The 57,540-nt window shown below is 69.0% G+C and carries 48 protein-coding genes, 1 tRNA gene and 2 pseudogenes (1 of these 51 only partly in view); 25 read left to right on the top strand and 26 right to left on the bottom strand.

Annotation, left to right across the window (positions count from 1 at the left end):
• Positions 1-152: 152 nt before the first annotated feature.
• The 9 genes from ACFYZL_RS36650 to ACFYZL_RS36690 all read right to left on the bottom strand — a co-directional run bounded on the left by ACFYZL_RS36650 (position 153) and on the right by ACFYZL_RS36690 (position 9,200).
• The gene (locus ACFYZL_RS36650; RefSeq protein ID WP_384751602.1) at positions 153-1,355 is read right to left on the bottom strand and encodes a cytochrome P450; all 1,203 of its coding nucleotides are present in this window, start codon (positions 1,353-1,355) and stop codon (positions 153-155) included.
• 9 nt (positions 1,356-1,364) lie between these two features.
• Positions 1,365-2,024, bottom strand: coding sequence for a response regulator (locus ACFYZL_RS36655; RefSeq protein ID WP_384751605.1), 660 nt, complete (start codon positions 2,022-2,024; stop codon positions 1,365-1,367).
• Positions 2,021-3,370 (bottom strand): sensor histidine kinase, encoded by a 1,350-nt coding sequence (locus ACFYZL_RS36660; RefSeq protein WP_388685173.1) that lies wholly within the window; start codon positions 3,368-3,370, stop codon positions 2,021-2,023. Before ACFYZL_RS36660 ends, ACFYZL_RS36655 begins: the two co-directional genes overlap by 4 nt.
• Positions 3,371-3,458: 88 nt before the next feature.
• Positions 3,459-4,130, bottom strand: coding sequence for a response regulator (locus ACFYZL_RS36665; RefSeq protein WP_384751610.1), 672 nt, complete (start codon positions 4,128-4,130; stop codon positions 3,459-3,461).
• On the bottom strand, positions 4,127-5,383 hold the full coding sequence (locus ACFYZL_RS36670; protein WP_388685176.1) for a histidine kinase: 1,257 nt from the start codon (positions 5,381-5,383) through the stop codon (positions 4,127-4,129). The genes ACFYZL_RS36665 and ACFYZL_RS36670 overlap by 4 nt, the downstream gene beginning before the upstream one ends.
• A gap of 121 nt (positions 5,384-5,504) precedes the next feature.
• On the bottom strand, positions 5,505-6,779 hold the full coding sequence (locus ACFYZL_RS36675; protein ID WP_388685179.1) for an acyltransferase: 1,275 nt from the start codon (positions 6,777-6,779) through the stop codon (positions 5,505-5,507).
• Positions 6,772-7,599 carry an alpha/beta hydrolase gene (locus ACFYZL_RS36680; protein ID WP_384751619.1) on the bottom strand — a complete coding sequence of 276 codons (828 nt, stop codon included), beginning with the start codon at positions 7,597-7,599 and terminating at the stop codon, positions 6,772-6,774. Before ACFYZL_RS36680 ends, ACFYZL_RS36675 begins: the two co-directional genes overlap by 8 nt.
• A gap of 430 nt (positions 7,600-8,029) precedes the next feature.
• Positions 8,030-8,575, bottom strand: a complete 546-nt coding sequence (locus tag ACFYZL_RS36685) for a MarR family transcriptional regulator (RefSeq protein WP_388685182.1) — start codon at positions 8,573-8,575, stop codon at positions 8,030-8,032.
• On the bottom strand, positions 8,568-9,200 hold the full coding sequence (locus tag ACFYZL_RS36690) for a DJ-1/PfpI family protein (RefSeq protein WP_384751624.1): 633 nt from the start codon (positions 9,198-9,200) through the stop codon (positions 8,568-8,570). The genes ACFYZL_RS36685 and ACFYZL_RS36690 overlap by 8 nt, the downstream gene beginning before the upstream one ends.
• Before the next feature lie 234 nt (positions 9,201-9,434).
• Here ACFYZL_RS36690 and ACFYZL_RS36695 point away from each other — a divergent pair, with 234 nt between their 5' ends.
• The 3 genes from ACFYZL_RS36695 to ACFYZL_RS36705 all read left to right on the top strand — a co-directional run bounded on the left by ACFYZL_RS36695 (position 9,435) and on the right by ACFYZL_RS36705 (position 12,443).
• Complete coding sequence (locus ACFYZL_RS36695) at positions 9,435-10,790, top strand: aspartate aminotransferase family protein (RefSeq protein WP_384751626.1); 1,356 nt, start codon at positions 9,435-9,437, stop codon at positions 10,788-10,790.
• A gap of 145 nt (positions 10,791-10,935) precedes the next feature.
• Positions 10,936-11,604 (top strand): GntR family transcriptional regulator, encoded by a 669-nt coding sequence (locus tag ACFYZL_RS36700; RefSeq protein WP_384751629.1) that lies wholly within the window; start codon positions 10,936-10,938, stop codon positions 11,602-11,604.
• Positions 11,605-11,792: 188 nt separating this feature from the next.
• Positions 11,793-12,443: a hypothetical protein gene (locus tag ACFYZL_RS36705; protein WP_384751632.1), complete on the top strand. Its 651-nt coding sequence runs from the start codon at positions 11,793-11,795 to the stop codon at positions 12,441-12,443.
• Positions 12,444-12,702: 259 nt separating this feature from the next.
• Here the strand turns inward: ACFYZL_RS36705 and ACFYZL_RS36710 are convergent, their stop codons facing one another.
• Positions 12,703-13,449 (bottom strand): SLATT domain-containing protein, encoded by a 747-nt coding sequence (locus ACFYZL_RS36710; RefSeq protein ID WP_388685186.1) that lies wholly within the window; start codon positions 13,447-13,449, stop codon positions 12,703-12,705.
• 255 nt (positions 13,450-13,704) lie between these two features.
• Between ACFYZL_RS36710 and ACFYZL_RS36715 the strand changes: the two genes are divergently transcribed.
• The 7 genes from ACFYZL_RS36715 to ACFYZL_RS36745 all read left to right on the top strand — a co-directional run bounded on the left by ACFYZL_RS36715 (position 13,705) and on the right by ACFYZL_RS36745 (position 19,883).
• Positions 13,705-14,046, top strand: coding sequence for a YbaB/EbfC family nucleoid-associated protein (locus ACFYZL_RS36715; RefSeq protein ID WP_376656600.1), 342 nt, complete (start codon positions 13,705-13,707; stop codon positions 14,044-14,046).
• An 80-nt stretch (positions 14,047-14,126) separates the two neighbouring features.
• Positions 14,127-14,726, top strand: a complete 600-nt coding sequence (gene recR, locus ACFYZL_RS36720) for a recombination mediator RecR (RefSeq protein ID WP_376656601.1) — start codon at positions 14,127-14,129, stop codon at positions 14,724-14,726.
• Entirely contained in the window at positions 14,719-15,366 is a 648-nt protein-coding gene (locus tag ACFYZL_RS36725; protein WP_384753208.1) for a DUF5063 domain-containing protein, read from the top strand. The genes recR and ACFYZL_RS36725 overlap by 8 nt, the downstream gene beginning before the upstream one ends.
• 131 nt (positions 15,367-15,497) lie before the next feature.
• A complete protein-coding gene (locus ACFYZL_RS36730) occupies positions 15,498-16,772 on the top strand; it encodes an aspartate kinase (RefSeq protein WP_384753205.1) in 1,275 nt (424 codons plus the stop codon).
• Positions 16,769-17,842, top strand: a complete 1,074-nt coding sequence (locus tag ACFYZL_RS36735) for an aspartate-semialdehyde dehydrogenase (protein ID WP_388685190.1) — start codon at positions 16,769-16,771, stop codon at positions 17,840-17,842. Before ACFYZL_RS36730 ends, ACFYZL_RS36735 begins: the two co-directional genes overlap by 4 nt.
• A 170-nt stretch (positions 17,843-18,012) precedes the next feature.
• Positions 18,013-18,807 (top strand): SigE family RNA polymerase sigma factor, encoded by a 795-nt coding sequence (locus ACFYZL_RS36740; protein WP_388685192.1) that lies wholly within the window; start codon positions 18,013-18,015, stop codon positions 18,805-18,807.
• Positions 18,804-19,883 (top strand): hypothetical protein, encoded by a 1,080-nt coding sequence (locus tag ACFYZL_RS36745; RefSeq protein ID WP_384753197.1) that lies wholly within the window; start codon positions 18,804-18,806, stop codon positions 19,881-19,883. Before ACFYZL_RS36740 ends, ACFYZL_RS36745 begins: the two co-directional genes overlap by 4 nt.
• Before the next feature lie 82 nt (positions 19,884-19,965).
• On the opposite strand, the gene ACFYZL_RS36750 is transcribed toward ACFYZL_RS36745, so the two are convergent.
• Positions 19,966-20,790, bottom strand: coding sequence for an SURF1 family protein (locus tag ACFYZL_RS36750; protein WP_384753194.1), 825 nt, complete (start codon positions 20,788-20,790; stop codon positions 19,966-19,968).
• 53 nt (positions 20,791-20,843) lie between these two features.
• Positions 20,844-22,649, bottom strand: a complete 1,806-nt coding sequence (locus ACFYZL_RS36755; RefSeq protein ID WP_384753191.1) for a prolyl oligopeptidase family serine peptidase — start codon at positions 22,647-22,649, stop codon at positions 20,844-20,846.
• An 87-nt stretch (positions 22,650-22,736) separates the two neighbouring features.
• On the opposite strand from ACFYZL_RS36755, the gene ACFYZL_RS36760 reads away from it, so the two are divergent.
• From ACFYZL_RS36760 to ACFYZL_RS36775, 4 genes are read left to right on the top strand one after another with little or no spacing between them, the layout of a single operon-like run.
• Positions 22,737-22,904 carry a hypothetical protein gene (locus ACFYZL_RS36760; protein ID WP_384753188.1) on the top strand — a complete coding sequence of 56 codons (168 nt, stop codon included), beginning with the start codon at positions 22,737-22,739 and terminating at the stop codon, positions 22,902-22,904.
• Positions 22,905-22,927: 23 nt separating this feature from the next.
• Entirely contained in the window at positions 22,928-24,229 is a 1,302-nt protein-coding gene (gene codA / locus ACFYZL_RS36765) for a cytosine deaminase (RefSeq protein WP_384753185.1), read from the top strand.
• A gap of 6 nt (positions 24,230-24,235) precedes the next feature.
• Complete coding sequence (locus ACFYZL_RS36770; protein WP_384753182.1) at positions 24,236-24,826, top strand: HD domain-containing protein; 591 nt, start codon at positions 24,236-24,238, stop codon at positions 24,824-24,826.
• A gap of 9 nt (positions 24,827-24,835) precedes the next feature.
• The gene (locus ACFYZL_RS36775) at positions 24,836-25,339 is read left to right on the top strand and encodes a DUF5956 family protein (protein ID WP_384753179.1); all 504 of its coding nucleotides are present in this window, start codon (positions 24,836-24,838) and stop codon (positions 25,337-25,339) included.
• On the opposite strand, the gene ACFYZL_RS36780 is transcribed toward ACFYZL_RS36775, so the two are convergent.
• The 4 genes from ACFYZL_RS36780 to ACFYZL_RS36795 are packed head-to-tail and all read right to left on the bottom strand — an operon-like array spanning position 25,336 to position 29,557.
• Positions 25,336-27,483: a bifunctional polysaccharide deacetylase/glycosyltransferase family 2 protein gene (locus tag ACFYZL_RS36780; RefSeq protein WP_388685198.1), complete on the bottom strand. Its 2,148-nt coding sequence runs from the start codon at positions 27,481-27,483 to the stop codon at positions 25,336-25,338. The two genes, ACFYZL_RS36775 and ACFYZL_RS36780, sit on opposite strands and share 4 nt — an antisense overlap.
• Before the next feature lie 44 nt (positions 27,484-27,527).
• Complete coding sequence (locus tag ACFYZL_RS36785) at positions 27,528-28,055, bottom strand: hypothetical protein (RefSeq protein ID WP_388685201.1); 528 nt, start codon at positions 28,053-28,055, stop codon at positions 27,528-27,530.
• Between the two features lie 15 nt (positions 28,056-28,070).
• A complete protein-coding gene (locus ACFYZL_RS36790) occupies positions 28,071-28,931 on the bottom strand; it encodes a hypothetical protein (RefSeq protein WP_388685203.1) in 861 nt (286 codons plus the stop codon).
• Complete coding sequence (locus ACFYZL_RS36795; RefSeq protein ID WP_384753219.1) at positions 28,928-29,557, bottom strand: RNA polymerase sigma factor; 630 nt, start codon at positions 29,555-29,557, stop codon at positions 28,928-28,930. The genes ACFYZL_RS36790 and ACFYZL_RS36795 overlap by 4 nt, the downstream gene beginning before the upstream one ends.
• A gap of 240 nt (positions 29,558-29,797) precedes the next feature.
• On the opposite strand from ACFYZL_RS36795, the gene ACFYZL_RS36800 reads away from it, so the two are divergent.
• From ACFYZL_RS36800 to ACFYZL_RS36810, 3 genes are all read left to right on the top strand, one after another.
• Complete coding sequence (locus ACFYZL_RS36800) at positions 29,798-30,838, top strand: M4 family metallopeptidase (protein ID WP_388685205.1); 1,041 nt, start codon at positions 29,798-29,800, stop codon at positions 30,836-30,838.
• 212 nt (positions 30,839-31,050) lie between these two features.
• Positions 31,051-32,622 carry a M4 family metallopeptidase gene (locus ACFYZL_RS36805; protein ID WP_384753216.1) on the top strand — a complete coding sequence of 524 codons (1,572 nt, stop codon included), beginning with the start codon at positions 31,051-31,053 and terminating at the stop codon, positions 32,620-32,622.
• 1,028 nt (positions 32,623-33,650) lie between these two features.
• The gene (locus ACFYZL_RS36810) at positions 33,651-35,087 is read left to right on the top strand and encodes a DNA phosphorothioation-associated putative methyltransferase (protein WP_388685207.1); all 1,437 of its coding nucleotides are present in this window, start codon (positions 33,651-33,653) and stop codon (positions 35,085-35,087) included.
• Between the two features lie 13 nt (positions 35,088-35,100).
• Here ACFYZL_RS36810 and dndA read toward each other — a convergent pair whose 3' ends face one another.
• Complete coding sequence (dndA, locus tag ACFYZL_RS36815; RefSeq protein ID WP_388685209.1) at positions 35,101-36,255, bottom strand: cysteine desulfurase DndA; 1,155 nt, start codon at positions 36,253-36,255, stop codon at positions 35,101-35,103.
• 249 nt (positions 36,256-36,504) lie between these two features.
• Between dndA and dndB the strand changes: the two genes are divergently transcribed.
• From dndB to ACFYZL_RS36845, 6 genes and pseudogenes are all read left to right on the top strand, one after another.
• Complete coding sequence (gene dndB / locus ACFYZL_RS36820; protein ID WP_388685211.1) at positions 36,505-37,644, top strand: DNA sulfur modification protein DndB; 1,140 nt, start codon at positions 36,505-36,507, stop codon at positions 37,642-37,644.
• Entirely contained in the window at positions 37,641-39,245 is a 1,605-nt protein-coding gene (gene dndC, locus ACFYZL_RS36825) for a DNA phosphorothioation system sulfurtransferase DndC (protein WP_388685214.1), read from the top strand. Before dndB ends, dndC begins: the two co-directional genes overlap by 4 nt.
• The gene (dndD, locus tag ACFYZL_RS36830) at positions 39,232-41,262 is read left to right on the top strand and encodes a DNA sulfur modification protein DndD (RefSeq protein ID WP_388685217.1); all 2,031 of its coding nucleotides are present in this window, start codon (positions 39,232-39,234) and stop codon (positions 41,260-41,262) included. The genes dndC and dndD overlap by 14 nt, the downstream gene beginning before the upstream one ends.
• Positions 41,252-41,632, top strand: coding sequence for a DNA sulfur modification protein DndE (dndE, locus tag ACFYZL_RS36835; RefSeq protein ID WP_360631595.1), 381 nt, complete (start codon positions 41,252-41,254; stop codon positions 41,630-41,632). Before dndD ends, dndE begins: the two co-directional genes overlap by 11 nt.
• A gap of 128 nt (positions 41,633-41,760) precedes the next feature.
• A complete protein-coding gene (locus tag ACFYZL_RS36840; RefSeq protein WP_388685219.1) occupies positions 41,761-43,503 on the top strand; it encodes a DUF262 domain-containing protein in 1,743 nt (580 codons plus the stop codon).
• 276 nt (positions 43,504-43,779) lie between these two features.
• Positions 43,780-44,609: pseudogene (locus ACFYZL_RS36845) on the top strand (transposase).
• A 1,500-nt stretch (positions 44,610-46,109) separates the two neighbouring features.
• Here the strand turns inward: ACFYZL_RS36845 and ACFYZL_RS36850 are convergent.
• The 6 genes and pseudogenes from ACFYZL_RS36850 to ACFYZL_RS36875 all read right to left on the bottom strand — a co-directional run.
• Positions 46,110-46,583 carry a DNA phosphorothioation-associated protein 4 gene (locus ACFYZL_RS36850; RefSeq protein WP_388685222.1) on the bottom strand — a complete coding sequence of 158 codons (474 nt, stop codon included), beginning with the start codon at positions 46,581-46,583 and terminating at the stop codon, positions 46,110-46,112.
• A complete protein-coding gene (locus tag ACFYZL_RS36855) occupies positions 46,583-48,661 on the bottom strand; it encodes an AAA family ATPase (protein ID WP_388685224.1) in 2,079 nt (692 codons plus the stop codon). The genes ACFYZL_RS36850 and ACFYZL_RS36855 overlap by 1 nt, the downstream gene beginning before the upstream one ends.
• Positions 48,658-48,843: a hypothetical protein gene (locus tag ACFYZL_RS36860; RefSeq protein ID WP_388685227.1), complete on the bottom strand. Its 186-nt coding sequence runs from the start codon at positions 48,841-48,843 to the stop codon at positions 48,658-48,660. The genes ACFYZL_RS36855 and ACFYZL_RS36860 overlap by 4 nt, the downstream gene beginning before the upstream one ends.
• 58 nt (positions 48,844-48,901) lie before the next feature.
• Entirely contained in the window at positions 48,902-51,052 is a 2,151-nt protein-coding gene (locus tag ACFYZL_RS36865) for a DEAD/DEAH box helicase family protein (RefSeq protein ID WP_388685229.1), read from the bottom strand.
• Positions 51,052-52,848, bottom strand: coding sequence for a hypothetical protein (locus tag ACFYZL_RS36870; protein WP_388685231.1), 1,797 nt, complete (start codon positions 52,846-52,848; stop codon positions 51,052-51,054). The genes ACFYZL_RS36865 and ACFYZL_RS36870 overlap by 1 nt, the downstream gene beginning before the upstream one ends.
• 737 nt (positions 52,849-53,585) lie before the next feature.
• Positions 53,586-53,937: pseudogene (locus ACFYZL_RS36875) on the bottom strand (mobilization protein); the annotation flags it as partial.
• Positions 53,938-54,305: 368 nt separating this feature from the next.
• On the opposite strand from ACFYZL_RS36875, the gene ACFYZL_RS36880 reads away from it, so the two are divergent.
• Complete coding sequence (locus ACFYZL_RS36880; RefSeq protein WP_388685234.1) at positions 54,306-55,289, top strand: hypothetical protein; 984 nt, start codon at positions 54,306-54,308, stop codon at positions 55,287-55,289.
• A 122-nt stretch (positions 55,290-55,411) separates the two neighbouring features.
• Here ACFYZL_RS36880 and ACFYZL_RS36885 read toward each other — a convergent pair.
• From ACFYZL_RS36885 to ACFYZL_RS36895, 3 genes are all read right to left on the bottom strand, one after another.
• Positions 55,412-55,485, bottom strand: a tRNA-Pro gene (locus ACFYZL_RS36885).
• Between the two features lie 39 nt (positions 55,486-55,524).
• The gene (locus tag ACFYZL_RS36890; protein WP_388685237.1) at positions 55,525-56,232 is read right to left on the bottom strand and encodes a Pr6Pr family membrane protein; all 708 of its coding nucleotides are present in this window, start codon (positions 56,230-56,232) and stop codon (positions 55,525-55,527) included.
• A gap of 33 nt (positions 56,233-56,265) precedes the next feature.
• On the bottom strand, positions 56,266-57,204 hold the full coding sequence (locus ACFYZL_RS36895) for a metallophosphoesterase (protein WP_384759244.1): 939 nt from the start codon (positions 57,202-57,204) through the stop codon (positions 56,266-56,268).
• A gap of 67 nt (positions 57,205-57,271) precedes the next feature.
• Here ACFYZL_RS36895 and ACFYZL_RS36900 point away from each other — a divergent pair, with 67 nt between their 5' ends.
• Positions 57,272-57,540, top strand: the 5' portion of a protein-coding gene (locus tag ACFYZL_RS36900; RefSeq protein ID WP_384596514.1) for a GatB/YqeY domain-containing protein. Its footprint extends 193 nt past the window's final position; only the first 269 of its 462 coding nucleotides appear in the window; the start codon lies at positions 57,272-57,274; its stop codon lies off the right edge, out of view.

The following is a 57,540-nucleotide window of genomic DNA, read 5'->3' on the forward strand; positions in this document are numbered from 1 at the left end:
AGCTCGTACGCGGTCCACTTCGCGTGCATCCACACATCCAACATGCCCGCCCACGAAAAGCCCGAACCGAAGACCTAACGGAGTCCTACTAGTGCCGCGACCGGAAACGATCACCGGGTCGCGCTGCCCGGCACGGCACTGGCGCCCGCCCCTCAGAACTCGACCAGCAACCGCTCCAGGCCCCGGATGACGTACCCGTCCCGCCACCGCGGCTCCTCGACGAGCCGCAGCGGCGGGACCCCGTCCGCCAACAGCGCCCCGAAGGAGGCCTCCAGCTCCCGGCGCGCGAGCGGCGCCCCCAGGCAGTAGTGGATACCGGCCCCGAAACTCAGGTGCGGATTGTCGGTCCGCGCCAGGTCCAGCACGTCGGGGTCGGCGAACCGTGCGGGATCCCGGTTCGCGGAGCCGAAGAGCAGCGCGACCTCGGCCCCGCGGGGGATGACCGTGTCCCCGATCCGGATCTCGTCGAGCACCCAGCGTTCGAACATCTGCAGCGGCGTGTCGTAGCGCATGAGTTCGTCCACAGCTGTGGACAACTTTTCGGGATTGCGCCTGAGGTCCGCCAACCGGGCCGGATTGCGGAACAGCGCCCACCACCCGTTGACGGTCGTGTTGACCGTCGCCTCGTGGCCGGCGTTCAGCAGGAGCACGCAGGTGGAGATCATCTCCTGCTCGCTGAGCCGGCCCTCCTCATCGTGGGCGGCGATCAGTCCGGAGATCAAATCCTCCCCCGGGCGCGCCCGCCGTTCGGCGATCAGCCCCCGCAGGTAGGAGCTGAACTCCACGCTCGCCCGCACCGCCCGCCGCGCCGTCTCCTCGTCGGGCCGGAGCTCGAACATCCCGCAGATCTCCGCCGACCAGGGCCGCAGCAGCCCCCGGTCCGCCTCCGGAACCCCCAGCAGCTCCGCGATCACGGCCACCGGCAGCGGCTCGGCGACGACGGTGAGCAGGTCCCCGCCCCCGTCCGCGAGCAGCCGCCCCACCAGCCCCTCGGCGAGGCTCCGCACGGCGGGTACGAGCCGTTCCACCGTGCGGGGGGTGAAGGCCTTCGCCACGAGCCTGCGCACCCGCGCGTGCGCGGGATCCTCCAGGTCCAGCAGGCCGTTCCCGTTGAGCACGTGGAAGGGCTCGTGTTCCGCCGGCGGGGCCACACGCCCGAACTCCTCGTGCGAGAACCGGTGCAGATAGGTCCGCCCCAGCCGCCGGTCCCGCAGCAGCGCACTCACGTCGTCGTAGTGCGGCACCAGCCACTGCCCCGTGGCCTCCCACCACAGGGCCCGCCCCTGCTCCCGCAACTCCCGGTACGCCGGATAAGGATCGGCGACGAACTCCGCGTCCCACGGATCAAAGCCCATCCCCGCACCCTACGACGGGGTGACCAGCCGGGTCTCGTAGGCGAACACCGCCGCCTGGGTGCGGTCCCGCAGGCCCAGCTTCACCAGGATCCGGCTCACATGCGTCTTGATCGTCGATTCGGCGACCACGAGCCGGTCCGCGATCTCCGCGTTGGACAGTCCCTGCGCGATCAGCACCAGCACCTCCGTCTCCCGCTCCGTCAACTCCCCGATCCCTGCCGGATCGGTGAACCTGCGCGCCTCCGAGAGCTTCGAGAACTCCGATATCAGCCGCTTGGTCACCGAGGGCGCCAGCAAGGCCTCCCCGGCGGCCACGACCCGCACCCCGTCCGCCAGCTGACGGGCCGACGCGTCCTTCAGCAGGAACCCGGAGGCCCCGGCCCTGAGCGCCTGGTACACGTACTCGTCGAGGTCGAAGGTCGTCAGGACCAGCACCTTCGCGTCGGTGTCGGCCGCCACGATCTCCCGCGTCGCCTCCAACCCGTTCATCTCCGGCATCCGGATGTCCATCAGGACCACGTCCGGCCGCAGCGCCGCCACCTGCGCGACGGCGGCCCGGCCGTCGACCGCCTCACCGACCACCTCGATGCCCTCCATGGCATTGAGCAGGACGGAGAACCCCTCGCGCACCATCATCTGGTCGTCGACGATCAGCACCCTGATCGTCATGCCGAACCCTCTTCGGGCGCCGCCGCCGGGGCCGCGGCCGGCCGACTGGGCACGGGTATGAACACCGCCACCTCGTACCCCCCGCCGGCCGTCGGACCGACCGTCATCTCCCCCTCCAGCATGGCCACCCGCTCCCGCATCCCGGTGATCCCGTGCCCCGCGCCGGGCGAGGGCCGTACGTCCCCGGTCGGCGCGTCGTTGACGATCCGTATCCCCAGCCCGCCCAGTACGTAGCTGACCTCCACCCCGGCGACCGCGCCCGGCGCGTGCCGCAACGTGTTGCTCAAGGCCTCCTGGATGATCCGGTACGCAGACAGCTCCACTCCCGGCGGCAGCTCGCGCACCGCGCCCGTCACCGTCTTGTCCACGCTCAGCCCGGCCTCCCGCACATTGGCCAGCAGCCCGTCCAGCGAGGCCAGCGTCGGCTGCGGGGCGTCCGGCGCCTCGTAGTCCGCGGAGCGCACCACACCCAGCACCCGCCGCAGCTCGGTCAGGGCCGCCACCGCGTTCTCCCGGATGGTGACGAACGCCGCCTCCAGCTCCGGCGGCGGGTTCTTCACCCGGTACGGCGCGGCCTCGGCCTGGATCGCCACCACCGACATGTGGTGGGCCACCACGTCGTGCAGCTCCCGCGCGATCGTCGTCCGCTCCTCCAGCAGCGTCCGCTTGTCCCGCTCGACGGCCGTGACCTCCTGCTGCGCGCTCACCTCCGCCTTCGCGTGCCGGCGTATCTGGATGCTGCTCGCGATCACCAGGGCGAAGGCCGAAGTCACCGCCATCTCGGGCAGATTCGTCCCGAGTCCGTACCCGTTCCTGAACACCAGCGAGACGGCGAAGCCCAGCGCGAGGGTCAGCGTCCACATCCAGGCCGCCACCCGGGGCCCGGTCCGCAGGGTGACGAGGACCAACACGGCGACGTACGCGAGGAAGCTGCCGGGGGTCCACGGCCAGCTCTGGTCGCCGCCGACCGCGGCGAACACCAGCGTCAGCGCGACGGCCGCCCACCACGCGGCCACCGGCCGCACCAGTGTCATGAGGACCGGGGCCGCGGCCATCATCCCCATGAGCAGCTCGCCGGCGTCTCCCAGGTAGCTCGACTGCGAGCCCGCCGTGAACACGATGACGAAGAGCGCCAGCGCCCCCACCATCGCGTACCGCGTCCAGGGGAAGTACTCGCGTATCGCCCGGGGAAGGCGCCGCACGAACCGCCCGGGCGCCTCCTGGAGCGGCAGCGGCCGGTAGGCGAAGGCATCGGTGACGAGGTCCTGGCGCAGGGTCTCGATCACCCCCGATGCCAGTCGGAGCTCAGGTGTCCGGGCTGTCCCCCCGGTGGTCGTATCGGTCATGACAGAACCGTAGGTCCGCGATCCCGTAGCCCGCGTCGCCGCAGATGGGGATTTCCCGGCGTCCCTCTCAAGTACTACCCGGGGCAGATCAGTAACCCGTGGGACGGACCAGACCCGTCTCGTAGGCGAACACCGCCGCCTGGGTGCGGTCCCGCAGGCCCAGCTTCACCAGGATCCGGCCCACGTGGGTCTTCACCGTCTGCTCCGCCACGGTCAGGTGCGCCGCGATCTCCGCATTGGACAGGCCCTGGGCGACGAGCGACAGCACCTCGGTCTCCCGGCCGGTCAGTTCGTCGATCCGCGCCCGCGACGGCGCGCGGGGCGCCCCCAGCCGGGAGAACTCGGTGATCAGCCGCTTCGTGATGTTCGGCGACAGCAGCGCCTCCCCGGCCGCGACCACCCGCACCGCCTCCGCGAGCTGGTCCGCCGACGCGTCCTTGAGCAGGAAGCCGGAGGCCCCGGCCCGCAGCGCCTCGTACACGTACTCGTCGAGATCGAAGGTGGTCAGCACGAGCACCTTCACCTCGGCGCCCGCGACGCCGGTGATGACGGACGTGGCCTCGATGCCGCCCATCCCCGGCATGCGGATGTCCATGAGGACGACGTCCGGGGCCAGTTCGGCGACCTTCGCCACGGCATCGGCCCCGTCCACGGCCTGGCCGACCACCTCGATGTCCGGCTCGGCATTGAGGAGCACGGTGAAGCCCTGCCGGACCATCATCTGGTCGTCGGCGATCATCACCTTGATCGGGGTGGTCATGATTTCCTCTTCGGTTCGGGGGAGGAACCGCCGGGCAGGGCCGGCGCATCCATCGGGAGTACGGCGGACACCTCGTACCCGCCGTCGGGGCACGGACCGGCGGCCAGTTCGCCCCCCAGCATGCCCGCGCGCTCCCGCATCCCCAGCAGCCCGTGCCCCGCACCGTGCGAGGGCGGGACCGGCCGGGTCGGAGCGGAGTTGGCGACGCACAGGTGCAGCTCGCGCGGCCCGTACGCGACACCGACCTCCACCCGCGAACCGGGCGCGTGGCGCAGGCAGTTGCTCAGCGCCTCCTGGACGATGCGGTACGCGGTCAGTTCCACGCCCGGAGTCAACGCCCGTCGCACCCCCGCCACTTCGACGGTCACGTCGAGCCCGGCTCCCCGCACGTTGTCCACGAGGCCGTCCAGCTCGGCCAGGGTCGGCTGCGGATGATGCGGGTTCGCCGGATCGTCCGGATGCTCGGAGCGCAGCACGCCCAGCACCCGGCGCAGCTCCGTCAGGGCCTCCAGCGCGTTCTCCCGTATGCCCGCCAGGTTCTCCTTGAGCTCCTCGGACGGGTTCTCCACGAGGTGAGGGGCGACCTGTGCCTGGATCGAGATGACGGACATGTGGTGCGCGACGACGTCGTGCAGCTCGCGCGCGATCCGACTGCGCTCCTCCAGCAGGGTGCGCCGGGCCCGCTCCTCCTCGGTGAGGGTCTCCTGCTCGACCAGCTCGCCACGGGCCAGGCGCAGGGCGCGCAGTGCGTAGCCGAGGAGTGCGACGAAGCCGAAGAGAAGAGCGATGCTCGGGATCGTGCTCGCGCTGCGCTCCGGCCTGAAGGCCAGCTCGGCGAGGCCGGTGAGGGCCAGCGAGACACCGGTGACCCAAACGGTCACCCGGGCCGGAACCCTGAGGGCGACCAGCAGCAGCACCGGGGCGAACGCGAAGATCCCGCCCGGCATCCAGGGCCAGCTCTGCCCCGGTCCGACCTGGCCGTGGATCAACCAGGCGATGAGGCCGGCGGAGAGCAGACCGAGCCACCACGCGGCGATCGGGCGGAACATGGCGAGGCCTATGGAGACGCCCGTCGCGATCGCGAGCACCAGCGGCGGACCGCCCTTGACGTGATAGTGGTCCTGAAGCTGCTCCGTGGTGAGGAAAGCGAAGAACACCGCCAGGTAGACGACCACCACATGGGGCAGCCGGGCCAGCCAACGAGGCCGGGACAGCGGGGGAAGCGGATCCCGGTGCATGCTGGACAGCTCCATCGCCACCGTCGACAAGCGCGCCCAACCGCCCTTTTGCGCAACGTCGTCGGAGCGCTGCGGGGCACTGCCGGGACGCGAACGGTCGCTCGGGGGCGAGGGCTGTCTGATCACACGGGCCAGCCTAGACATGGACGGCTCCCTTGCCGGGGGCGTGAGCGAGCGGGGCCCGGTGCCCACGCGCGGGGCGGGTGGCCGGGCCCGCCTGTGCGGGCACGGCGGGGCCGGCCGCCCGAGCGGGGCCGGAGGCCGCGACCGCACGGGCCGGGCGCCGCCGGGGACGCGCGCCCTGTTCGTAGGCCCGGAACGCGGCCCAGCAGAGCGTCAGGGCCGCGGCGAACGCGGGCAGCCACAGCAGGCGGGCCGCTATCCAACCGGGGGACCCGGGCACCGTGTGCAGCCCGGGCAGATCGGCGGACACGAGCAGCCCGAGGGAGGTGACGGCCATCATGGCCGTCTGGTGCCACAGGAAGACCGTCATCGCGGACAGGTTCACCAGGGCCACCTTCGCCCAGGCGGCGGGCCGTCGCATGGCCCGGGCCAACGGCTCGCGCACGAGCAGCGCCAGCCCGCACTGGGCCAGGCCGAAGGCGACCGCCGCGAGCGTCGGCGGGTTCAGATTCGACACCGCGGCCCCGGGGACACCGACCATGGACGCCGGGTACCCGCCCCAGAGGACCAGTGCGGCAGCGGCCACGGCTCCCCCACCCAGGAGCAGGGCCGGTGAGCGGCGGCCGGCGAACGAGCCGGAGGCCCAGGCCGCGCCGAGCGTGTAGGGGACGAGCCAGCCGGCGCCCACGTTCACCCAGCCGATCCACTCGGGCCCCCCGAACCCGAACAGCCACACGTCCACCCCCGCGACCAGCGCCGCCGGCCACACCGGGCTGAGCCGCGCCACCAGCGGCGTCGCCGCCGTGAGCGCCGCGAACACCAGCAGGAACCACAGCGGCGACAGCACGAGCCTCAGCAGCGTCCACACGGTGCTCGGTTCCACACCGCCGATCAGCATCCCGGCCGTGACCGCGGCCCACAGCACGAGCACGGCCGCGACCGGCCGGAAGAGCCTCCCCAGTCGCTGCCCCACCCAGGTGCGGTACGAGCACCCGCGGGCCCGCGCCGAGGCGTGGCCCTCGGCGGCGACCCGACCGCCGACCAGGAAGAAGACGGCCAGGGTCTGGAACACCCAGGACACTGGGGCCAGCCAGGGCATGTGCGCCAGCGGACTGGTGGTGCTCAGACCGCCGTCGGCGGCTGTCAGCGCGGTGACGAGCCAGTGCCCGAGGACCACGCCCAGGATCGCGACGGCCCGCAGCGCATCCACGCTCCGGTCCCGCTCGGCGGGGGTGCCCGCATCGATCCCGGCGGCCAGAACGGCCCAGCGGGCGCGCAGCCTACGCATGGCGGCCCTCCGGGGCGGTACCGAGGACGATCGCGGCCAGGCTGTCGAGGGACTCGGTGCCGGGCTTCAGGTAGTCGCTGTGCCCGCCGGGACCGGCGGCGAACGCCCTGGCTCCGAAGGCCGGGTCTACGGGATCGGCGCCGAAGCCGATCCCGCCGAGCCGCACGTGCGGGACGCCGGAGATCCAGTCCGCGCCGCCGCGCCCGGCCCAGACACGGGCGCCCGTCGGCAGCTCATCGGCGGACGCGGCTCCCGTGCCCGGGCTGCCGAACAGTGCGATGTCGGTGACCGCGGGCCCGGTCGGCGTACGGGCGCAGACCACGGATCCGTACGAATGGCAGAGCAGCGAGAGCCGTGAGTCGGGCGCGGTCATGCCCGTCAACCGGTTCAGGAAGGGGGCCAGTTCGGATGCGGCCTCGTCCGCCCGGTCGGCCGTCAGGACGGTCGTGCTGACCGTGCCGGGGGTGTCGTACCCGAGCCAGGCCACCACGGCGGAGCGCGGATGCTCGGCCTGGAGGCGCTGCTGAAGGGCGACAGCCCCGGCACGGAACCTCTGGTAGGTGTCCAGGGTCGTATCGGAACCGGGCACCAGAACGGCGATCCGGTCGGCGGACTCCAGATCCCCGAGCACCTCGACGGCCCGCCCCCTGCCGCGGCCGTCGAAGGCGAGGAAGCGGGCATCGCCGTCCGCCTCCATGGCTCGGAGCTTGCCGGCCCGGCCCGTGCGGCCCGCTTCCTCGGCCATCCGGGCCGCTTCGGCGAGACCGGCGCGGTTGGCCGCGTACCGGATGTGCGGTGCGGCGTCCTCGGCGAATGTCACGGGCGGGGGAGCGGGAACCTCCACGGAGGCGGCGGCGGAGACGGGGAATATGACGGCCGAGGCGACGAGGGTGGCCAGCAGGGTGCGACGCCCACGGCCGCGGCCGCCGTTCCCCGTGCCTGTCGTCGGTGCCGTGTCTGCCGTGTTTGCCGTGTCTGCCGTTTTTGCTGTGCCGGTCGTTCCTGTCGTGCCCGTCCCCCGCGCCGCCATGATGTCTTCCTTCGGTCCGGAAGAGCCCTCGGCGCTCTTCTCTTGATCCGAAGTTAGAAATCGGGGCCCGTCGTCGGCGTCACGCTGGGGAGCCGTGTTCGCGCGTAGCTCTCAGGTATGACGAGGGATACCTGAGAGCTCCAAAGCCGGTGCCCCGCACCCGACTTCGCGCCTCGGACGCCGACGGCGCCGGAGGTGGGCGGAGGGGAGGAGGAGGCGGTCAGGGAGCGGTCACGGCCTCCAGGGCCGCCGAGAGGCGCTCCAGGACCCGGGCCGTTTCCGCGAAGGCGGCTTCGCCCAGTTCGGCCTCCAGACGGGTGGCCAGGGAGGCGTGGCCCGGCCCGATGCGGGCGATCGCAGCGCGCCCCTCTTCGGTCGGGCGGAGCAGCTTCGCCCTGCGGTGGGCCGGGTTAGGGACGTACTCCGCCAGGCCCTTCGTGGCCAGCAGGTCCGCGATGCGCTGGACGCTTTGCCGGGTGATGCCCATCTCGCGGGCGATGCCCGCCACCGGGAGGGGTTCGCGCAACACCGCGCCCAGGACCTGCCACCAGGCCGCGGTCAGCCCGGCCGGGCGGGCCAGTTCCTCCGAGACGGAGAGGAACTGGCCGTTCAGCCGGAACACCCCGAGTGCGGTGCGGCTCAACAGATCCTGACGGGCCCGCAGGGATCCGGGCTCGGTATCGGAGTCCGGCCCGGACCTCGGCCCGGACTCCGGTTCGGACCCCGGCCCGGACTCGGGCCCGAACTCGGGCCCGGGCTCAGGCATCGCCCGACTCCGCGGCCGCCATCAGCACGGGGAACGCGCTCTCGTCCGAGTCGTGGAACAGCCGGTACCACGCGTCGAGCACGTCCGGCTTGTACACGTCCAGGCGCGCGAAGACCTCCCGGGCGAACGCCACCGGCTCCGTCGGTCCCGCCGTGATCAGGTCCCCGTCCGTGACCGCGTCGGCCTCGACGTAGCGCTCGGCGCCCTCGTACCCCGGCTGCGGCGCCAGGTAGAAGGAGGCCGCACTGGTGTGGGCCCGGTCGTCCAGTACGCCCGCTCGCGCGAGGCCGGCGGTGGCCCCGCAGATCGCCGCGACCGGGACCCCGGCGGCCAGGAACTCGGCGGCCTTCGCCGCGAACGGCGCCAGCTCGTCGCCCGCGTCCCACAGCTCGGCCCCGGTGAGGATCAGCAGCGACGAGTCCTCCGGCCGCAGCTCGGACAGTGCCATGTCGGGCAGCACGCGCACACCGCCCATGGTGGTCACCGGCTGCCCGGCGGTCGCGCCGACCGTGCGGATCCGATGGCCGCGCTGGGTCAGGTGGGCCGTGGTGTGGCCGGTCTCCCAGTCGGCGTACGTGTCGTAGACCGCGAGGTGGACCGGCTTGCGGTCGGTCGTCCCGTTCATGTTCTTCGCCTCCGGTGAGTTGGGAGAGGTGCGAGAGATACGAGAGGTGCGAGATGTACGAGAGCGGTGGGAAACGGTTGGAACGTCGATCTGACAGCATTCTGTCGTATCGACAGGATGCTGTCAATGGACGCGCTTCGGTGGCCCGGCACCGACAGACTGCCGAGACCCGCCCCCCACCCCCATACAGTCCGCCGATATCGGTCCCCACCTGCACACTTCTAGCGTGACGACATGACCCCTCACTCCGCCCCGCACACCCTTGCCGAAGTCAAGGACGCCGACCGGAAGCACGTCTTCCACTCCTGGTCCGCCCAGGCCCTGATCGACCCGCTCGCCGTCGCCGGGGCCGAGGGGTCGTACTTCTGGGACTACGACGGCAACCGCTTCCTCGACTTCTCCTCCCAGCTGGTCAACACCAACATCGGCCACCAGCACCCCAAGGTCGTCGCCGCGATCCAGGAGCAGGCCGCCCGCCTGTGCACCCTGGCCCCCGGCTTCGCCGTCGACGTCCGTTCCGAGGCCGCACGCCTCATCGCCGAGCGGACCCCCGGCGACCTCGACAAGATCTTCTTCACCAACGGCGGTGCCGAGGCCGTCGAGAACGCCGTCCGCATGGCCCGCCTGCACACCGGGCGCGCCAAGGTGCTCTCCACCTACCGCTCGTACCACGGCGCCACCGCCGCCGCGATCAACCTCACCGGCGACCCGCGCCGCTGGCCCTCCGACACGGCCGCCGCCGGCGTCGTGCACTTCTGGGGCCCGTTCCTCTACCGCTCGCCCTTCCACGCCACCACCGAGGCCGAGGAGTGCGAGCGCGCCCTCGCCCACCTCGCCGACACCATCGCCTTCGAAGGTCCCGGGACCATCGCCGCGATCATCCTGGAGAGCGTGCCCGGCACCGCCGGCATCATGACCCCGCCGCCCGGCTACCTCGCGGGCGTGCGCGAGCTCTGCGACCGCCACGGCATCGTCTTCATCCTGGACGAGGTCATGGCCGGCTTCGGCCGCACCGGCAAGTGGTTCGCCGCCGAGCACTGGGACATCACCCCCGACCTGCTCACCTTCGCCAAGGGCGTCAACAGCGGCTACGTGCCGCTCGGCGGCGTCGCCATCTCCGGCGCCATCGCCGAGACCTTCGCCACCCGTCCCTACCCGGGCGGACTGACGTACTCCGGCCACCCGCTGGCCTGCGCCGCCGCCGTCGCCACCATCAACACGATGGAGGAGGAGGGCGTCGTCGAGCACGCCGCCCACCTCGGTGAGAACGTGATCGGCCCCGCGCTCGTCGAGATCGCCGAGCGGCACCCGTCCGTCGGTGAGGTCCGAGGGCTCGGCACCTTCTGGGCGCTGGAGCTCGTACGGGACAAGGAGACGCGCGAGCCGCTCGTCCCGTACAACGCGGCCGGGGCGGACAACGCGCCGATGGCCGAGTTCGCCGCGGCCTGCAAGGCCTCCGGTCTGTGGCCGTTCGTCAACATGAACCGCACCCACGTCGTTCCGCCGTGCAACATCTCGGAGGCGGAGGCGAAGGAAGGTCTGGCCCTCCTCGACGAGGCGCTGACGGTCGCGGACCGGCACACCGTCTAGGCCGGCGACGTCGCTCGTGTCCGTCACGTCCGCGTAGCGGGCGGCAGGTGGGCGGTGGATCCGCATATCGACCGCCCACCGATCGGTTTCGGCCGAGGTGTCTGGCCTAAGGTGTCCGGAGTTCTACTACAGGAGACGGACCCTTATGCCAGGCAGCGGCGCTGTCACCCGCAACACACTTCGCCAGCAGATCGCGGACGCGCTGCGCGACGAGGTGCTCGCGGGACGTCTGCCGCCGGGGACCGAGTTCACCGTCAAACAGATCGCCGAGCAGTACGGGGTCTCCGCGACCCCGGTCCGCGAGGCGCTGGTGGACCTGTCGGCGCAGGGGCTGCTCGAACTGGTCCAGCACCGCGGCTTCCGCGTGCGCGTCTTTTCCGTGGACGACTTCCGGGGAATGGTCGAGGCCCGCTCGCTGGTCGTGGACGGGATATTCCGCCAGCTCGCCGAGCGGGGCACCGGGCCGGGTTGCGGCGAGAAGCTGGTGTCGGTGCGCCGCCGGGCCGAGGAGGCGCAGAAGGCGGCGCGCAGCGGTTCACTCGAAGTGTTGATCGGCTACGACCTGCGCTTCTGGCGGGAGCTGAGCGCGTTGGTCGGCAACGCCTACATCTCCGATTTCCTGCACCGGATCCGGGTGCAGTGCTGGGTCTTCGCCGTGCCGCACCTCCAGCGCGATCCCGGGCTGCTGCGGGACGCGCTGTGGGACGGGCACACCGACCTCGTGGACGCGGTGACACTGGCGGACGCCGACGCGGTGCGGCGCATCGTGCACGCGTACAACCAGCACGGGCTGGACTGGGTCGCCGGGCTCTGACGGGGCCGCGGCCGTTGCGCAGTCGTTCTGCCGCCGGTCCGCAGTCGTTCCGCCGCCGGTCCCCGGTCGGCCGGTTCGCGCGCGGCTCGCGGAGGCCTCGGTTCGCCGAGGTTTTCCGCACCCCTTCGCGGAGTGTGTTCGGCGCATTACTCTGGCCCGATCGGCGACAACGACTGATCGGAGCCCGCGTGGCCTGTGACCTGTGGCTGGTCCCCCTTGTCGACGTGCTGTGCCACAGCCCCGACAACCCCTTCGCGGAAGAGATCGCCTCGTACGACAAGGCGCTGGGCGAGGCGGGACTGCCGTCCGTGCCGGTGTTCGCGTACATGCCGGGGCTGTCGGGAGACGTCGCCCCGGTGGCCGGATTCGACTACGACGCCCTGCACTTCCTGCGGCGGGCGTACCTGCTGCAGATCTGCGGGCTGCCGGTGACCCCGGTGGACGAGCTGGGCGGGGACTACGAGCAGCTCCTGGAGATGTTCGAGCCCACGGCGCAGCAGTCGCACCTGGTCTGGCACTACGACCACGCGGGGGCGTACGTCCCCGTGGACTTCGCGGTGCCGCTGGCCAACGAGGAGCTGTTGGCGGGGGGCGGGCCGCTGGGGTCCGCGCAGGGGCTGCTGCGGGAGCTGCTCTTCGTGGCTCCGGCGATCGGGATAGACCCGGGGAATCCGCCGGCGGCACCGGCGCCGCCGGGGCGGCCGACGTCGTTGGAGGAGCCGGCGGGGCCGATTCCCCACGACGACAGTCCGTTCGCGCGGGAGCGGCACGTGTGGCTGGGGTTGCATGCGGCGGCCACGCGGAGCCTTGGGCAGGGGTCGATGATCATCTTCAGCTGAGCGTGGCCGGTTCCCTGCCGGTTCCTGCCGGGGGCGGGACGGGGTGGGTGCGGGTTCCGCTGCGCGGAGCCGGTCCCCGCCCCGCCCTTCCTCCGTTCCCCGGGGCTCCGCCCCGGACCCCGCGCCTCAAACGCCGGCGGGGCTGAGGATGCCGGGGCTCCGCACCGGACCCCGTACGGGCGCTGCGCGCCCGTCGCCTCAAGCGCCGGCGGGGCTGGAAGGGGTCGGGGTTCCGCCCCGGACCCCCGGGGGCGGGGGTTCAGCGGGGTTGTTCCGGGGGGCGTTGGCGGGGCATGTTCGGGCGGGTGCCCGGGGGCAGGGGGAAGCGGGCCGGGGGGATGTACGCGTCCGGCCGGGAGCCGCCCGCGCCCAGCGACTGCATCACCAGCGGTGCCGGGCCCGAGCTGAACTCCACCATCCACTCCGCGGTCTCCGACCGCACCAGCTCCGTCACGTCCTCCGAGAACCGCCGCAGGACGGTGAGGCAGCGCTCCGCGGCCTCGCTCGCCGTGCCCTCCGTCGGTCCGAGCACCTCGCGCACGTTCTCCGAGGCCCAGTCGAACTGGAGGGTCTGCAGACGCCGCTGCACGGCCTGCGCGGTGGCGACGTCCCGCATCCACCCCGAGGTCAGCCCGAAGAACCGGTCGCAGGCCAGGCAGGCCGCGCCCAGCAGCAGCGACAGGAAGCCGTACGAGGACGCGCCCGGCGCCGAGCCCGTCAGCTCCAGCAGCGGCATCGCGGCGCCCGTGATCGCGCCGGCGGCCGCGCCGACGCGCATCACCCGCGCGCCGCGCCGCTTCCACGCCCGGTCGGACAGGTACCACTCGGCGGTGCGCAGCGCGTCGGCCTCGACCCGCCGGTAGAGCTCGTCCAGCCGCTCCGCGGGCTCGCCCCAGTCCCCCAGGGGGAAGGGCCGACCGGTGAGATCGCCCGCCGCCATAGGTCCGCCGCCTTCCTCGCGGGGATCCCGGGGTGGCCCCTCGGGCTGCATCTCCGGCTGGCTCACCCGGCACTCCCTCTGCCTGCGCTGACGTGTGGTGGTGCGCGTGTGCGCAATGGTGCGCATGCTCTTCCTACCTTCGAATGACGCGCAGTGGGCGCCGAATCCCGCGATTTCCGCCCACAAGGAGGGCTCCATCAGGTACGCGTGCGCCCCGTCCCTCACTCGAAAGAGTTGGTCCTCACGGCGTAGGGCGCGGCGCCCGGGGAGCACGTAGGCTCGGATTGACCAAGCGTCCCGACGGTATGGAGTGAGTTACCCGTGATTCCCGGTGGTGGCCAGCCCAACATGCAGCAGCTGCTCCAGCAGGCCCAGAAGATGCAGCAGGACCTCGCCGCGGCCCAGGAAGAGCTGGCGCAGGCGGAGGTCGAGGGCCAGGCCGGCGGCGGTCTCGTCAAGGCGACCGTGACCGGTTCCGGTGAGCTGCGCGCCCTGGTGATCGACCCGAAGGCCGTGGACCCGGACGACACCGAAACCCTTGCCGACCTGGTGGTGGCGGCGGTGCAGGCGGCCAACGAGAATGCGCAGGCGCTGCAGCAGCAGAAGCTGGGCCCCCTCGCCCAGGGTCTGGGCGGCGGCGGCATCCCCGGCCTCCCGTTCTAGCACCGACCGGCACCGACCAGTACAGCCCCGGTACCGCCCCGGTACCGACCAGCACACCGACCGAGAAAGAAGGCAGTCCGTTGTACGAAGGCGTGGTCCAGGACCTGATCGACGAACTGGGCAGGCTGCCCGGCGTCGGGCCCAAGAGCGCGCAGCGGATCGCCTTCCACATCCTGCAGGCCGAACCCACCGACGTCCGCCGCCTCGCGCACGCGCTGCTGGAGGTCAAGGAGAAGGTCCGGTTCTGTGCGGTGTGCGGGAACGTGGCGCAGGAGGAGCGGTGCAACATCTGCCGCGATCCGCGCCGCGACACCACGGTCATCTGTGTCGTCGAGGAGCCGAAGGACGTCGTCGCGATCGAGCGGACCCGCGAGTTCCGGGGCAAGTACCACGTCCTCGGCGGCGCGATCAGCCCGATCGAGGGCGTCGGCCCCGACGACCTGCGCATCCGCGAGCTGCTGGCGCGCCTGGCGGACGGCGAGGTGACCGAGCTGATCCTGGCCACCGACCCGAACCTGGAGGGCGAGGCGACCGCCACCTACCTCGCCCGGATGATCAAGCCCATGGGCCTGAAGGTCACCCGCCTGGCCAGCGGGCTCCCCGTCGGGGGAGATCTGGAGTACGCGGACGAGGTCACGCTCGGGCGGGCCTTTGAAGGAAGGCGACTTCTCGATGTCTGACGCAACGCTGCACGCCCTGGGACAGGATCCGGACGACTTCGCGGCCTCGATCGCGGACCAGATCGAGTCCTTCATCGTCGCGGTCACCGAGGTGGCCAAGGGCGAGGACCCGGACAGCGCCGTGCCCTTCCTCCTCCTGGAGGTCTCCCAGCTGCTGCTGGCGGGCGGCCGGCTGGGCGCGTACCAGGACGTGCTGCCCGAGGAACGCTACGAGCCCGACCTGGGCCCGGAGCCGGACGTGGACGAGTTGCGCGAGCGCTTCGCGATCATGCTGGAGCCGGTCGACGTCTACTCCGAGGTCTTCGACCCGTACGAGCCGCGCAAGGCCCCGGTGGCGCACCGGATCTCCGACGACCTGGCCGACGTGGTCGCCGACCTGCGGCACGGCCTGATCCACCTGCAGGAGGGCCGGGTCACCGAGGCGCTGTGGTGGTGGCAGTTCTCGTACTTCACCAACTGGGGTCCGACGGCCTCGGCCACCCTGCGCGCCCTCCAGTCGCTGATCGCGCACGTACGCCTGAACCAGCCGCTCGCCGCGCTGGACGGTCTCGACACGGACGAGGACCTGACCGAGGACGACCTGGCGGAGCAGGCCGGGCAGGTCATGGCCGAGGAGCTGGGCGGTCTCGGCCGCAAGTGACCGCGAGCAGTGCCGCGGCCCGGGGAACTCATCCTTTGGTCCGTTCGTCTCATGATGTGGTACGAGGCGGTCGGATCGCGGTCGCTCGTTAGACTGCACCAGCAATGAGACGGACTGAGCGAGGAGCGCACGTGGGCCTTGTCGTGCAGAAGTACGGAGGCTCCTCCGTAGCCGATGCCGAGGGCATCAAGCGCGTCGCCAAGCGGATCGTGGATGCCAAGAAGGACGGCCACCAAGTGGTCGTCGTGGTGTCCGCGATGGGCGACACGACGGACGAGCTGATCGATCTCGCCGAGCAGGTATCCCCGATGCCTGCCGGGCGCGAATTCGACATGCTGCTGACCGCCGGAGAGCGGATCTCCATGGCCCTGCTGGCCATGGCGATCAAAAACCTGGGCCACGAGGCCCAGTCGTTCACCGGTAGCCAGGCAGGCGTCATCACCGACTCGGTCCACAACAAAGCGCGCATCATCGATGTCACGCCGGGCCGTATCCGCACCGCGCTGGACGAGGGCAACATCGCCATCGTCGCCGGTTTCCAGGGCGTGTCCGCGGACTCCAAGGACATCACCACCCTGGGCCGCGGCGGCTCGGACACCACCGCCGTGGCGCTCGCCGCGGCGCTGGACGCCGAGGTCTGCGAGATCTACACCGACGTCGACGGCGTCTTCACCGCGGACCCCCGCGTCGTGAAGAAGGCCAAGAAGATCGACTGGATCTCCTCCGAGGACATGCTGGAGCTCGCCGCCTCCGGTTCCAAGGTGCTGCTCCACCGCTGTGTCGAGTACGCACGCCGATACAACATCCCGATCCACGTCCGCTCGTCCTTCTCCGGACTGCGCGGCACCTGGGTCAGCAACGAACAGCCTCAAGGGGACGAGCAGGTGGAGCACGCCATCATCTCCGGAGTCGCTCACGACGTCTCCGAAGCCAAGATCACGGTCGTCGGCGTCCCGGACAAGCCGGGCGAGGCCGCGGCGATCTTCCGCGCCATCGCGGACGCCGAGATCAACATCGACATGATCGTGCAGAACGTGTCGGCGGCCTCGACGGGCCTCACCGACATCTCCTTCACGCTCCCCAAGGCCGAGGGCCACAAGGCCATCGACGCCCTGGAGAAGGCGAAGGGCCAGATCGGCTTCGACTCGCTGCGCTACGACGACCAGATCGGCAAGATCTCCCTGGTCGGCGCGGGCATGAAGACGAACCCGGGCGTCACCGCCTCCTTCTTCCAGGCGCTGTCGGACGCGGGCGTCAACATCGAGCTGATCTCGACCTCCGAGATCCGCATCTCGGTCGTGACCCGCCAGGACGACGTCAACGAGGCCGTCCGCGCCGTGCACACGGCCTTCGGCCTCGACTCCGACAGCGACGAGGCCGTCGTCTACGGAGGCACCGGACGATGACCCCCGCCCGGTCCTCCGGCCCGGCGCTCGCCGTGGTCGGGGCGACCGGAGCGGTCGGCACCGTCCTGCTCCGGATGCTGTCCCTGCGGGCGGACGTCTGGGGCGAGATCCGCCTGATCGCCTCCGCGCGTTCGGCCGGCCGCATGCTGGCCGTCCGCGCGGAGGAAACAGAGGTGTTCGCCCTCACCGAGGACGCCTTCGACGGCTTCGGCGTGGGCGACGTCGCCCTCTTCCTGACCCCGGCCGACGTCTCGGCCCGCTGGGCTCCCGTGGTCGCCGCGCGCGGCACCGTCGTCGTGGACCAGTCCGACGCCTTCCGGGAAGATCCCGAGGTGCCCCTGGTGGTGCCCGAGATCAACGCCCACGCCGTACGGATGCGCCCGCGCGGGATCGTCGCCGCCCCGGACACCGTGACCGCCGCGATGATCGCCTCCCTCGGCGCGCTGCACGCCGAGTACGGCCTCACCGAGCTGGCCGTCTCCACGTACCAGGCCGCGAGCGCAGCGGGCCGGGCCGGCACCGAGACGCTGCGCCGCCAGCTGTCGCTCGTCGCGGGCACCTCCCTGGGCGAGCAGCCCGGGGACGTGCGCGCCGCCGTGGGCGAGGACACCGGCCCCTTCGCGGCGCCGCTCGCCCTCAACGTCGTGCCGTGGTCCGGTGAGCTGCGCGAGGACGGCTGGTCCTCGCACGAGCTGGCCGTACGGGCGCAGACCCGCCGGATCCTCCAGCTGGACCGGCTCCCGGTGGCGGTGACCTGCGTGCAGGTGCCCGTACTGACCGGGAATTCGCTGACGGTACGGGCCCGGTTCGAGAACGTGGTCGACGCCCCGCACGCCCGGGAGATCCTCGACACCGCACCCGGCGTGGTGCTCGTCGACGATCCGGCGGCCGGGGAGTTCCCGACCCCGGCGGATGCCGTCGGGACGGATCCCGCCTGGGTGGGGCGGGTGCGGGCCTCGCTCGACGACCCGCACTCGCTGGAGTTCTTCGTGTGCGCCGACAATCTCCGCAAGGGTGCCGCTCTGAATGCCACTCAGATCGCGGAACTGATCACAGGTGAATTTGCGTAATTCGCTTTGTAGGATCGGACCTGATCCCTTGATCAAGGTGATGGCCCGACTGCCGTCTCGATAGGGCGGGGCAATCGGGAAGAGCGGGTACGCATGAGGGCAATTGGGATTTCGCCGGGCCGGCAGCCTCGCGCGTACAACCCTGACGGGGGGACGGGTGTCCTACAGGCGTGGCAGAGGCACTCCTCGAACTGGCAGTCCTTCCGGCGCGCACCGGGATCATCCCCTCGCGCCGGGGTCTGCGCGCACCCGGTCCGTCCGGCAAGACCCTCGGTGGGGTCCCCGTGATCGTGCCCGTCCCGCCGGTCGGGCCCCCGGAGACACCCGTGCGGCCCGCCGTCCCGACCCCGAGCGGCCTCGTGCCCGCACCGCGCGAAAGCGCTGACCCGGGCGGCAGCGGGAGCGGCACGGGCGCGGCGGGTGCGGCGGGCGAGGCGGGCGAGGCGGGCGAGGCGAAGGAAGTGGTGGCCGGCACCACCGTCGACCACCTCACCGAGACCTACCAGGCGCACTACCGCTCGCTGCTCGGCCTCGCCGCGCTGCTCCTCGACGACACCGCCTCCTGCGAGGACGTCGTCCAGGAGGCGTTCATCCGCGTGCACTCGGCCCGCAACCGCGTCCGCGACCGGGACAAGACGCTGGCGTACCTGCGCCAGACCGTCGTGAACCTCTCGCGGTCCGCCCTGCGCCGGCGCATCCTCGGCCTCAAGTTGCTGTCGAAACCGATGCCGGACATGGCGAGCGCCGAAGAGGGCGCCTACGACCAGCTGGAACGGGACGACCTGATCAGGGCGATGCGCGGACTCCAGCGCCGCCAGCGCGAGGTGCTGGTACTGCGCTACTTCGCGGACATGACGGAAGCCCAGGTCGCCGAGACGCTGGGGATATCCCTCGGCTCGGTGAAGGCGTACGGATCGCGGGGGATTGCCGCGCTGCGGGTGGCGATGGAGGCTGCGCAGTCATGATGGACGACCACACCGTGCCGGGCGGCGCGAGCGACGAGCAGGCGCTGCGGGGCCTGCTGCGCGGGGCCGTCGAAGGCCTGGAGCCCTCCGGGGACGCGCTGGAGCGACTGCGGTACGCGGTCCCCGCGCGCCGGGCCCTCAAGCGTCAGGTCCTCATCGGCGCGGCGTCGGTGGCGCTGCTTGCGGGGGCCGCGATCCCGGTGGCCATGCACCTGACGTCGGGCGAGGGCGCCGCCCCCGACCACTCGACGATGGCGGGGCACGACGCCTCATCCGGCGCCAAGCCGGGCATCAAGCCCTCCGATCCGCACCAGAACGGCGCGGGAACCGCCCCCAAGTCCACCCACTCCACCGGAGCCGGCCCCGTCGCGGGCGGCAGCACCGGGCAGCCCAGCGCCTCCGCGGGCGCCTCGGCGGGCGGAGTGACGGTGGGCCCGTCCGGCAGCGCCGGCTCGGCCGGACCCGGCGGCTCGGGCGGCGTGGTCGTGGGCCCGGGCCCGCTGCCCCCGGTCGCCGCACCGGGCCTGCCGGGATGCGGGGCCGCGCAGCTGGGCGTGGTGGGCTCGGCCCGCGCCCCGGAGCCCGACGGCAAGGTGTACGGCAGCTTCAAGGTCACCAACGTGTCGGCGCAGGGCTGCGCCGTCACCGGCCCGGACACCGTCACGGCGGCCGGCTCCGCCACGGGCAAGGGCGCGGCGGTGCCCGTCGTCGGCCACACGGCGGGGGACCCGGCGAGCGGACTGCTGCCGGATCCGGCGAACCAGGCGACGGTGCTGACGCTGCCGCCGAACACGGCGTACGAGGTCCGCTTCGCGTGGGTGCCGTCCGGCGAGCCCTGCACGGAGGCGACCTCGGGCGCCGACCCGAAGCCCCCGGCCGGCCCCGTCGCGGCGCCCGGCGCCGCGGACGCCCCCGGACCGGACCAGGCGGGCGCCACGCCCCCGGCGGCCCCCACCGGGGTCGAGGTCTCCCACACCCCGCAGCCCGGCTCCCCGACGACGCAGACGACCATTCCCCAGGCGTGCGGCGGCACGGTCTACCGCACGGCCCCGATCCCGGTCGGCACCAAGCCGTAACGGGCGCAGGCCCTCCGGCATGTGAGGAGCGGGGGCCGGGGCAACGCCCCGGCAACGGAGCCGCAGGCTCAGAGCCGCAGGCTCAGGCCCGGTCGGCCGCCGCGGCTCCGGCCGGCTCTTCCCCGGCCGGCGAGGCCAGGGGCTCCGCGGGTTCGGCCGGGAGCAGCCCCGCCTCGGCGTCCCGCAGGGTCTCCACCTCGCGCCGGTACAGCCGCACCCACATGAACAGCACGAAGGCCACGAAGACGAACCACTCGCCGGTGTAGCCGAGGTTCTGGAAGGCCTTCAGGTCGAGCCCGGTGTTGACCGGCGCCTGCGCCGGCACCGGAAGCATGCCGTCCACCGGCGTCTGCACCGTCAGCCACGCGTCGTACAGCTCGTACGGGACGATGTTGACCAGCGACGCGGCGCCGATCACGCCCAGCTGCCCGGCCGGCAGCCCGCCCGCGGCGTGCACGCCCTTGCTGCCGGCGCTCTCCGAAGCCTGCAGCGCCCCGGTCACCTCGACCCGGCCCGTCGGCGCGGCCGGCGCCTTTCGCGGGTCCGCCGCCCCCGGCAGCCAGCCCCGCACCACCGGGACGGCCTTGCCGGAGTCGGTCTTCAGCAGGGTCAGCACGTAGAAGCCGGACTCACCGCCGAGCAGCCGCTCGGGGACCAGCAGCTGCTCCCCGTACTCCCCGGAAGCGGACGCGAGGCGTCCGGAGGTCTTCGTGTCCACCGGCAGCAGCGAATCCAGCGGCGCGGCCACCCGGTCGGCGGGCCGCTCGGCGCTCGCCTCCCGGTGGCTGTCGACGCGGTCCTCGAAGCGGCCGAGCTGCCAGGACCCCATGAACAGGCAGAAGGGGACGGCGAGCGCGACGAAGACGTTGATCCCCCACCAACGCGGGGTCAGGAGAAACCGGTGCACCCCACCACGGTACGGGGGGCGCACCGATCACCACCGAGCGGCCCCTGGGCCGTCTAGCGCGGCAGGTGCTTCAGCGCGAATTCCAGGTCCATCCGGACCTGCTTGATCCGCTCCTCCACCACCAGCGAGCCGTGTCCCGCGTCGTAGCGGTACACCTCGTGGACCGCCCCGCGCGCCGCCAGCCGGTCGACGTAGTTGTCGATCTGCCGGATCGGGCAGCGCGGGTCGTTGACGCCCGCCGCGATGTGCACGGGGGCCTTCACCGAGTCCACGTACGTCAGCGGCGAGGAGGCCTCGAAGCGGTCCGGGACCTCCTCCGGGGTGCCCCCGAAGAGGGTGCGGTCCAGCGCCTTCAGCGCCTCCATCTCGTCGTGGTACGCCGTCACGTAGTCGGCGACCGGCACCGCGGCCAGGCCCACCGCCCAGACGTCCGGCTGCGTGCCCAGCCCCAGCAGCGTCAGGTACCCGCCCCAGGAGCCGCCCGACAGCACCAGCCGCGCCGGGTCCGCGAGGCCCGAGGACACGGCCCACTCCCGGACCGCCGCGATGTCCTCCAGCTCGATCAGGCCGACCCGGTGCTTGAGGGCGTCCGTCCACTCCCGGCCGTAGCCCGTCGACCCCCGGTAGTTGACCCGGACCACCGCGAAGCCGTGGTCCAGCCAGGCCGCCGGGGTCGCCGCGAAGGCGTCGCTGTCGTGCCAGGTGGGACCGCCGTGGATCTCGAAGATCGTCGGGAAGGGGCCCTCCCCGTGGCCGACGGGCCGCTGCACGAGCGAGTGGATCCGCCCGCCCGGACCCTCGACCCACACGTCCTCCACCGGCACCGAGCCGGGAGGCCGGAAGCCCGGCGGATCCAGGACGACCCCGCCCGAAGTGGACCGCACCGACGAGGGCTCCGCGGCCGAGGACCACAGGTACTCCACCGTCCCGTCGGGCCGCGCCGTCGCACCCGAGACCGTCCCCGCGGGCGTGTCCACGCGTACGAGCTCCCGCGCGGCCAGGTCGTAGCGCCACAGCTCGCTGCGCGCCTCGAAGCCGTGCTCGACCAGCAGCGCGGAGCCGTCCGGGTACCACTCGGCGCTCACGTCGCCCGGCAGGTCGATCGCCAGCTCCTCCTCGGTGCCGGTCGCCACGTCCCACACCATCGGCTCCCAGCGGCCGCGCCGCTGGTGGCCGACGAGCAGCCGGGTGTCGCCCGCGACCGGCGCGAAGCCGAGCACCTCCAGGCCCAGCTCCTCGGTCCCGCCCAGCGAGTCGTCCAGTTCGGCGACGGTGGTCCCGTCGAGGGTGAGCACGCGCAGCGCGGAGTGCATGGCGTCCCCGTGCTCGGTGTGCTCGACGGCGACGAGCGTCCCGTCGTAGGAGAGGTCGCCGACGCCCGCCGACTCGCGGTGCCGGTAGATCACGACGGGCCCGGTGCCGTCCGCGCGGACCACGTGGACGGTCGAGCCGTCCTCGTCGGTGGAGCGGCCGACGACCGCCGTCCCGTCCCGTCCGATGGCCAGCCCGGCCGGGTAGGAGGGCTCCAGCCCGGGGGTGGCGGGTTCGTCGGGGCCGCCCGCGAAGGGCTGGCGGACCCAGGTGCCGAACTCGTCGCCGTCCGTGTCGGAGAACCACCAGATCCACTCGCCGTCGGGGGAGAGGGTGCCGTCGGTGGTGCCGTTCGGGCGGTCGGTGGCCTGACGCTGTGCGCCGGTCGCGCGGTCCCAGGCGTAGAGCTCGAAGGTGCCGGTCGCGTTGGAGACGAAGAGCGACCGGTCCGGCGCGTCCTCCGCCCAGTCGGGCAGGCCGACGCGCGGCGCCCGGAAACGCTTCTCCCAGTCGGGCATCTCGGTGGTGATCTCGCTGTCGCTGGTCATGCGCCCATTGTGGCCGCCACGGGCCCCGGGATGCCGACTGCTCCATACGGGCGCACAGTGGAACTCGCACCCCAAGGAGGAACGATCATGGCGAAGAAGGCCCACACCGGGCACCACAGCCACCAGGATTCCGAACGGGCCATCGCGAAGAACACGGCGGCGGAGGCCCGCGCCAAGTCCGCGAACCGGGACATCCAGTCCTCCGCCGCGAAGACGCGCGGCATGCAGCAGAAGGCCAACGCCAGGCGGGGCTGAATCCGAATCCCTAGGCTGGCGCCATGCGGATGATCGTCCGGGGCGCCCGGCTGCTGCACACAGATGGCCTGTCCGACGTCGAGGTCGGGGAGGACGGCCGCATCGCGCGGGTGGTTCCGTACGACGACCAGAAGGAACCGCCCGCCACGGGCATCCTCGTCGAGGCCCACGGCTGCCTCCTCTCCGCGCCCTTCGTCGAGCCGCACATCCACCTCGACACCGCCCTGACGGCCGGCGAGCCCCGCCCCAACGCCTCCGGCACCCTCTGGGAGGGCATCGCCCGCTGGAGCGAGCGCAAGCAGACCCTGACCCGCGAGGACGTGATCGCGCGGGCCACCGAGGTGCTGCGCTGGCAGGCGGCCAACGGCGTGCTCCACGTACGCACCCACTGCGACATCACCGATCCCTCGCTCACCGCGCTCGACGCGCTGCTCGAAGTGCGCGACCGGGTCCGTGACGTCATGACCCTGCAGATCGTGGCGTTCCCGCAGGAGGGCATCGTCTCCTTCCCGGACGGCGAAACCCTGTTGCGCGAGGCGGTCTCACGCGGCGCGGACGTGGTCGGCGCGATCCCGCACTTCGAGGACACCCGCGAGGACGGGGTGGCCTCCCTGCGGACGGCCTTCGCGCTCGCCGAGGAGCACGGGCTGCGCGTGGACGCGCACTGCGACGAGATCGACGACGAGCAGTCCCGGTTCGTGGAAGTGCTGGCCACCCTCGCCCTGCGCTCTGGCCTGCGCGAACGCGCCACCGCCTCCCACACCACGGCCATGGGCTCCTACAACGGCGCGTACAGCTTCAAACTCCAGCACCTGCTGGCCCGTTCCGGCATCAACCTCGTCTCCAACCCCTTCGCCAACCTGGGCCTGCAGGGACGCTTCGACGGCTACCCCAAGCGCCGCGGTCTCACCCAGGTCAAGGAGATGCTGGCGGCCGGGGTCAACGTGGCCTTCGGCCACGACGACGTCATGGACCCGTGGAACGCGCTCGGAACCGCCAACCCGCTCCAGACCGCCCTCGTCGGCCTGTACGCCGCCCAGCTCACCGGAACCGATGAAATCCCGGTCGCCTTCTCGATGGTGACGGACCGTGCGGCCCGCGTACTGGGTCTGTCCGAGGCCGAATACGGCATCACCGCCGGAGCCCCCGCCTCCTTCGTCCTGTTGCCCGCCCCCTCCCCCGAGGAGGCGGTGCGCCGCCAGGTCCGCCCCCGGTACGTGGTCGCGCACGGCACCGTCCTCGCCGAGACCCCGCCCGCGCCCACCCGCCTCAACTGGCCGGGGGAGCCCCCGTCGGAGGTCGACTTCGGCCGCCGCCTACGCTGACGCCCCATGACCTGGACCCTCGACACCGAAGCGGCCCGCGCCGCCTACGAGATCGCCGCCGAGTACACCGACGCGGCCCTCCTGAACCACTCGGTCCGCTCCTACGCCTTCGGCGCCGAGTACGCGCGGCGCCACGGCCTCGCCCACGACGCGGAACTCCTCTACGTCAGCGCCCTGCTCCACGACATGGGCCTGACCGCGCCCTTCGACAGCCACACCCTGCCCTTCGAGGAGGCCGGCGGGCACGTTGCCCGCGTCCTGACGGCGGGGCTCGGCTGGCCGCCGGCCCGGCGCGCCCGCGCCGAAGAGGTGATCGTCCTGCACATGCGGGACGACGTGACCGCCGCCGAGGACGTCGAGAGCCACCTCCTCCAGGTCGGCACCAGCGCCGACGTCTCCGGCCTGCGCCTCGCCGAGTTCGAACCCGCCTTCACCGAGGCGCTCCTGAAGGACCGTCCACGCCTCGGCTTCGGCGCGTCCTTCCTCGCCCTCGTCGAGGACCAGGCCGTCCGCAAGCCCGCCTGCGCGGCGGCCGCGTACGTCGCGGGCGGCGCGGCGGGGCGCATCATGGCCAACCCGATGGACCGCGTCGGATAGCGTGCCCGCATGTCGTGGGACGAGGACGGAACGCCGCACCCGCTCGCACTGCGCCGCACCGGCCGCAGCGAACTGGACCCGGACCGGCTCCCCGAGATGCGGGAGCTGGAGGTGCTCGGCTGGGAGCCCGCGCCGGAGGAACTGCGCTGGGTGTTCCTCCCGTACGTGTGGCCCCCGGCCGCCCGGACCTGGATCCCCGACCGGTCCACGCACTGGGCGGTGGAGACCTCGCTGGACGGCCACGGCCACATCACCGGCGTCGAGGCCGCCCCGCTCCCCGAGGCCGACCTGCACGAACTCGACGCCGAGACCGACGCGGCCGTGGCCGCCCTCGGCCTGCCGCCCCGGCCCGGCGGCCGGCTCTGGCTGCTGCGCCCGGTCGGCCCCTTCGGCACCCTCGGCGAACTCCTCGGCCGGCTCGACGAGCTGGCCGCCGAACGCGGAGTGGACGCCCGGACCGCCTCGCCGGAGTTCATGACCCTGGTACGGGCGGAACTGGAAGCCCTCGCCTAGGGAGCGGACTGGTTCGCCGGGACCTGGAGGCTCCCGTAGCGCTCCATCCGCTGCCAGTGCAGACGTGATCCCGCGATCGCGGTGAACACCGACTGGATGACGACCAGGTACATCAGCTGGCGGTAGACGAACTGCTGGAGCGGCAGGCTCCACAGCGGGCCGGGCCGTTCTCCGTCGAGGCGGAAGGCGTACAGGGCCATCAAGGTCTGGAGCACCAGGAAGGCGCACCACAGGCCGATGATGCGGACCGGGTCGAGGAAGACCAGGCCGAAGACGGCGAAGACGTCCACGACGGGCGCCAGTAGCGGCAGCAGCACCTGGAACATCAGCAGGTAGAGCAGGCCGCGCCGGCCCAGCTTCCCGGCCTGGCCGCGCTGGGTGAGGGCGCCGCGGTGCTTCCACATGGCCTGCAGGGTGCCGTAGCACCAGCGGTAGCGCTGCTTCCACAGGGCGCCGAGCGTGGCGGGAGCCTCGGTCCAGGCGATGGCCCGCTCCTCGTACACCACCCGCCAGCCGTCCCGGCACAGCGCCATGGTGAGGTCGGTGTCCTCGGCGAGGGTGATGTCGCTGAGCCCGCCGACGCGCAGCAGGGCCTCGCGGCGGAACGCGCCGACCGCGCCGGGCACGGTGGGCATGCATTCGGCGAGGTCGAAGAGGCGCCGGTCGAGGTTGAAGCCGACGACGTACTCGATGTGCTGCCAGCGCCCGAGCAGACCGCCGCGGTTGACCACCTTCGCGTTGCCGGAGACGGCCCCGACCCGGCGGTTGGCGAAGGGCTGGACGATCATGCGGACGGCGTCCGGCTCGAAGACGGTGTCGCCGTCCACCATGACGACCAGGTTGCAGGAAGCCTCGGCTATGCCGGTGTTGAGCGCGGCGGGCTTGCCGGCGTTCTGTTGGCGGATGACCCGTACGCCCCGCAGGTTCAGCGCCTCGACGATGTCGGCGGTGCCGTCGGTGGAGCCGTCGTCCACGACGATGACCTCCACCTGGTGGTCCTGGGCGAGCAGCGAGCGGACGGCCGCCTCGATCCCGGCGCTCTCGTTGTAGGCGGGGACGATGACGCTGACCGGCTCCGTGACCGGCCTGCCCCACGGCCTGCGGCGCATACGGACGTGCCGGCGCGCGGCGACGAACACCGCGACCGCCCGCAGCACGCTGATGGCGCCGGCCGCCCACAACAGCCAACCGAGCAGGTCGAGCAGCCCGTCGCTGGCCCGCAGCGCGTTGACGAGGGCCAGGCCCTGCCACTCGTCGGCGGTGGAGGCGGGCTTCACGGGGGAGGGCAGGCCGACCGCGTCGCTGACGGTGGTGAAGCGGAAGCCGGCCTTCTTGAGGTCGGGCAGGAGCTGCTCCAGGGCCGCGACGGTCTGCGAGCGGTCGCCGCCCGCGTCGTGCATCAGGAGGACCTGGCCGTCCGTGCCCTTGGGGGTGGAGTTGGCGATGATCCGCGCGATGCCCGGGCGGCGCCAGTCCTCGCTGTCCTGCGTGCTGAGGACGGTGAGGTAGCCCTCCTGCCCGGCCTGGACCACGGTGTCCCAGTCGGCGTCGCTCAGCGCCTCGTTGGTCGAGGAGTACGGCGGCCGCAGCAGGGGGGTGGTGACGCCGGCGGCCCCGGCGACGGCGAGCTGGCTCTCGCGCAGCTCCAGCGAGCGGCGCCAGGCGGAGGCCGCGCCGAGGTCGGTGTGGGTGAAGGTGTGGACGCCGATCTGGTGGCCGTCCTCGACGATCCGGCGGGCCAGCTCCGGATGGGCGGCCACCTGGGTGCCGACGGTGAAGAAGGTCGCGTGCACCTGGTTGCGGCGCAGGACGTCGAGGACCTTCGGGGTCCAGACGGGGTCGGGGCCGTCGTCGAAGGTCAGGGCGATCGTGCGGGGCCCGGGACCGGCCACCCGCCCGGCGGCGCCCTCGACGACCGGGCCGCCGGAGCGGACCTGCTCCGGCACGGACGCCGACGAACCGGTCGCGGGCGCCGCCCCGTCGGGGGTGCCGTCGAACATGTGCCGGGCGTAGCCCTGGAGCAGCAGCGCCGCCGAGAGGGTGACGACGAGCGCGGTCAGCAGCAGCCAGTGGGTGCGCAGGGGGACGTTGCGCACGGTGCTGTGCCGCCCGCGGGGGAGGCGGCGGCGCCGGTTGTTCGACACGAGAGGGGGTGCTTCCTGGCTGGGGGGGGGGATCCGGTGGGGGGTTACGGCTTGGCGGTGGGTTTGCCGCCGCCCTGGCCGGGTGGGGCCGTCGGCTTTCCGTGGCCGTTCGGGCCGGTGCTCGGGGCGGCCCCGGTCGCGGCCGTGGTGGGTCTGGCGGTGGGGCCCGTCCCGGTTCCGTTCCCGGCCGCGGGCTTGGCGGGGGCCGCGGAGACCGCCGCCGCGGGGACCGGGGAGGCGGGGCCGGCCGTACGGCGCGGCGCCGCGGAGGCGGACGGGCCCGGCTCGGCGGCCGGCGGCCTGCTCGGCGCGGCGTCCGCGACGCGGGGGGCGGGCAGGAACGGCGACCGGAGCGTCGGCCCGCCGAACAGCGAGCTGAGTACGAGGACCACGTACGCGACCGCGGGCACGACGAGCAGCCACCCCAGCCGACGGACCCGGCGCTGGCGGCGGCCCGAGGAGTCCACGAAGACGGGGCTCGGCTCAGGCGGCTCCGCCGCGTTCGGAGGGCTCACGGTGATCCGCGGGAGCTCCAGCGTGTCGTAGTCCGTGTAGCCCGGCTGTGGTCGCATCGGTGGGGTCTGCCTCTACGGGAGGGAGCGGTCGGTCGGGGCGTCGTCGCGGGGCTGGGTCTGCGTCGGGTCGGCGTCCGGTTTGCCGCCCGGGCGGGGGTCGGTGGTGTGGGTCGGTGCCGGCTCCTCGGGCCGCTTGGTCGCCTCCGGCTTGCCGCCCTTCCCGCCCTTGTCGCTCTTCTCGGGCTTCGGGGAGGCACCCCGCTTCGCGTCCGTGGGCCGCGGGCCCGGGGATTCGACGGGCGTCTCTTCCTGCCCGCCGCCCAGGACCGGCGCGCAGTAGCCCGGGACGGCGGCGGGTCCTCCGGCCGCGGCGACCAGCGGGGCGAACCGGCGCTCGGCCAGCAGTTCGGCGGGCTTCCGGATACCGGGCGCGCTGTCCGCCGCGTAGGCACGGCAGAGCTCGGCGAGATCGGCGGGCAGGTCCTCCACCGGGCCGGCGAGCGTCCCCGCGGTCGGCTCCGCGTGCTTGGGGACGGGCTTGGAGGTGGTCGGAGCGGGGGCGCTGCTCACGGGCTTGCCGCCCAGGGCTGCGGGCAGATGGCCCGTTCCGGCGGCGACGGCGACACCGCCGAGGGTGACCGCAGCCACGGCGCCCACGAGTATCGCGGGGGTGCGCATCCTCCGCTTCCGGGGGCCGACGGAACTCGGCACATGGGATGAAATCGGGGTGAGACGGGCAGAGCGGAACGCCGCCATGGCGGCCTGCTCGCCGGGCAGTTCACCGCCGCCCGCGGGAACGGACGTGGCGGGAGCGGATACGGCGGCGAGCAGTTCTGCGAGGGCGTTGTGACCGGGTGCGGCGCCGGCCCCGGCGCCGGCGAGCAGTCGCTCGGCCGTGTCGCGGTCGATCCGGCGGGATCGGTTGGTGCTCATCTCGCATCCTTCAGCGTCGGAGACGTCGTCGGTGTCACTCCTGGGGCGAAACTGCCTTCGAGCGGCTGCTGAGCGCCGCCCGATTCCGCTTCCCGCTGTTTCCGCTGTTCCACGAGGTCGGCCAGCTTGCGCAGACCTCGGTGCGCGGCCGTCCGCACCGCACCCGCGCGCTTGCCCAGTACGCGCGCCGCGCTCGCGGCGTCCAGGTCCATGACCACGCGCAGCAGCACGGCCTCGCCCTGGTCGCGGGGCAGTCGGGCTATGAGCGCGAGCGCGTCGTCGGTGGCGACCGTGGCCAGCGCGCTCGACTCCGTGTCCTCGGGGGCGCGCCGGTCCAGCAGGTACTCGACCGGCAGATCGGCCGTCGGACGGCGGCGGCGCCGGCGCAGCAGGTCGAGCGCCCGGTTGCGGGCTATCGCGGTCACCCAGCCGCGGAACCCGTCGAAGTCCCCGTGGAACGTCCCCAGGTCACGGGCGACCTGCAGCCAGGTCTCGGAGGCGGCGTCCTCGGCCTCCTCCCCGACCAGCACGGTCAGATAGCGCAGCAGCCCCGGCTGCACCTGCCGAAAGAGCGTCCGGAAGGCCGCCTCGTCCCCCTGTTGGGCCGCTGTGACCTCCTGGGACATGTCTCCCGGGCGTCCTGCCTCGTTGTCGGCTCCGCCGAACTCCTCCGCACTGTGCACGCGGGACATGATGCGTCACATGAATCCGGCAGTTCATCCGAAGGGCCGGATATCACCTGATGTTCGTGCGAGGAAGCACGGTGCCGGGCCCTGGCCAAATCCCGCCTGCCTGAGCAAGGATCACGTCCGCACCACGCCACGCACGTTCTTCCGGCACATCACGCCCTCAACAGGAGGATGTTCATGTCTCGCCGTATACCCAGCGGCCTGATCGCCGCGGCCACCGCCACTGTGGCGCTCGCCCTGGCGGCTCCCGCCTCGGCGTCCGCGTCCGTCCAGGGCGCATCCCTCCCCCAGGGCCGCGTCTTCATGGTCAACCCGGTCCAGTCCTCCGGCGACCAGACGCTCGCCGACGCCAAGGACTCCGCGACCGCCGTGCCCGATTCCGCTTACGTCACCACCGCCCTGCGGAACCTCGACGCGAGCGGCGGGCTCTCCGGCAAGTGGGCCCGCGTCAGGTCGGATACCGGCGCCTCGGCGAAGGTCGCGGACGCGGCCTCGTACAACCGCCGCGACGACCAGTTCGAGCAGGTCATGGCCTACTTCTGGGTCAACGAGGCGCAGGAGTACCTCCAGGGGCTGGGCTTCGGCTCGGAGCTTCCCGGGGCCAACGACCGCGCACAGCCGGTCCGTATCAACCAGTACGGAGCGGACAACTCCTTCTTCACGGACAAGAAGGACGAGATCCGCTTCGGCAAGGGCGGGGTCGACGACGCCGAGGACGCCGAGGTGATCGTCCACGAGTACGGGCACGCCGTCCACGAGGCCCAGGTCCCCGGCTTCGGCAGCTCCCCGGAGGCCGGCGCGATCGGCGAGGCCTTCGGCGACTACCTGGCCGTCGAGGTCGGCGCCCACGCCGACGCCCGCTACGGCTGGCCCCGCAAGACGGACCTGGCGTGCGTCGCCGACTGGGACTCGGTCCCGTACAGCGACGCCCCGCACTGCCTGCGCCGGATCGACGGCTCCAAGGTCTACGCGGACCGGGTGGGCGAGGTCCACGCGGACGGCGAGATCTGGTCGCGCGCGCTCTTCGACATCCGGGGCGCCCTCGGTGCCCGGACCGCCGACCGGATCATCGTGAACGCCCAGTTCGGCTTCGCGCCGGACACGAGCTTCACCGACGCGGCCCTGAAGACGGTCGCCACCGCCGAGCGCATGTACGGCAAGGGCGCGGCGGATTCGGTCCGTGCGGCGTTCAAGGCCCGCCAGATCCCCGGCGTCTGACGGTCGCTCGTCCCCGCTCGCTCGGCCCCGGGGCCCAACTGGCCCCGGGGTCAAGCGGAATGTTCCGTTTTCGACCGCCCAGCGGACATCGGAGTCCTCTCTCCGGACAACAACAGGTCAAATTCTTGTTGCATACCTGTCAATCCCTCGTTCTTTCCTGGCAATGTCGCAGCCGCCCCCACGGCAACGAAGGAGAACGAGTGACCCACCACATGTCCTCTACCCCCACCTCCAAGAACCGGACCCGCGTGCTGCGCACCGCCGCCCTCGTCGGGTCCGCGGCGATGGTCGCCCTCGCCGTCCAGAGCGGTCCCGCCAACGCCGCCGCCGAGCGCGAGGCCGGAGCCACCGCCCTCACGCAGACGGCCTCCGCCCGCGCCCAGGCGATCTCCGCCGCGCAGGCCGAAGCGGCCGGCACCGCGCGCGCCATCGGCCTCTCCGACGAGGAGCGCCTCGTCGCCCGCGACGTGGTCAAGGACGCGGACGGCACGGTCCACACCCGCTACGAGCGCACCTACGCCGGCCTGCCCGTCCTCGGCGGCGACCTGGTCGTCCACCAGAAGAAGGACGGCAGCCGCAAGACCACCAAGAGCACCGAGGCCCGAATAGCCCCCGCCGCCGCCCGCTCCCTGAAGGCCGCGCCTGCCGGCGCCCGCCAGGTGGTCTGGGCCGCGACCGGCACCCCCGTCTTCGCCTACGAGGCCGTGATCACCGGCACCCAGCCCGACGGCACGCCGAGCGAGCGCCACGTCATCACCGACGCCGCCACGGGCGCCGAGCTCTGGGCGTACGAGGCCATCGACACCGGCACCGGCACCAGTGCCTACTCCGGCACCGTGACCATCGGCACCACCCAGAACGGCTCGTCGTACGACCTGGCCGACGCGGGCCGCGGCGGCCACAAGACGTACGACCTGAACGGCGGCACCTCCGGCACCGGCAGCCTCTTCACGGACGCCGACGACAAGTGGGGCGACGGCACGCCGTCCAACCGCCAGACCGCCGCCGTCGACGCCCAGTACGGCGCCGCCGTGACCTGGGACTTCTACAAGTCGGAACTCGGCCGCAACGGCATCGCGGGCGACGGCAAGGCCGCGTACTCCCGCGTCCACTACGGCAACGCGTACGTCAACGCCTTCTGGGACGACAGCTGCTTCTGCATGACCTACGGCGACGGCGCGGGCAACTCCAAGCCGCTGACCTCGCTGGACGTCGCCGGCCACGAGATGAGCCACGGCCTGACCGCCGCCACCGCCAAGCTGAACTACAGCCGCGAGTCCGGCGGCCTCAACGAGGCCACCAGCGACATCTTCGGCACCTCGGTGGAGTTCTTCGCGAACAACCCCAGCGACATCGGCGACTACCTCATCGGCGAGAAGATCGACATCCGCGGCAACGGCACCCCGCTGCGCTACATGGACAAGCCGAGCAAGGACGGCGCCTCCGCCGACTACTGGTCGAAGACCGTCGGCCGGCTCGACGTCCACAACTCCTCGGGCGTCGCCAACCACTTCTTCTACCTGCTGTCCGAGGGCAGCGGCGCGAAGACGATCAACGGCGTGTCCTACAACTCCCCGACCTACGACGGCTCCACCGTCACCGGCATCGGGCGGACCAAGGCCTACAAGATCTGGTACAAGGCGCTGTCGACCTACATGACGTCGACCACCAACTACGCGGGTGCCCGCACGGCGACCCTCCAGGCGACGGCCGACCTCTACGGCACGACCGGCACCGAATACCAGCAGGTGGCGGCGGCCTGGAAGGCCGTCAACGTCAAGTGACGCCCTGACCCACACTCGATCCACGACGACCCCGTGCCCGCAGGCGCCTCCCGCCCCTCCGGGCACGGGGTCGTCGATCAAGACCGGAAACGCCAATCAGGGGCCTGATCCGCTTTCGCGGATCAGGCCCCTGACCTGGTCTTACTCTGTCGGGGTGGCGGGATTTGAACCCACGACCTCTTCGTCCCGAACGAGGTCCACCCAAGATCCCCACCAGCCCGAACGACGTTTCCCCTGGTCAGCGTCTTGGCCTCAGACGGTCTGGGGCAGCCTCAAGAGGCCTCGGGGAGCAGACCGGCTCCCCGCTGGCTCCCAGCCACCGCCGTCGCCACGCTCGTGATCCCTCGCGATCCACCCAGATGGCGAGGGTGTCCACACCTACGCATTACGAGGCCCCGCAGGATCATCCCCGGTGGCGTTGAGCGGTGCCCCAGAATCCAGCCCCTGGTCAGAGACGGCAGACCGTGATCACCATGATGCCGAGTTCACCCTAGTGCTACCCCGTCCGCTCACGCAGCGCTCACGCATCAAACTATGCCCGCATACCAGCACTGAGCGGTCCGCACTGTCAGGCAGATGCCGCGCGCCCCAGGGATCGCCGCAGCGGATTCACGCTGCCGGGGCGATTACTCATTCTGGGGTCAGCAGTACACGTCTCACCCAGTGGCCATACGGCGGCGGGGTGCCAAGACGTCCGAAGCAAGGACGGCCACGACGGCTACCACGGCAAGAGCCCAGAGCGCCCGATTCTACTGACCCTGGTGCCAGGTGGCGCCGACGACAGCGGTGAGAGCAGCGATGCTGTTCGCGCCAGCAGCCGAGCCGAGGGTGCGCAGCGTCGCCGCTGCCGAGATAGTCACGTCCAGCTGCTCGGACGGCGACTGGGCCTCCCATGCCTGCTAGTCAGGCAAGTTCACCGGTTGCAATGAGGGACGCGCTGGAAACCTCAGCTTCCGGAAACCTCTTCGCCCGTACCATCGCCTTGCCTATACTGCGACCCGCACCTTTCCTCGACTGACGAGGCCGACATGCAGAAGTCATGGAACAGCGACCGCCGCCGCACCGCGATCGGTCGCTCCAGCCTCTCCGTACCGGCGCGCCAGGCTCTGGCCGACCGCCAGTTCAACGCGGACCGCACGATCCTTGATTACGGCTGCGGCCGAGGAGGCGACGTCGGGTCCCTCCAGCGCCTCGATTACAAGATCACCGGCTGGGACCCCTATTACAGCTCGAGCGCGCCGGTGGCCCCCTCCGACGTCGTCCTCCTCACCTACGTCCTGAACATCATCGAGGACCCCGTCGAGCGTCGGCAGACGCTCAAGGAGGCATGGAGGCTCGCCAACTCCGTACTCATCGTCTCGGCTCGCCTCACCTGGGAGCGGTCCAAAGTCCGCGGCCAAGAGTACGGCGACGGCCTCCTCACCAGCCGGCAGACGTTCCAGCACCTCTTCAGCCCGGACGAGCTCCGGATCTACGTTGAGGAGATCACAGGAACACGCTGCATATCAGCGACCCCCGGCATCGTGTACGCCTTTAAGGACGACTCAGCCCGACTGGGCTACCTCGCACACCGCATTGTCCCCGACGCCGAGTGGCTCGCTTCAGCCGATACCACTTCCGCTATCGCCTCGCTGGTCGACTACGTCGAACGGCGTGGCCGCCCGCCCCGTGTCGACGAGATGCCCCGGTCGATGGCCGAACAGCTCGCCCACCTGAAACCCGGCGAACTCAAGCGCCTCATACGCGACTCCGCCGACGCCGAGAAGGTCTCCGAGGGCGCCAAGCGCACGACGCTGAACACTCTGCTATTCCTCGCCGTAGAGCTCTTCAACGGCCGAGGTCCGTTTAGCAGCCTCCCCGTCGGCGTCCAGCTCGACGTCCGTTCGTTCTTCACCTCGTACAAGGAAGCCTGCCAGCGCTCCGACCGTCTGCTCCTCAAGCTCAGGGACGACACCTATATCCGGGGCGCCATGAACGCATCCAGTGTCGGCAAGATCACCCCGACTGCGCTGTACGTACACCGCCGGGCGATCGACCGGATGCCGACAGTCCTGCGCCTGTACGAGCATTGCGCCTCCGTCGCAGCCGGCCGCCCTCAGGAATGGGCCATCGCCAAGCTGAAGCACCAGGGGCGAGCCATCAGCTGGCTCGACTACCCGGAATTCGACAAGGACCCACACCCGCGGATCACGACCTCGTACCTCGTAGATCTCAAGACCCTCGAGACCTCGCATATGTCCTACGCGAACTCCGCCAACCGTCCTCTGCTCCACCGCAAGCACGAATTCCTGGCGCCCGACGACCCGGACGTGCCGCGTTACCGCCGTCTGACCGAGTCCGAGCTACGCGCCGGCCTCTACGAGAATCCTCACCTGATCGGCACCGAGAATGGCTGGGAGACCGAGCTGATCAAGTGCGGTCGCATGCTTCGGGGACACCGGCTGGTCCGGCGCCCCGAAAATTGAGCAGTTCAAGCCGTCAGGGGGCATCCGGTTGCATGTACGCGATCGTCTCCGCCAGACCGTCCGGGTCGAAGTCCGAGACCTGCCCGGGGAACCACGAGAAACGGAGGCCATTGGTGGCCACCTCCTCCGGGAGGCCCATTGCGGTCAGCACGTGGCTCGGCGTGTAGGAGGCACTGGTGCATGCGGAACCGGTCGCCACCGCCACCTGGTCCTTGATCCGTACGATCAGGGCCTCGGCGTTGAGCCCGTCGAAGGTCACATTGAGGATGTGCGGGACCGCATGGCCGGCATCGCCGTTGATCTGAAAGCGGGTCTTTCCGAGCGCGGCGAGCAGCCGCTCCCGCATCTCCTTCGCGTCCCGCTCCCAACGCGACCAGTTCTCCTGGAAGACCTTGGCTGCTTCGTACAGCCCCATGATCAGCGGCACTGGGAGCGTCCCGGGGCGCAGCTTTCGTTCCTGCCCGCCGCCGAACATGATCGGTTCCAACGGCACCTTGTCCCAGCCACGACGCCGGATCACCAGGGCGCCGATCCCCTTGGGTGCACCGATCTTGTGGCCGCTGATGCTGATCAAATCGATGGGCGCCTTCAGGTCCTCGGGAACCTTCGCGTACCCCTGCGCGGCATCGACGTGGAGATAAGTCGGGGTCTTCTGGAGCTTCTCCGCCAGCTCGGCCACGGGCTGGATGACGCCCGTCTCATTGTTCACGTGCATTAGTGAGACGAGCAGGGTGTCCGGCCTCAGTTTCTCCAGCACGGCCGCCGTGGAGATCCGCCCCGAGGGGCCGGGCTCCAGGAAATCGACCTCGAACCCCTGCTTCTCCTGCAGATGCAGCAGGGGCTCGATGACCGCCTTGTGCTCGATGGCGGAGGTGATGATGTGCTTCCGGTCGTGCTTCTCACCGTACGGAGCCATACCGAGCAGCGCGATGTTGTTGGACTCCGTTGCTCCACTGGTGAAGATGACCTCTTCGGTCCTCACACCGACTGTGCTGGCAAGGTACGCCCTGGCCTCCTGGACCGCTTTCTTTGCCCGGGCTCCGTACTCATGGGTGCGACTGCCGGCGTTACCGAAGTCGTCGGTCATCCAGTGGAGCACCACGTTAGCCACCCGCGGCTCCACACGGGTCGTCGCCGCCACATCCAGATACGCCACCACAGCGCTCACCCATCTCAGAGCAATCATCCCGTTACCAGTACGTCAAGCCGTTAACGTACACGCATGCTCGGCTGACGCACAGCGCGGCGCCTCAGAGTTGTCAACGCAGACATCGACGTACAACTTCCCGGGCAGGGGCACTCTTCGCTTGAGCCGGGCGTACCCCCTGACATGCCGGCGCCGTCTTACGTACGTGAAGGTGACGTAACTTCGGCAAGCTTCGTACGTTAACCAGATGACGTACGCTAAGGTTGCCGGGTGGAGATCAAAGCAGCGACACCAGCGACCAGAGTCGTGGCTCCGCGCACCTCAACGGGGTTCGAGTACACGTTTCCTGCCATCCGCGGCATCCAGGCAGGGCGCGAGTACTACGTCTCGATGTGCCCCCTGCGCCTCATCCCAAAGATCTTTATCTTCGACGAAGATGAGCTCTCGCCGGAGCTACGCGCCCAGCGGATTCTCAACAAGGGACGGCTTCCGGCGCTCACGAAGTACATTCTGGACAATCCAGGTGATTATGTCTTCAGTGCTTTGACTGCATCCGTCGACGGCGACGTGGAGTTCGACCATCTCGGCTCCGACGGCAACGCGTTCCGTACCGGGCAGCTGCGCATCCCCATGGACTCCCGCTTCCTGATCAACGACGGCCAGCACCGGCGCGCGGCCATCGAGCACGCCCTCAAGGAGAACCCGGACATCGGCAACGAGACGATTGCGGTCGTCTTTTTCCATGATGCGGGGCTCGCCCGCTCACAGCAGATGTTCGCGGACCTTAACCGGCACGCGGTACGTCCGGCCCGGTCCATCGGCGTCCTCTACGACCATCGGGACAGCGAAGCCCAGGTCGCGCGCACACTGGCCGGCCAGTGCAAAGTCTTCAAGGGCTACGTCGAGATGGAGAAGAGCACCCTCTCAGCCCGCTCTCGGATGATGTTCACCTTGAGTGCTCTCTACTACGGCACCCAGTCCCTCCTCCAGGGCCTGGAGATCGAGGCAGGCGCCGCAGCCGAACTGGCGCAGGAGTACTGGGAGCACATCGACACGACACTTCCCGAGTGGGGGATGGTTCGCAAGCGAGAGCTCTCGGCACCCGAGATGCGGCGCGACTTCATCCATAGTCACGGAATTGCATTGCACGCTCTCGGCCGCATCGGAAATTCCCTACTTCGGGAATCCACAGCGCCTAGTAAGTGGAAACGGAAACTCTCCCCTCTGGAAAAGGTCGACTGGACTCGGTCGAATACAGACTGGGAGGGCCGTGCCATCGTCGGCGGCCGTGTTTCTAAAAGCCACCAAAATGTAACTCTTACAGTCACCTACCTGCGCAATCACCTGCGCCTCGGTCTCAGCGCCGAAGAGCAGCGGGTAGAGAACGCATACCTGCGAGGCGAAGCGTGAGCACCATCCCTCTGCAACTCGGCATCACGCCTGTCCGGCGGAAGCCGTTCGACGGGCAACCCCTCGAAGAGGTCATTGCCAAGCTCTCAGACGAGGTGCGTGAGCTCTACACAGCCGACCAGGTGCCCTGGGTCATCGGATACAGCGGCGGCAAGGACTCCACGGCAGTCCTTCAGCTCGTATGGAACGCCATCGCCGCTCTGCCGGCGGAGCAGCGCACCAAGACGGTCCACGTCATCAGCACCGACACCCTCGTCGAGAACCCCGTCGTCGCGGCGTGGGTGACGACCTCCTTGCAGAGGATGGAGAAAGCCGCCGCCGAGCAAGGCCTCCCCATCGAGCCTCATCGCCTAACGCCGGAGATCAAGGACACTTTCTGGGTCAACCTGATCGGTCGGGGCTACCCGGCGCCGCGCCCCAAGTTCCGCTGGTGCACCGAGCGCCTCAAGATCAAGCCCTCCAACTCCTTCATCCGGAACGTCGTGGCCGCACATGGCGAGGCGATCATGGTGCTCGGTATCCGTAAGACCGAGAGCCAGGCACGCGCCCGCGCCATGGAGAAGCACGAGAAGCGGCGCGTCCGTGATCGTCTCTCACCTAATGCAAACCTTCCCAACTCCCTCGTCTACAGCCCAGTCGAAGACTGGACCAACGACGACGTCTGGGAGTACCTGATGCAGAAGCCCAACCCGTGGGGCTACAACAATCAGGATCTCCTCACTATGTACCAGGGCGCCTCCGGCGATGGTGAGTGTCCGCTCGTGGTTGACTCGACCACTCCCTCCTGCGGCTCGAGCCGCTTCGGGTGCTGGACTTGCACACTCGTCGAGCAGGACAAGTCGATGTCGGCGATGATCCAGAACGACGAGGAGAAGGAGTGGATGAGGCCGCTCCTGGACCTCCGCGACAAGCTCGACGCCCCATTCGGCTACTTCGAAGAGGGCGAGGAAGGACTCCCCGCCGGCCGAAAGCTCCCGTACCCCCGCCCTGACCAGCCGGCCCGAGACTTCCGCCGCATGAACGGCAAGGTCATGGTCTACACGCGCCGGACGGACGGCGAAGAGGTCCCGATCCACGGCCCGTACCTGCAGAAGTTCCGGCAGGACTGGCTCAAGGACCTGCTGGACGCCCAGACGTGGATCCGCGCCAACGCGCCTGAGCACGTCAAGGACATCGAACTGATCACCCTCGACGAGCTGCACGAGATCCGCCGTCTCTGGGTCTTCGACAAGCACGAGGTCGAGGACTCCCTCCCCCGTATCTACAAGGAGTCCACAGGCGAGGAGTTCCCGGGCGGACCTCTGGACGAGCAGCTCGTCATGGGCGCGGACGAGATGGAGCTCCTGAAGGAGCTCTGCGGGGACGACGACCTGCACTACGACATGGTCCGCGAGCTGCTCTCTGTCGAGCGCAAATACCGGACAATGTCCCGACGCGCTGGCCTCTTCCAAGCCCTGGAGACCGCCGTAAAGAAGGGTTATTACGAGGACAGCGCCGACGCCATCGACTTCGCGCAGCGCAAGAACAAGAACGAGTGGCGTGAGGGATCGCAAACCCACCTGACCCTGGACGAAGAAATCAATATCGATGCTCCTGCGTAAGATCACTCTCGAAGAGTTCGGGGCTTACCGCGGCACCCAGTCGCTGGATCTGACCACCAAGAAAAACAAGCCAATCGTCCTTATCGGCGGCCTCAATGGCTGCGGTAAGACGACCCTCCTCGACGCCATCCAGCTGGCGCTGTACGGGCCACGAGCGCGTTGCAGCGGTCGAGGCAGCAAGTCGTACGAGACGTACCTCCGCGAGAGCATCAACCGGCAGGCCGACCCGACCCGGGGTGCGCAGATCATCCTGGAGTTCACGGTCACGGTGGACGGCACGGAGCACTACTACAAGGTGGTCCGCAGCTGGCACACCAGCGGCAAGACGACGCTCAAGGAATTCGTGAGCGCGTTCGTCGATGAGGAGTACGGCTCCAGGGCGAAGCTGGGGCGACGCGTCGAGCCTGAGCTGAAGTACAGCCGGGTTCTCAGCCAGGAGTGGGCCGATCACATCGAGAGCCTCCTCCCCCTCGAAGTCGCCTCACTGTCGTTCTTCGACGGAGAGAAGATCGAATCGCTCGCCGACCCCGAGCGCGCGGCATCGGTCATTGAATCGGCCATTCATTCGCTGCTCGGTGTCAGCACCGTCCAGCAGCTCCGTACGGACCTGCTCGCACTCCAGCGCCGGCAGAAGCTGTCGGACGAAGAGCAGCACCTGATGGACCAGATCCACGCGGAGGAGCAGGAACGGCAGGCGGCCGACGCCGCTCTGGAGAACGCAGAACAGCGGGCCGCTCAGCGCAACAGCGAGCTCGTCAAAGCTCGGCGCACTCTCGAAACGCTGGAGGCTGCCTACAAGCAGGAGGGCGGAAACCTCTTCGAGCGTCGCGTCGAGATCGAGCGCGAATTCGCGCAGGTTTCCGCTCACCTCGCCGAAATCCGCAGCTCTCTCATCCAGTTGGCTGCAGGCCCGCTTCCGCTCCTCATGATGGGAAGCCACCTCACGGAGCTGCGCAAGCAGGCTGGTCGTGAGCGGACGGCAGCCGAGTCCCACCAGGTACTGGGGGTCCTAGAAGAGCGTGACCAGTGGCTACTGGACATGCTCCCTGTCGAGGCGAAGGCCGCCGTAATGGAGAAGCTGGAGGCTGACCGCACCAAGCGCGCCAAGTCCGCCGGCCTCAAGGTAGATCTCGGCCTCTCCCCGGACACGCTCCCCCAGCTGTCGGCACTCGACGAGGCACTCAGTCGCGACAAGGCACGAGCTGCCGAGCTCCTCCAGCAGGCTGCGGAAGCCGCCGAAGAGCGTGTGCAGCTGGAGCGACAGCTGGCGGGTGTACCGGCCAAGAGTAAGGTCGAGGCCGTTCAGAAGGAGCGTGAAAACCAACTCCAAGAAGTCGCACGGCTGGAACGGGAGCACGAGAACAGCCTCAACAACGTCGACGAGTTGAAGCGCCGCCTCGAATACGTCTCCGCCTCCCTGCAGCGTGCCCACGAAGAGTTCGTCCGCACCAAGGTGAAGGCCGAAGAGGTCGAGCGGATCATCAAGTACTCGGAGAAGGCCCGGAAGACACTGGAACAGTTCGGCGATGCCCTTCTCAAGCGGCACATCAGCCGCCTCGAGGTAGCAATGCTCACGAGCTTCCAGACCCTCATGCGCAAGCAGGGCCTGGTGAACGACCTCCGCATCGATACCGACAAGTTCACGCTCACCCTGGCTGACACCGATGGAGAGTTGATCGACCCCGGTCGTCTCAGCGCGGGCGAGCGCCAGCTACTCGCTATCTCCCTCCTCTGGGGCTTGATGAAGGTCGCCGGCAACCACCTGCCCAGCGTCATCGACACGCCGCTCGGCCGGCTCGACAGCCGCCACCGTGAGCATTTGGTGGACCGATACTTCCCATACGCCAGCGGCCAAGTCCTCCTCCTCTCCACCGATGAGGAGATCGACGAGTACCTGCTTGGCCGCCTCAAGAAGTCCGTCGCCCACACCTACACCCTGGTCCACGACGACACCACCTTCACCACCAGCATCGTCGAGGGTTACTGGTGGAACGTAGGAGCCAGCAATGTCGCTTGAGAACATCCGCCTCGCCACCGCAAGTAAGGACCGCCTGAGCCGTCTGAAGCGCACCACCGGCATCACCCAGTGGAACGTCCTGTGCCGCTGGGCCCTGGCGCTCTCCCTGGCAGATGCCTCTACCCCCCTGGTCCGTGAGGTCATCACCGACTCCAACGTCGAGATGTCCTGGAAGACCTTCGCCGGACCCCACGGCGACCTCTACCTCGGCCTGCTCAAGCAGCGCTGCGTGGCCGACGGACTGGAGCCGACGGACGAGAACGTTTCTAAGATGCTCACGATCCATCTGGCGCGAGGGATCGGATACTTGGGGGCGCACAAGGAGATGACGGCGATCGAAGGGCTGATCGGGGCCGTGACAACCGTCTGAATTGTCATGATCGCCCTGTCAGGGCCGATTCGCCTGCGCGGGTCGGCCCTTCCCTGCCCCCATCCGGTGGCGACGAATCATCAGAAAGCTCAGATCCACTTCACTCAGTGACGCATAAGCTGCCCTGTATGGCATCGGGACACGGCAGCACGTCGCTTCAGCTCTACCTTGTCGGCATCGGTGAGGTCCTGCGGAACAATCGTTTGATCGTTCCCCAGTTCCAGCGCTCGTACTGCTGGAAGGTGGAGCAAGAGGTCCTCGACTACTGGACCGACCTGAGCCGGGCGATCAATGGCGGAGCGAAGGAGGAGTACTTCTTTGGCACGATCGTGATCACCCAGGACGGTGACGGGACTCGGAAGCGGATCATCGACGGCCAGCAGCGGCTGGTCACCTCGTCCCTCCTGATCGCTGCCATCCGCGACGAGCTGCGAGCCCTGGAGGGGAACCTGCTCAAGGCGGACGACTCCCAGGCTGTGGGCATCAGCCGCACCTTCCTGGCCAGCAAGGCATGGAACGACAGGTACGCGGAGTCGCACCTCAAGCTCAACGAGAGCGACAACCCCGACTTCCTCGGGATCACCACCGAGGCCACCCTCCCGGGGAAACCCGCGAGGACCGACTCCGACATCGTCAAGGCGTACCGGTTCTTCCGGGATAAGATTTCGCAGTTCCGCAGCCTGCATGGGATGGACGCGGCCAACGTCCTCGAGAAATGGGTGAGCTACATCCAGCACCGGGCGCAGCTCGCCGTGGTCGAGACCCCGACTGAGGCAGACGCCTACGTGATCTTCGAGACTCTCAACAACCGAGGCGCCGACCTGACCACCGCAGACCTCCTGAAGAACCACCTCTTCGGAGCCGCCAGCGAGCAGCAGAACCTCAACGCGGTGCGGAACAACTGGCACCAGTCACTCGGGATGCTCCAACTCGGGGCCGCCGATGCAAAGTTCACTAAGTTCCTACGCCACTACTGGAGCTCGAAGGTCGGAAAGATTACCGAGCGCGATCTCTACGCGGAGATGCGCAAGGAGGTGACCCACCGACAGGAGGCTCTGCACTTCTCGGAGAACCTCCTGTCAGCCGCACACGCCTACACCGCGCTCTCCAACCCGGATAGCGACTTCTGGGCGACCACGTGCAGCGGCAACGGTTACCGTCCCGCCCTCGACACGCTCGCCATGTTCGACCTGGTTCCCAACAAGATCCTCCTGCTGGCGGCAGTCGAGCACTTCCACTCCCACGAGCTCGAGAAGCTCCTCCGGGCCATGGTGAACTGGTCAGTGCGCGGCATGATTATGAGCATGATGAACCGCGGCCGCTTCGAGGACCAGTACTCTCAGCTCGCGGTCGCCATCCGAAAGGGCGAGGTCACCACCACCGCGCAGGTCCGACTGCGCGTCGAGGACCTCATCCCCTCCGACACCGACTTCAGGGAGCAGTTCGCGCTCGCCACCGTCGGAAGAAGCGATTCCAAGCTTGCCCGGTACTACCTGAGCGCCCTGGAGGCGACAAGGCGAAAGGAGTCCCAGCCGGAGTTCGTCCCCAACAGCAACCCGAGCCAGGTCAACCTGGAGCACGTGTTCCCGCAGAACGCCAAGGAAGCCGACTGGGAGGACTTCATCACGAAGAGCGGGGACAAGCAGGACGCCGCCAGCTGGGTCTACCGCATTGGCAACATGGTGCTCCTGCAGACTGGAGTGAACTCCAAGATCGGGAACAAGTCATTTGACGAAAAAGTCGAGTTCTTCAAGGTCTCGGGCTTCGAGCTGACCAGAAAGATCAGCGAGAAGAGGGAGTGGACCCCGGACAGTATCCGGCTCCGGCAGACTGTCCTTGCCGGACTCGCGGTTAAGACCTGGCCGCGCTGAACTACGGTAGGCAAGAAGAATTCTTTCCTCGACCGACTGAAACGCCAAAAGACGTGAAATGTCAGCCGAGCGAGGCTGAAGCGGGACTCCCCTCGCCTGTCCTTCTGCTACATCTTCTCGAATGAACAAACAGTGCTGAGGCTGCAACCGTTAACCTCACGGTTTCATTAAGTGGGCTGTCCGACGGGTGGTCGCGGAACCGAAAAGTGCCCGAGACCAGCAGGAGTGAGGATTGTCGAGGTCCTCGTTCCTGCCACCACCGGAGGCACTTCCCAGGTGAATAGGCGTATCGGGTCCTATCCCCGCGTCCACGCTGAGGGCGGCAGCCCGGGCCCGTGGTGCTCCAGGCCAGGGCCCGCGCTGCTGGTCGAGACGGTTCCGCAAGGCCGGGCTGGACAAGGCGACATCGGCGGCTCTGATGCCGTGCCGATGTCTGCGGCCGGTGCAAGATCCTGCTGGACGTGGCCATGACGGTCACGCTGGGTAGGGAGCGCGTGGCGGATGTCGGGATGTTGCGGGTGAACCCGGCGTGTTCGGGCCGGTGGGCTCCGACCCGACGGTCCCCAGGCTCCAAGAAGGCGGCCCCGGACGCCGTGGGACAGACCTTCGGACACCATCCCCTGATGGGTTCGTCGACCACGGAAGTGGTGGCAGCGGGGAACCTGGCCGGCCTGCTCAGGCCGGGCAGCAACACCGCCGCCGACCACATCTGACCGCCTTCGCCACCAACACCACCGGCCTGCCCATCGCGGCACTGGAGCTGTGACACCGCCAGCGAGCACGCGCCGAAGACCGCATCAGGGTCGCCCGTGCCACCGGCGTGCGAAACCTGCCCTCCACGACACCGCACAGAACCAGGTCTGGCTGGAGATCGTCCAGATCGCCCTCGACCTCCTCGTATGGATGCCCATGCTCGCCCTCACCGCCGAGACCCGCAGGCAGGAGGCCCGCCGCCTGAGGCTCCGCCTCTTTTCGCCGCCCAGCTGGTCACCACCGCCCGCCACCGGCACTTCGCACGCCACTGGCCCTGGACCGACGTGATCACCACCGCCCTGGAACGGCTCGAAGCCTTCCCGGCCTGGCTGACCGCACGTTCCCGTCCCTGACGAGCAGCATCATCCGACCGGAACGGTGGAACCCGGCGCCCACCTGGCGCGACAGTCGGGGCCACCATCAGCCCGAACAGCCGAAACGACCCGTCGGAGAAACCGACGGACCGTCACGGAAGATCAAGGTTAGAACTCTAAAGGTTGTCTCACGCGGCAATCAACAGTATCCGGCTGCTCACTATCAGATTCCTGACCCTTCTCGCCGAGAAATTAATACGACTCCAACAACCTCGATGATTTTCAGCCGATACTCTCTGTAACGATATATGTCGTATCGGAGTATCGCGAAGGTTTACTTTGCAATGCGGCACACCCAGGCATCATTGCGAATGAAAGCGGAACAAAGAGTTCCGGGGCTTGGGGCGGTATTCGCGGGCATCGCCCGGACACTCGAACGAAGTAACCCATGCAAGGTGTCACTTCACTTTCTGTTATCGCCACCCTGTGGACCAGCAATTCTCGGTTAGGAGTCGAGGGAATCTTTCCTTCCGGATTTCCTCGACTGACCCCTGGGGGTCAAGTCGCGCCGTTTGTGAAGTGCGCTGTGAATGGGTGACTGCTGCGCGATCATGGTCACGCATGACGTAACGGTGGATCGGGGGGTGAATTTGTAAATCAAAGACTGTCACACACAGCTACGTATGGATGTATGCACAACGTCTCATTCCAAAGTGGTAGGTGACTCGGATGGTGTCAGAGTTGCCCCGTCATGGTCGCCTCTTCCCTCGGCTCGCTACAGCCGAGGGCAAGGGCGTAGTTGGGCTCCGCTGTCACCTGCTGTGTGGCACCACATGAGCCCAAAGAGAGGAAGCAACGTGCACAATCCGCTTGGCGACGATCACTGCTGCACCTCGGCGTGCCTGGGGGATGAGGGTCAGAGCCCGTCGGGTGGTCAGACTGGCGAGGGCCCCCCAAGGGGGCGCGTAACTCCAGCCGCAATCACGGCAGTTGCCACCCTGGTGACTGCCCTGGCTGCACTGATCACGGCCTTCCGGTAGCAGGCAGCTGTACTGCAATAGTAGGGGCACGCTGCCAAGTCGTGTGAGGCGCAGGTGACGAGGGCTGACCAATCCGGGGTCAGCGTCTTGTCAGGAGTCACGCAACTTCCGAGACGTTGCCCCTCACGGCATCAGTGAATTAAGGGCATGACCGCTCCGGTGCTAGGCGGAGGCGCGATTCCCTGAGCGGATCAAGTCATGGCCCGCCCGTCCGCTGATCCTGCTGAGCTTCGCGAGTGCGCGGTACGCATGGTCGCGGAGATTATTCACGGACACCCCACCGGGCGGCCGTTATGAAGGGCGGCCGCCGCGAACCTGGGTATCGAGGCCGCGGCCACCGCAGATTGGGCCGACTGGTTCAACAGCCAGCTGTTTCACGCCGCTATCGGAGGCATCCTGCCCCCACGAACACTTGACGAGCTACTACGCCCCACAGAAGTGGGTAGGGGTGATAGCCATACGGCTACCGGCTATCACCCCTGCCCTGAGGTAGCGGGCTTCACCAGTCCAGATCAGCGCTGGCGAGGATGTCGCTAACGTCGTCCTTCTCTACTTCCAGTGGCGTTCTAAGTCCTTCGAGGACGAGGTTCGAGATGATCGTGTCGAGGTCCTGGTCGGACTGGCGGTTTATTAGAGTCTGCAGGTGAGACAGGCCGGCGTTCGCGTACTCCTCGAAGATGAGGACCCGCTCGGGCTGGCGATCCGCACTGAGGATTTTCGGGTCGTCGGGACATTCGACAGCTCCGAGCATGTCGAGGAGCACCTCCCCGTAATCCCGGCTCTCCATGAGCGCGAGGCGGATCGGCTCGTCAGCCTGGTCGAACGGCTTGCGCTCGCCTCGGCGGTGGCCAAGCAGCGCGGCGAACATCATCGCCTCGACCATAGTCGCAAACGTCCCAGTCTTTCTGTCGGCGAGCTTACCGAGCAGGTCCTCATGCTCTTGGGGACGGCGGAATCGATCCATGTAGGCCATCAGGCGGTCACCTTCTCCAGAACCGTGTGCTCGAAGTCGCCATGTGACACGTATGGAACCTCACGATTATTGATCACGATCGTCTCTTCGCCCGCCGACTGGTTCGGCGTGTAAGAGCGCAGTACGTACATCTGATTGGCGGCTTGCTGGAGGTTCTCCAGAACCTTGCCCCGCGCCTGCGACTGCGAGAGCAGGGTGACGATCTGGGATGTCAGCGCCGGCAGGGCCTTGGAGATCTCTTCCTGATAGGTCAGGTCGAGACTACCGAAGGGAGCATCCATGACGACCGGGTAAACACCCCCGCTGCCGGTCTCGATAGTCGCCTCCCCCCTATTCTTCTTTCGGGCACTGATATTCCTGGCAACCTCGGAGACCGCGCCGACGAAGCTGAGGCCGAGGATCTGGTTCTCACCAGTGGAGCGGATGGCCACTCCGCTCGCGGTGTGCAGCTCCAGTTCGAAGTCGTCGTTCAGCTCGGGTACGTAGCTCTTGATGAAGATCCGGGAGAAGACCTCCTTGACTTTCTTGTCGAGCTGGTCGCGGACCTCCTCGGTCTTGATCTCGAGGATCTCCCTCAGCGCGGCACGCACCTTCTCTACAAGCTCGACTTGCTTCTGAACCTTGCGGGCCTTCTCGCTCTTGACCTCAGCAGTCCGGTACTGACGCCCTGTAGCCTCTGCCTCCTGCTTGATCGACGAGACCTTGTTCTCAGCCTCCTTGTGCGCAACGCGGGCATCGGTCTCCTTGGAGGCGTAGTTCTTCCGTCGCTCGATGAGGCGCTGGACGTCCTGGATGTTCACCCCCTCCAGCTGCCGATCAACATCGGAGCGTTCCGCTTCCAGCTCGCTGATCTCGGCGTCTGCCTTCTGAATGTCGGAAGCGTTGAGGGTGAGCTGCTCCAGGATCTCCTGGCGCCTCTCCTCCAGGTTCTTCATCTTGCCGCTGACCCGCATCCAGCTCTCCTGGACGTCCTCGAGACCGGCGTTGTACTTGCGCTTGTCCAGCTCCTCGTACTCCTGAGTCCCCTCGCGGACCTCACGGCCGCACATGCACAGCTGGGCTTCAAGAATGTCCTCGATGAAGCTGCGCTGGATACCTGCGGGCAGTTGGCGGCGCTCTCGCATCGCGTCCGCGAGCTCAATCACCTTGGTGTCGATCCCGCTGGTCAGAGCCAGGAAGCCGTGCCGCGACAGCAGCTCGCGCTTGCGGCTCTTGTACTCCATGTACCGGTCATGCGAGGCCTTGATCTGGCGGGTCAGCGAGTCCCGCTTCTTCTGGAGTGGCTCCGCCTCCCTGTTCTGGAGCAGGGCGCGGTCAATGGACTGGACTTCCTTCTGGAAGGCGCTGATCTCGCCGGAGAGGCGCAGCATGTCTGCCTCCTCCTCCTTCTCACGGGTGGCGAGGTGGCCCATATGGTCGGACAGCTGCTTCAGCCTGCTGTCCTCCTTGGAGTCGATCTCGCTGGCGAGCTTTCGGGAGACCTTCGGCAGATCCTCCAGAGCACGCTCGATGGCCTCCAAGTCCAGAAGGGTCTTGATGGCCTTCCGGACCTCCTGGTTCTTTCCTTCGCCTTCCCGCTTCACGTCACCGGAGAACATCTTCTCCATGCGCTCACCGTTGAAGAAGAAGAACTGACGGAGGCCCTTAGGCAGGATCTTCTCGATCCGGTCCTGGCCGTTGAGGATGCTCTGAGCTTCGCCGTCCGTCCCGATCTCCGTGACCGTCAGCTCAGGCTCGACGGGCTCCTGGTCCGCCTTCTCCTTGATAACGGTGACGTGCCGGACCACGGAGAACCGGGTCCCGTCGTGCTCGAAGTCCAACCGAACCGAGGCCGTGATGTCCTCCCCGAACGCCGTGTCCGCCCATGCTTTGTCGTGAATGACGCGATGCTGCTGTTCCACGTCTTCCGAGAAGGTGCCGTAGAGGGCCCAGGCGAACGCGTTGAGCAGGGTGGTCTTGCCGGCACCGTTGTTACCGAAAATAAGGACGGCGGGCTTGCCCTCCTCCACAGACAGGTCGAGAACCTGCTCACCGTAGAAGGCTCGAAAGTTCTTCAGCGTCAGCTTGAGCAGCTTCACTTGGTCAGCTCCCTCACGGTGTCGACGATCTTCGGGACGACCTTGGTCGTCTCCCTGATGTGGATGTTCTCAGTCTCCAGGTCGATGATCTTCTGGACGAGGATTCTGGCTTCCCGCGGCAGCTCGTTCAGGACGTCGCGCACCGTTCGTGCGGGAGGCTGGCCGGCTGTTTCGTCGCTCACGGGTTACTCCTGGTTCGAGGTAGCGGGTGCGGAAGGAATGGGGGCACTTGGTGGGGGCTCAGGTGTCGAAGAGGCCGTAGCGCTCGCGCACGGGGCGAAGGACATTGAGGGTGTCCCCCTCGTTGTCAGCGAGGTAGGCGAACTCCTCGACGCGAGCCAGCTCGCGACGGAGCAGGCTGCGTTCGGTCTCGTACTGAATCGCGTCCCCGCCCGCAGGTGGCACGACGACGAAGTCGATGATGTCCGCGCGCTCCTTGCCGGGCGCCTTGCGCAGAACGCGGCCGCGGCGCTGGATGAACTGGCGGGGGTTGGAGGAACTGGACAGGAGGTAGGCGGTCCGGGAGGCCGGGACGTCCACGCCTTCGTCCAGGCAGCGCATGGAGGAAATGACCTGGAGTTCGTTGTTCTCGAAGCGGCGCAGGATGTCCAGGCGGGCCGAGCGCTTCGTCTCCGAGGTGTAGCGGGCAGCCGGCATGTGCAGCTCGTTACCGACCATTTCCATGACCTGGTCAATCTGGCGCGGGCCGTCGGTGCCGTATTCGTAGAGGAGGGGGTGCTTGCCCTCGGCGCAGTAGATCAGCTGGTGGCTGGTGTCCCGGCGCCTCTCGATCTCCGCGTGGAGGATCTCTAGCTTGCCGCGGGCGTGGCCGATGATGTCGGCGCGCTTCTTCAGAAGTCGGCCGAGCGGGCTGTCCCGGTCGGCGGTCTCCTTCAGGTCTGAGCCGGCCGCGATCAGACGGGCGATCTTCGCGCTGGTCTCTGCGTACAGCTCCGCTTCTTCGTCGTCCAGCTCCACGAGGATGGGCGTGTACGTGTAGCGGCACAGGGCGCCGCGGCGGATGGCTTCGCCGATTCCCATCTCGAAGACAACTCGGTCGAAGTAGTCGGTGAGGGCGTCGGTGCCCTCCTCATCGAACCAGCGTTCCGGGGTGGCGGAGAGACCGAGGCGGTACTGGGCCTTCTCCGGAAGACGGGTACGCAAGTGCGCGGCGCCGAGGTTGTGGGCCTCGTCCGCGATGAGGAGGAGGTGCCCCCAGTAGGAGCTGAGCAGGTTCTGGAAGGCGTCGCCGCCGAAGGTGGCGTTGGTGGTGACGATGACGCCGCCTCGAGTACCGCCGAGGGCGATGTTCTGGAGCAGGCTGTGAGCACGCGGGGACCATTTGCTGGTCGCCTCGTAGGCTCGCAACGGTGTCACGCCGAACCACTCGATGTCCTTGGCCCATTGGTCGACCAAATGCTGGTACGGGGCCACGACGACGGTGAGGAGTGCGGCGGACGCATCGTTCTTCCGAAGGAGCGTGCCGAGCTGGGAGGCAGCGGAAAGTGCGGTCAGGGTCTTGCCTGTGCCTGTGGCCATGCGGAGGATGCCTCGGCACTGGTTGCGGAACCAGTTCTGGACAGCTTCCTTCTGGTAGTCGCGAACCTTCAGGCTGGGCGGGATCGCAAGCATGCCAGGAGAAGGCAGCGGCGTGGTGCGGATGGGGGTTCCGCCGGTCGGGAGGTCGTCCAGGTCGTACTGGTCGGCGGTGGCCCGGGCGCTGCGCTCGACGATCACCTGGGCGGCCTCGGTGAATGGGATGACGCGCAGCATCTGCGTGCGGTTCTCCCAGAGGTCATCGAAGTCCTTGCAAATGCGGGCGGCCCGGCGTGTATCGCTCGGATCCCAGCTCCGGTAGACCTCGATGGCCTCGAAGTTACCGACGAGACCGGAGCGGGTCTCGTTGGCGCTGCCCTTGAAGGCGATGACGTCTCGGCCGTCCCGAAAGACACCGATCTTCTCGTGGTACATGCCGACGCGGCCACGCTCTTCGACATAGGCCAGCTTGAAATCGACTCGGTTCTCGGCGACCAGTTGTCCGAGCTTGCCGAGACCGCGGGCTGCCCGCGCGTCCTCGACCGCCTGCTCTAGGTCCCGGAGGGCAGCACGCTGGAGGACTTCGCGCAGCTCGTAGCCGTCCTCAATGTCCTTGATGTCGGCAGGCTCAAGGTAGGGGGAGGCGATGATTCGCATCGTGCCGCCGCGCGTGGTGAACTCGTCGATTCCCTGCCCAAGCGTGGCGATCACGGACGCAGCGAAGTAGCCCACGGCCCGGTCGTAGGCGGTGGATGCGGCAAGGGCAGGCAGGTAGAAGTCCTCGACAAGGTTGTTGCGGTCGCTGCGGTAGTCGGACTCCGCACCGCAGGCGCGGAGGAAAGGGGAAGCGGTCATCAAATCAACCCCAGGTGGTCCATGAGGTCGTCCACGTCGGGGGCCTCGTCGACGGGGCGGGGCTGCTGCCCGGCCGACGATTCGGTCTCAGAGGTGCGGGCTGCGGGGACAGCTGTTTCCTCGGAGCCAGTGTCCAGGTCTTCACCTATACGGCGAACGATCCCCCCGCGTGCGGTGAATGGCGCAATGGACATGGCGGCCCGCAGGCTGGACTCCTTGATCTCGAAGTCTCGGCGGAGAATCGCCACGACCTTGTCTGCCTCAACCTGGCCGCCGTGCGCATCAACCATGTCAGAGATCAGTTCTTTGATCGGCTTGTACACCGGGAGGTGCCACTCGGTCAGCGCCCACTGGTTCCGCTGGCTTCGGCTGAAGCGGGCATCCCCTTCGATCTGCTGCCGGAGATACTGGATCCCGATGGTGACGCCCGTGCGCTCCTTCAGCTCCTCGGCAGTCAGCGGGGTCTCCGCCTCGCGCAAGGCGGCCTCCACCTTGTTGAGGCGCTCGCGCTCACGCTCACGCTGAAGCCCGCCGTGCGAGCCGACGCCGCCGGCAGAGCCGGTTGTCGAAGCGGACGCTTCTTCTTCTCGGGAGGAAAGCCCCTGGGGCCGGATGGCTGCAGCGGAGGGTGCAGTCATGTCGGAACCGTCCTGGAGGCGCCAGGCCCCCCTGGCCGTGATCGCGAAGCGTGCATCCGTGAACAGCGCCTCTGTCACTTCTCCCTGTGGCACGACTCCGTCCAGTGCACCCTCGATGAGCGAGGTGCTCATGCCCTCAGCGCAGCCTTCGAGGAGCTGCGCGATGAGGTCTCCGGGCGACGCCTCCAGACCCGCTCCGCTGGCATCCGCCAGCCTGCCTGTAAGGGGAATGAACCCGTCACTCTCTGCTTCCTTGCTTTTGACTTCTTCGGTCGCACTCGAAGGACTATTACCCTCCCTAGCATTGTGTTCGGCGGAGGTTTCTTCGCCTCGCACTGCCCGCCGCCGCTCCGAATCGGTGGAGCGATCCGGCACAACCCAGCCTTCACCCGCCGTGAAGGTGGCGTCGCGGAGCATGCGCGATACAACTCCAAGCTCGCCGTCCGCCGTCTCCGCCTCACCGAGGAGGTCACCGAGAGTAATAATGCTCTCGCCGCTTTTATCTACTAGGAGGACGGACAGCCGCTCGACCAGCTCGAATAGCCCACTAAAGACGACAGCGGTCTCAGTCGGCTGGGGCTTGGAGCGAGTCGACGAGATCTGGTTGCCCTCACAGCCAAGACCGCAGTGGATCAGCCACTGACGCAGGGTGTCGAGATCGCTGGGGACAGGCACCTGGCGTGCGTCGAGAAGAGCGGCGGCTGTCGACAGGCTCATCACCTCGTCGACATCAAGATCAAGGGCTCTCACCGTGGCGGCGCCACACTCTTCCAGGCTGTCCATGAAGATCCACTGTCCAGTCGGGGAGGTGGTTGCGTCCAGCCAGCGCATGCCGGTGAACAGGCGGAGGACGGTGAGCCTGTCCCCAATGTTCTCGCCAAGCCAGGCGTGGCGGTCCAGAAACGAACTGACGAGGCAAGGTTTCCGCAGGGCAAGCTCCGCCTGCTCTATCCAGGCACGGAGTATCGAATCCCCCTCGACACTGCGGTTGAACTCGTCCATGAGGAAGTTCCGGCACTGCCGCGCAGTCTCCCGAAGAAGGGCATGCTGAGAAGCAAGTTCGCCCAGCGGAACCGGAGCCTCTGCGCAGAAGTGCTGCAGGACGAGGTCCCGGTTGAAGCTGCTGAGCCCCTTGTACCAACGGTCGAATGCGTTCATGGCCTTCAGAGGTAGGGGTGGACGATGGTCAGCGTGCTGGGAGCAGCGCCTCATCCAAGCGGCGATCGGGTTGCCGGCCACCGCGCGTTAAAGGCGTCATCGGGTTGTTCGTTCAGCGCACCCCTGTGCCTCTCCCTCCCTCCTGGTACACCAGCGATAGCGCTGATGCTTCCAACCGTACGGGCGACGACTTGAACTGATCCATTGTTCCCTGAACTGCAGCAGACGCGGAACGGCGGCCGCAGTCCTACAGCCTTACGCCCGCTCCCTGCGCGGGGCACACCCCGGGCAGGGAGCGCGGCATGGGTGATCTAGTCGAAGAATGGGCAACGAGACTGGCGGCAACCGAACTCAGTCCCGCGCTCCCAAGCCGGTGGGTGCATACACAGGGAGTGGCGGAACGTGCGACCGAGATCGGACAGGCCCTCGGCAAGGACGCCGGACTGCTCGTCGCCACCGCCACACTGCACGATGTCAGGTACGCGCCGTGCCTGGCCATGACCGGGTTCCATCCGCTGGGCGGGGCCCGCCCGGTTCCTTCGCGACGAGAACGGAGCCGACGAGCGGCTGGGCTGGGCGCGAGCCACTGGTTTGCGCTCCTGGAGGCCGAGGAGCGGGGCTACGGGAGGAGCTCTCGAGCGAGTTCCCCCTTGTTGGAGGGGCCGCTGCTTAGTAGAAGCGCGCGGCTACTGCGACATAACGACCACGCCCGACGGCGGCCGGACCACCGCGGAGGTGGCGTGCCGCCGCTGGAGTGCGGGGGGCAGGAGGCGGCCTCGCTGGTGGAGGACGGCCATGGGGTGGCCGGCTGCGGCCTTGGTAGGCGGCGCGCAGGTGTCCGGCGGCCTGGAGGGCAGCAGCGGCCTGCTGCGCGTGCTCTTTCTTTCCGTGCCAGGCCGCGGCAGCGGTGACGAGGAAGAACACCATGTCGATCAGCATCGCTGTGCTCGCCCCGTCCTCCCCGCGGCCGAGGGCCGGTCCGCCGTGGACGAGGTCACGGGCGGCTTGGCGGAGGGCGCGGTCGTGTCCGCGGGCGGCCCGGACGTGGGAGCGGGAGGCCCGCTCGAACGAGGCGGCCGCGTCACCGAGGTGGTGTGGGGTCAGGCCGGTCGGGGTGATGGCCGTGCTGGAGGTAGAAGCACCCGACCTCGGTGATCTCTGCCTGCCATCTCTCGCCCTCCTAGGGCATGGCGATGTGGCCCCGTTCCTTCAGGGCTCGGGCTGTGAGGGCGAGTTCGGGGGTCTCCGACGTGACAGGTTCGACGCCCTCCCCGATCCGGGTCAGGAGGGCAAGCTGGCGATCGTTGAGCGGTGACCAACGGTGCATGGTCTCGGTGGTACCGGCCTCGTCAGCCTCGCACAAGCGGAATCATGATTCGGCTGGAAATCATCGCATTAGCTGACGCTGCGTCGGGGAGAGATGAGCGAGTCATCACCGACAGTGAAGAGGGGGTTGCATGCGGCGGAGGGCCGAGACGGACAAGGCACTCAGTCAACTCGACGTCATTCGGCGCACACTTGAGGACCCTGCTACGGGCCTGAGTGCGCTCTACGTGACGGTGGACCAGACACGCCAGAAGGTCCTCGAAGCAGTGGCGCAAGGCACGTTGGGCCTGCGCGAGGAGAACCGCGAGCTCAGGCGGCGGCAGGAACGGATGCTCACCGACCTGGCGGAGGCGCGGAGCGGTCTGGAGGCCCTGAGCCGACGCCTGGAAGAGAGCATCCAGGCGGTACCGCTGGTGTCGCCCGAGGCGGCGAGCCCCTTGGTTGCCGGCGCCCCGGCCACCACCGGGTCCGTTGTGCAGCCGCCCGCTGGACCGGACCCAGCCGAGCCCGAGGTACTCGGAGAGCCGGCCGAGCTGACCGAACGATCCGACGGAAAGGAACCCCGCGTGCTGGAAGAAGTCCGCAATGCCCACGGTCATGGGAACACGGCGGCAAAGCCGGAAACCGTGCCGCACCTGACCCCTGTCGCGGAGCCGGTCCAGGAGCCCGCTCAGGCTGACCAGGAGGACCAGCGCGCCCACCTGCGGTGCCTCCTGTCGGCTGCTGCGATAGCCTCCGCGATGCTGATCTGTCACCGGGAGACGTGGGACTTCATCGCGGAGCACACCAGCGGGCACACCCACTTCCGGCTCCCCGAGCGGATCGACGACGCGGATGGCGGCCGGGTCGAGGCATCCCTCTCGGGAAGGTCTCTGCTCGCCGTGCTCACCACGATGTGGAAGGTGACCCGGGAACACGAGGGCGGCGCAACGTCGCCTGGTGATGGAGGCCAGGACCTGGCCACGTGGGCGCTCGCCGCAGCCGTCTACCGCAGGACGGCTCTCGCGGTCGACCGCGTGACGCATCTGGCCGAGAAGGAGAACGGCCCCGCGTTGATCGTCCTCGACGACCGGAGTGCGCGCACGACTGCCCCGGAAGACGGCGCCGCTGCCTGACCGGCTCCCCGTGGGATCCGGATCCGGAGGTCGGCTCCCCGTTGGCTCCCAAGACAGGTGCAAACGCCAGTCAGGGGCCTGATCCACCGAGTGGATCAGGCCCCTGACCTGGTCTTACGAAGTCGGGGTGGCGGGATTTGAACCCACGACCTCTTCGTCCCGAACGAAGCGCGCTGCCAAGCTGCGCTACACCCCGATCGCCGCCTTGCAGCGTGTGCTGTCCTGGCGACATCGATTACTTTAGCGGACCCGCGGCCTGAGACGAAATCCGGTTTTCATCGGCCGGGCACGGGGCGAGCGGGGACGCCGGGCGGTGGCGGTCCGCCGCGACCAGGGCGAGGCCGAGGGCGTAGAAGAAGATGCCCAGGACCAGCGCGTTCAGGGCCACGCGGGCGTAGCCGTACTGGGCCACGTCGATGAAGGGGTACGTGTACCGGGCCTTCGCTCCGGGGGCCAGCAGGGCGCCGCGGACCAGCGCGAAGGTCACGTACGCGAGCGGGTACGCCAACCACTGGAGGGCGTGTCGCGGGCGCAGGGTGCCCGGGGCGGTCAGGACGAGGAAGTCCAGGACCGCGCCGATGGGGGTGACCGTGTGCAGGAGCTGGTTGGCGACGGCCTTCGCGCCGGTCAGCTCGTTCAGCTGCGCCAGCACGTTGAAGGGGCTCGACGCGTTGGCGAGGACCAGGTGGAAGACCAGCCCGGTGATCAGGATGAAGAGCAGCACGCCACCCCGGTAGAGGGGGGCGACGTCCGGGCGGTGCTGCCAGGCGCGGGCGGCGGAGAGCGAGAAGACGACCGCGACCGCGATGTTCGTCCAGACGGTGAAGAAGCTCAGGACGACGGGGGCGCTGCCGTGGGTGAGCTCGATGGCGACCCCCACCACGGCCGCGCCGGCGATCAGGGCGCGGAAGACCGCCTGGACGACGTACGTCGGTGAGGTCATCGCATCAACGTACCGGGGGACGGTGCGGAACCCTTACGCCTTGGGGGTGAGCGTCAGGAGTGTCGCCTCCGGCGGGCACGCGAAGCGCACCGGGGTGAACCGGTTGGTGCCGCAGCCCGCCGAGACGTGCAGGTACGAGCGCTGCCCGGCCGCGTCGTAGGTGGACAGGCCCTTCACCCGCTTGGTGTCCAGATCGCAGTTGGTGACGAGGGCCCCGTAGAAGGGGATGCACAGCTGCCCGCCGTGCGTGTGGCCGGCGAGGATCAGCGGGTAGCGGTCCGCCGTGAAGGCCTCGAGGACGCGCAGGTAGGGGGCGTGCACCACGGCGACCGAGAAGTCGGCGTCGGTTTCCGGGCCGCCCGCGACCCGCTCGTACCGGTCGCGCTTGATGTGCGGGTCGTCCAGGCCGGTGAAGGCCAGCTCCATGCCGTCCAGCTTCAGCCGCGCCCGGGTGTTGGTGAGGTTCATCCACCCGGCCGCGTCGAAGGCGTCCCGCATCTCCTCCCACGGGTTGTGGACGGCGCCGACGACCGGCTTGTTGCCGTTCAGCCCGTGCCGGCCCTGGGCCTTCTCGATCAGGTAGCGCCCGGGGTTGCGCAGCCGGGGCCCGTAGTAGTCGTTCGACCCGAAGACGTACACGCCGGGGAAGGACATCAGCGGACCGAGGGCGTCGAGCACCTCGGGGATGCCCTCGGTGTCGGAGAGGTTGTCGCCGGTGTTCACGACGAAGTCGGGGCGCAGCCCGGCCAGCGACTGCAACCAGGCGCGCTTCTTGCGCTGCCCGCGGACCATGTGGATGTCCGAGACCTGCAGTATGCGCAGTGGGCGCATCCCCTGCGGGAGGACCGGGACCGTCACCCGGCGCAGGCGGAAGGACCGCGCCTCGAAACCGGCGGCATAGGCCACACCCGCGGCCCCGACCGCAGCGATTCCGGCAGCCGCCTTCAGGGGTACTCCGTAACGCGCACGCATGGGGCCATCGTCGCAGACGCGGAAAACGGGTGGGCGCCACCGCCCCCGTACCTGGCAGACTCATTGCATGACCACGCTCAAGGCCAAGCTCCAGGAAGACCTCACGACCGCCATCAGGGAGCGGAACGAGCTGCACTCGTCCACCCTGCGGCTGACCCTCTCCGCCATCACCAACCAGGAGGTCGCGGGCAAGGAAGCCCGTGTGCTCTCCGACGAGGAAGTCCTCAAGGTGATCGCCAAGGAGGCGAAGAAGCGCCGCGAGGCCGCGGAGGCCTTCGCGCAGGGCGGCCGGGCCGAGCAGGCCGCGCGCGAGACCGCGGAGGGCGAGTTCCTCGA

Origin of the sequence: Streptomyces sp. NPDC001717 (assembly GCF_042892775.1) — a bacterium.
Lineage (GTDB): Bacteria > Actinomycetota > Actinomycetes > Streptomycetales > Streptomycetaceae > Streptomyces.

Bases quoted from the DNA above. Each gene is read 5' to 3' on its own strand.
- ACFYZL_RS36690 (WP_384751624.1), bottom strand. From the start codon at position 9,200: ATGAACGGGACGACCGACCGCAAGCCGGTCCACCTCGCGGTCTACGAC.
- ACFYZL_RS36895 (WP_384759244.1), bottom strand. From the start codon at position 57,204: ATGCGTGCGCGTTACGGAGTACCCCTGAAGGCGGCTGCCGGAATCGCT.
- ACFYZL_RS36700 (WP_384751629.1), top strand. From the start codon at position 10,936: ATGCCAGGCAGCGGCGCTGTCACCCGCAACACACTTCGCCAGCAGATC.
- ACFYZL_RS36785 (WP_388685201.1), bottom strand. From the start codon at position 28,055: ATGCGACCACAGCCGGGCTACACGGACTACGACACGCTGGAGCTCCCG.
- ACFYZL_RS36745 (WP_384753197.1), top strand. From the start codon at position 18,804: ATGATGGACGACCACACCGTGCCGGGCGGCGCGAGCGACGAGCAGGCG.
- ACFYZL_RS36775 (WP_384753179.1), top strand. From the start codon at position 24,836: ATGTCGTGGGACGAGGACGGAACGCCGCACCCGCTCGCACTGCGCCGC.
- ACFYZL_RS36795 (WP_384753219.1), bottom strand. From the start codon at position 29,557: ATGTCCCAGGAGGTCACAGCGGCCCAACAGGGGGACGAGGCGGCCTTC.
- ACFYZL_RS36805 (WP_384753216.1), top strand. From the start codon at position 31,051: ATGTCCTCTACCCCCACCTCCAAGAACCGGACCCGCGTGCTGCGCACC.
- ACFYZL_RS36870 (WP_388685231.1), bottom strand. From the start codon at position 52,848: ATGAACGCATTCGACCGTTGGTACAAGGGGCTCAGCAGCTTCAACCGG.
- ACFYZL_RS36685 (WP_388685182.1), bottom strand. From the start codon at position 8,575: ATGCCTGAGCCCGGGCCCGAGTTCGGGCCCGAGTCCGGGCCGGGGTCC.
- ACFYZL_RS36880 (WP_388685234.1), top strand. From the start codon at position 54,306: ATGCGGCGGAGGGCCGAGACGGACAAGGCACTCAGTCAACTCGACGTC.
- ACFYZL_RS36655 (WP_384751605.1), bottom strand. From the start codon at position 2,024: ATGACGATCAGGGTGCTGATCGTCGACGACCAGATGATGGTGCGCGAG.
- ACFYZL_RS36695 (WP_384751626.1), top strand. From the start codon at position 9,435: ATGACCCCTCACTCCGCCCCGCACACCCTTGCCGAAGTCAAGGACGCC.
- dndE (WP_360631595.1), top strand. From the start codon at position 41,252: ATGTCGCTTGAGAACATCCGCCTCGCCACCGCAAGTAAGGACCGCCTG.
- ACFYZL_RS36800 (WP_388685205.1), top strand. From the start codon at position 29,798: ATGTCTCGCCGTATACCCAGCGGCCTGATCGCCGCGGCCACCGCCACT.
- ACFYZL_RS36670 (WP_388685176.1), bottom strand. From the start codon at position 5,383: ATGGAGCTGTCCAGCATGCACCGGGATCCGCTTCCCCCGCTGTCCCGG.
- ACFYZL_RS36760 (WP_384753188.1), top strand. From the start codon at position 22,737: ATGGCGAAGAAGGCCCACACCGGGCACCACAGCCACCAGGATTCCGAA.
- ACFYZL_RS36790 (WP_388685203.1), bottom strand. From the start codon at position 28,931: ATGAGCACCAACCGATCCCGCCGGATCGACCGCGACACGGCCGAGCGA.
- ACFYZL_RS36865 (WP_388685229.1), bottom strand. From the start codon at position 51,052: ATGACCGCTTCCCCTTTCCTCCGCGCCTGCGGTGCGGAGTCCGACTAC.
- codA (WP_384753185.1), top strand. From the start codon at position 22,928: ATGCGGATGATCGTCCGGGGCGCCCGGCTGCTGCACACAGATGGCCTG.
- ACFYZL_RS36850 (WP_388685222.1), bottom strand. From the start codon at position 46,583: ATGGCCTACATGGATCGATTCCGCCGTCCCCAAGAGCATGAGGACCTG.
- dndD (WP_388685217.1), top strand. From the start codon at position 39,232: ATGCTCCTGCGTAAGATCACTCTCGAAGAGTTCGGGGCTTACCGCGGC.
- ACFYZL_RS36735 (WP_388685190.1), top strand. From the start codon at position 16,769: ATGACCCCCGCCCGGTCCTCCGGCCCGGCGCTCGCCGTGGTCGGGGCG.
- ACFYZL_RS36675 (WP_388685179.1), bottom strand. From the start codon at position 6,779: ATGCGTAGGCTGCGCGCCCGCTGGGCCGTTCTGGCCGCCGGGATCGAT.
- ACFYZL_RS36665 (WP_384751610.1), bottom strand. From the start codon at position 4,130: ATGACCACCCCGATCAAGGTGATGATCGCCGACGACCAGATGATGGTC.
- ACFYZL_RS36755 (WP_384753191.1), bottom strand. From the start codon at position 22,649: ATGACCAGCGACAGCGAGATCACCACCGAGATGCCCGACTGGGAGAAG.
- ACFYZL_RS36810 (WP_388685207.1), top strand. From the start codon at position 33,651: ATGCAGAAGTCATGGAACAGCGACCGCCGCCGCACCGCGATCGGTCGC.
- ACFYZL_RS36660 (WP_388685173.1), bottom strand. From the start codon at position 3,370: ATGACCGATACGACCACCGGGGGGACAGCCCGGACACCTGAGCTCCGA.
- ACFYZL_RS36770 (WP_384753182.1), top strand. From the start codon at position 24,236: ATGACCTGGACCCTCGACACCGAAGCGGCCCGCGCCGCCTACGAGATC.
- ACFYZL_RS36840 (WP_388685219.1), top strand. From the start codon at position 41,761: ATGGCATCGGGACACGGCAGCACGTCGCTTCAGCTCTACCTTGTCGGC.
- ACFYZL_RS36650 (WP_384751602.1), bottom strand. From the start codon at position 1,355: ATGGGCTTTGATCCGTGGGACGCGGAGTTCGTCGCCGATCCTTATCCG.
- ACFYZL_RS36890 (WP_388685237.1), bottom strand. From the start codon at position 56,232: ATGACCTCACCGACGTACGTCGTCCAGGCGGTCTTCCGCGCCCTGATC.
- ACFYZL_RS36725 (WP_384753208.1), top strand. From the start codon at position 14,719: ATGTCTGACGCAACGCTGCACGCCCTGGGACAGGATCCGGACGACTTC.